The 57,671-nt window shown below is 60.0% G+C and carries 49 protein-coding genes (2 of these 49 cut by a window edge); 18 read left to right on the forward strand and 31 right to left on the reverse strand.

What is annotated here, in order from left to right; all coding sequences use genetic code 11:
* Nucleotides 1-525, reverse strand: partial view of a cytochrome d ubiquinol oxidase subunit II gene (cydB, locus tag ACMGGK_RS17510; RefSeq protein WP_016928727.1) — the 5' end (the start) only. Its footprint begins 615 nt before the window's first position; only the first 525 of its 1,140 coding nucleotides appear in the window; the start codon lies at nucleotides 523-525; its stop codon lies beyond the left edge, outside the window.
* Between the two features lie 14 nt (nucleotides 526-539).
* Entirely contained in the window at nucleotides 540-2,108 is a 1,569-nt protein-coding gene (gene cydA / locus ACMGGK_RS17515; protein ID WP_049300326.1) for a cytochrome ubiquinol oxidase subunit I, read from the reverse strand.
* A 682-nt stretch (nucleotides 2,109-2,790) separates the two neighbouring features.
* Here cydA and ACMGGK_RS17520 point away from each other — a divergent pair.
* Nucleotides 2,791-4,689: a bifunctional metallophosphatase/5'-nucleotidase gene (locus ACMGGK_RS17520; RefSeq protein WP_239044303.1), complete on the forward strand. Its 1,899-nt coding sequence runs from the start codon at nucleotides 2,791-2,793 to the stop codon at nucleotides 4,687-4,689.
* Nucleotides 4,690-4,761: 72 nt separating this feature from the next.
* Here ACMGGK_RS17520 and sucD read toward each other — a convergent pair whose 3' ends face one another.
* The 8 genes from sucD to sdhC all read right to left on the reverse strand — a co-directional run bounded on the left by sucD (nucleotide 4,762) and on the right by sdhC (nucleotide 14,518).
* Nucleotides 4,762-5,634, reverse strand: a complete 873-nt coding sequence (sucD, locus tag ACMGGK_RS17525; protein ID WP_004939878.1) for a succinate--CoA ligase subunit alpha — start codon at nucleotides 5,632-5,634, stop codon at nucleotides 4,762-4,764.
* Entirely contained in the window at nucleotides 5,634-6,800 is a 1,167-nt protein-coding gene (sucC, locus tag ACMGGK_RS17530; protein WP_015376978.1) for an ADP-forming succinate--CoA ligase subunit beta, read from the reverse strand. Before sucC ends, sucD begins: the two co-directional genes overlap by 1 nt.
* A gap of 122 nt (nucleotides 6,801-6,922) precedes the next feature.
* A complete protein-coding gene (odhB, locus tag ACMGGK_RS17535; protein ID WP_015376977.1) occupies nucleotides 6,923-8,140 on the reverse strand; it encodes a 2-oxoglutarate dehydrogenase complex dihydrolipoyllysine-residue succinyltransferase in 1,218 nt (405 codons plus the stop codon).
* 64 nt (nucleotides 8,141-8,204) lie between these two features.
* Nucleotides 8,205-11,012, reverse strand: coding sequence for a 2-oxoglutarate dehydrogenase E1 component (gene sucA / locus ACMGGK_RS17540; RefSeq protein ID WP_025301881.1), 2,808 nt, complete (start codon nucleotides 11,010-11,012; stop codon nucleotides 8,205-8,207).
* Nucleotides 11,013-11,287: 275 nt separating this feature from the next.
* Nucleotides 11,288-12,004, reverse strand: a complete 717-nt coding sequence (locus tag ACMGGK_RS17545; RefSeq protein ID WP_015376975.1) for a succinate dehydrogenase iron-sulfur subunit — start codon at nucleotides 12,002-12,004, stop codon at nucleotides 11,288-11,290.
* A 16-nt stretch (nucleotides 12,005-12,020) separates the two neighbouring features.
* Nucleotides 12,021-13,787 (reverse strand): succinate dehydrogenase flavoprotein subunit, encoded by a 1,767-nt coding sequence (sdhA, locus tag ACMGGK_RS17550; RefSeq protein ID WP_015376974.1) that lies wholly within the window; start codon nucleotides 13,785-13,787, stop codon nucleotides 12,021-12,023.
* Nucleotides 13,788-14,135, reverse strand: a complete 348-nt coding sequence (gene sdhD / locus ACMGGK_RS17555; protein WP_004939891.1) for a succinate dehydrogenase membrane anchor subunit — start codon at nucleotides 14,133-14,135, stop codon at nucleotides 13,788-13,790.
* The gene (sdhC, locus tag ACMGGK_RS17560; RefSeq protein ID WP_004939893.1) at nucleotides 14,129-14,518 is read right to left on the reverse strand and encodes a succinate dehydrogenase cytochrome b556 subunit; all 390 of its coding nucleotides are present in this window, start codon (nucleotides 14,516-14,518) and stop codon (nucleotides 14,129-14,131) included. The genes sdhD and sdhC overlap by 7 nt, the downstream gene beginning before the upstream one ends.
* Before the next feature lie 728 nt (nucleotides 14,519-15,246).
* Between sdhC and ACMGGK_RS17565 the strand changes: the two genes are divergently transcribed.
* Nucleotides 15,247-16,539 carry a citrate synthase gene (locus ACMGGK_RS17565; protein ID WP_016928730.1) on the forward strand — a complete coding sequence of 431 codons (1,293 nt, stop codon included), beginning with the start codon at nucleotides 15,247-15,249 and terminating at the stop codon, nucleotides 16,537-16,539.
* A gap of 58 nt (nucleotides 16,540-16,597) precedes the next feature.
* Here ACMGGK_RS17565 and nei read toward each other — a convergent pair whose 3' ends face one another.
* From nei to ACMGGK_RS17625, 12 genes are all read right to left on the reverse strand, one after another.
* The gene (gene nei / locus ACMGGK_RS17570; RefSeq protein WP_049300328.1) at nucleotides 16,598-17,389 is read right to left on the reverse strand and encodes an endonuclease VIII; all 792 of its coding nucleotides are present in this window, start codon (nucleotides 17,387-17,389) and stop codon (nucleotides 16,598-16,600) included.
* Between the two features lie 54 nt (nucleotides 17,390-17,443).
* Entirely contained in the window at nucleotides 17,444-18,088 is a 645-nt protein-coding gene (gene pcp, locus ACMGGK_RS17575; protein WP_016928732.1) for a pyroglutamyl-peptidase I, read from the reverse strand.
* An 8-nt stretch (nucleotides 18,089-18,096) separates the two neighbouring features.
* On the reverse strand, nucleotides 18,097-19,116 hold the full coding sequence (locus ACMGGK_RS17580) for a DUF979 domain-containing protein (RefSeq protein WP_016928733.1): 1,020 nt from the start codon (nucleotides 19,114-19,116) through the stop codon (nucleotides 18,097-18,099).
* Complete coding sequence (locus ACMGGK_RS17585; RefSeq protein WP_016928734.1) at nucleotides 19,113-19,844, reverse strand: DUF969 domain-containing protein; 732 nt, start codon at nucleotides 19,842-19,844, stop codon at nucleotides 19,113-19,115. The genes ACMGGK_RS17580 and ACMGGK_RS17585 overlap by 4 nt, the downstream gene beginning before the upstream one ends.
* A 54-nt stretch (nucleotides 19,845-19,898) precedes the next feature.
* Nucleotides 19,899-20,639 (reverse strand): 5-oxoprolinase subunit PxpA, encoded by a 741-nt coding sequence (gene pxpA / locus ACMGGK_RS17590; protein ID WP_016928735.1) that lies wholly within the window; start codon nucleotides 20,637-20,639, stop codon nucleotides 19,899-19,901.
* The gene (pxpC, locus tag ACMGGK_RS17595) at nucleotides 20,629-21,561 is read right to left on the reverse strand and encodes a 5-oxoprolinase subunit PxpC (protein ID WP_016928736.1); all 933 of its coding nucleotides are present in this window, start codon (nucleotides 21,559-21,561) and stop codon (nucleotides 20,629-20,631) included. The genes pxpA and pxpC overlap by 11 nt, the downstream gene beginning before the upstream one ends.
* On the reverse strand, nucleotides 21,555-22,211 hold the full coding sequence (gene pxpB / locus ACMGGK_RS17600; protein ID WP_016928737.1) for a 5-oxoprolinase subunit PxpB: 657 nt from the start codon (nucleotides 22,209-22,211) through the stop codon (nucleotides 21,555-21,557). The genes pxpC and pxpB overlap by 7 nt, the downstream gene beginning before the upstream one ends.
* 159 nt (nucleotides 22,212-22,370) lie before the next feature.
* Nucleotides 22,371-23,114 (reverse strand): type 2 GTP cyclohydrolase I, encoded by a 744-nt coding sequence (locus ACMGGK_RS17605; protein ID WP_016928738.1) that lies wholly within the window; start codon nucleotides 23,112-23,114, stop codon nucleotides 22,371-22,373.
* An 18-nt stretch (nucleotides 23,115-23,132) separates the two neighbouring features.
* The gene (locus ACMGGK_RS17610; protein WP_420277073.1) at nucleotides 23,133-24,113 is read right to left on the reverse strand and encodes an MBL fold metallo-hydrolase; all 981 of its coding nucleotides are present in this window, start codon (nucleotides 24,111-24,113) and stop codon (nucleotides 23,133-23,135) included.
* 22 nt (nucleotides 24,114-24,135) lie between these two features.
* Nucleotides 24,136-25,566 (reverse strand): deoxyribodipyrimidine photo-lyase, encoded by a 1,431-nt coding sequence (phrB, locus tag ACMGGK_RS17615; RefSeq protein WP_016928740.1) that lies wholly within the window; start codon nucleotides 25,564-25,566, stop codon nucleotides 24,136-24,138.
* Between the two features lie 15 nt (nucleotides 25,567-25,581).
* Nucleotides 25,582-26,538: a YbgA family protein gene (locus ACMGGK_RS17620; RefSeq protein WP_016928741.1), complete on the reverse strand. Its 957-nt coding sequence runs from the start codon at nucleotides 26,536-26,538 to the stop codon at nucleotides 25,582-25,584.
* Nucleotides 26,539-26,680: 142 nt separating this feature from the next.
* Nucleotides 26,681-26,890, reverse strand: coding sequence for a YbfA family protein (locus tag ACMGGK_RS17625; protein WP_004939916.1), 210 nt, complete (start codon nucleotides 26,888-26,890; stop codon nucleotides 26,681-26,683).
* 441 nt (nucleotides 26,891-27,331) lie between these two features.
* Between ACMGGK_RS17625 and ACMGGK_RS17630 the strand changes: the two genes are divergently transcribed.
* From ACMGGK_RS17630 to kdpE, 6 genes are all read left to right on the forward strand, one after another.
* Nucleotides 27,332-27,421: a K(+)-transporting ATPase subunit F gene (locus tag ACMGGK_RS17630; protein ID WP_016928742.1), complete on the forward strand. Its 90-nt coding sequence runs from the start codon at nucleotides 27,332-27,334 to the stop codon at nucleotides 27,419-27,421.
* A complete protein-coding gene (gene kdpA / locus ACMGGK_RS17635) occupies nucleotides 27,421-29,109 on the forward strand; it encodes a potassium-transporting ATPase subunit KdpA (protein WP_420277074.1) in 1,689 nt (562 codons plus the stop codon). The genes ACMGGK_RS17630 and kdpA overlap by 1 nt, the downstream gene beginning before the upstream one ends.
* Before the next feature lie 26 nt (nucleotides 29,110-29,135).
* On the forward strand, nucleotides 29,136-31,205 hold the full coding sequence (gene kdpB, locus ACMGGK_RS17640; RefSeq protein WP_016928744.1) for a potassium-transporting ATPase subunit KdpB: 2,070 nt from the start codon (nucleotides 29,136-29,138) through the stop codon (nucleotides 31,203-31,205).
* A gap of 18 nt (nucleotides 31,206-31,223) precedes the next feature.
* Nucleotides 31,224-31,793, forward strand: coding sequence for a potassium-transporting ATPase subunit KdpC (kdpC, locus tag ACMGGK_RS17645; RefSeq protein ID WP_420277075.1), 570 nt, complete (start codon nucleotides 31,224-31,226; stop codon nucleotides 31,791-31,793).
* A 73-nt stretch (nucleotides 31,794-31,866) separates the two neighbouring features.
* The gene (gene kdpD / locus ACMGGK_RS17650) at nucleotides 31,867-34,563 is read left to right on the forward strand and encodes a two-component system sensor histidine kinase KdpD (protein ID WP_420277076.1); all 2,697 of its coding nucleotides are present in this window, start codon (nucleotides 31,867-31,869) and stop codon (nucleotides 34,561-34,563) included.
* Nucleotides 34,564-34,579: 16 nt separating this feature from the next.
* Nucleotides 34,580-35,269, forward strand: a complete 690-nt coding sequence (gene kdpE, locus ACMGGK_RS17655; RefSeq protein WP_016928747.1) for a two-component system response regulator KdpE — start codon at nucleotides 34,580-34,582, stop codon at nucleotides 35,267-35,269.
* Between the two features lie 27 nt (nucleotides 35,270-35,296).
* Here kdpE and ACMGGK_RS17660 read toward each other — a convergent pair whose 3' ends face one another.
* The 4 genes from ACMGGK_RS17660 to seqA form a co-directional block, all read right to left on the reverse strand.
* Complete coding sequence (locus ACMGGK_RS17660) at nucleotides 35,297-35,596, reverse strand: DUF3861 domain-containing protein (RefSeq protein ID WP_004939927.1); 300 nt, start codon at nucleotides 35,594-35,596, stop codon at nucleotides 35,297-35,299.
* On the reverse strand, nucleotides 35,596-36,237 hold the full coding sequence (locus tag ACMGGK_RS17665) for a PadR family transcriptional regulator (protein ID WP_049300334.1): 642 nt from the start codon (nucleotides 36,235-36,237) through the stop codon (nucleotides 35,596-35,598). Before ACMGGK_RS17665 ends, ACMGGK_RS17660 begins: the two co-directional genes overlap by 1 nt.
* A gap of 191 nt (nucleotides 36,238-36,428) precedes the next feature.
* Nucleotides 36,429-38,072 carry a phosphoglucomutase (alpha-D-glucose-1,6-bisphosphate-dependent) gene (pgm, locus tag ACMGGK_RS17670; RefSeq protein ID WP_016928750.1) on the reverse strand — a complete coding sequence of 548 codons (1,644 nt, stop codon included), beginning with the start codon at nucleotides 38,070-38,072 and terminating at the stop codon, nucleotides 36,429-36,431.
* A gap of 77 nt (nucleotides 38,073-38,149) precedes the next feature.
* On the reverse strand, nucleotides 38,150-38,692 hold the full coding sequence (seqA, locus tag ACMGGK_RS17675) for a replication initiation negative regulator SeqA (RefSeq protein WP_420277077.1): 543 nt from the start codon (nucleotides 38,690-38,692) through the stop codon (nucleotides 38,150-38,152).
* Nucleotides 38,693-38,916: 224 nt separating this feature from the next.
* Here seqA and ybfF point away from each other — a divergent pair, with 224 nt between their 5' ends.
* The 4 genes from ybfF (at nucleotide 38,917) to fur (ending at nucleotide 41,805) form a co-directional block, all read left to right on the forward strand.
* The gene (gene ybfF / locus ACMGGK_RS17680) at nucleotides 38,917-39,690 is read left to right on the forward strand and encodes an esterase (RefSeq protein ID WP_420277078.1); all 774 of its coding nucleotides are present in this window, start codon (nucleotides 38,917-38,919) and stop codon (nucleotides 39,688-39,690) included.
* A gap of 256 nt (nucleotides 39,691-39,946) precedes the next feature.
* A complete protein-coding gene (gene ybfE / locus ACMGGK_RS17685; protein WP_004939936.1) occupies nucleotides 39,947-40,234 on the forward strand; it encodes a LexA regulated protein in 288 nt (95 codons plus the stop codon).
* A 255-nt stretch (nucleotides 40,235-40,489) separates the two neighbouring features.
* Complete coding sequence (fldA, locus tag ACMGGK_RS17690; protein ID WP_004939938.1) at nucleotides 40,490-41,029, forward strand: flavodoxin FldA; 540 nt, start codon at nucleotides 40,490-40,492, stop codon at nucleotides 41,027-41,029.
* 329 nt (nucleotides 41,030-41,358) lie between these two features.
* Complete coding sequence (gene fur, locus ACMGGK_RS17695) at nucleotides 41,359-41,805, forward strand: ferric iron uptake transcriptional regulator (protein WP_004939939.1); 447 nt, start codon at nucleotides 41,359-41,361, stop codon at nucleotides 41,803-41,805.
* A gap of 248 nt (nucleotides 41,806-42,053) precedes the next feature.
* On the opposite strand, the gene ACMGGK_RS17700 is transcribed toward fur, so the two are convergent.
* The 5 genes from ACMGGK_RS17700 to nagE all read right to left on the reverse strand — a co-directional run bounded on the left by ACMGGK_RS17700 (nucleotide 42,054) and on the right by nagE (nucleotide 51,021).
* Nucleotides 42,054-44,711, reverse strand: a complete 2,658-nt coding sequence (locus tag ACMGGK_RS17700) for a beta-N-acetylhexosaminidase (protein WP_420277079.1) — start codon at nucleotides 44,709-44,711, stop codon at nucleotides 42,054-42,056.
* A gap of 13 nt (nucleotides 44,712-44,724) precedes the next feature.
* A complete protein-coding gene (gene chiQ / locus ACMGGK_RS17705) occupies nucleotides 44,725-45,051 on the reverse strand; it encodes a ChiQ/YbfN family lipoprotein (RefSeq protein WP_004939944.1) in 327 nt (108 codons plus the stop codon).
* A 46-nt stretch (nucleotides 45,052-45,097) separates the two neighbouring features.
* Complete coding sequence (gene chiP / locus ACMGGK_RS17710) at nucleotides 45,098-46,501, reverse strand: chitoporin ChiP (protein WP_033641082.1); 1,404 nt, start codon at nucleotides 46,499-46,501, stop codon at nucleotides 45,098-45,100.
* Nucleotides 46,502-47,079: 578 nt separating this feature from the next.
* On the reverse strand, nucleotides 47,080-48,744 hold the full coding sequence (glnS, locus tag ACMGGK_RS17715) for a glutamine--tRNA ligase (RefSeq protein ID WP_206195234.1): 1,665 nt from the start codon (nucleotides 48,742-48,744) through the stop codon (nucleotides 47,080-47,082).
* A gap of 240 nt (nucleotides 48,745-48,984) precedes the next feature.
* Nucleotides 48,985-51,021: an N-acetylglucosamine-specific PTS transporter subunit IIBC gene (gene nagE / locus ACMGGK_RS17720; RefSeq protein ID WP_028127712.1), complete on the reverse strand. Its 2,037-nt coding sequence runs from the start codon at nucleotides 51,019-51,021 to the stop codon at nucleotides 48,985-48,987.
* A gap of 334 nt (nucleotides 51,022-51,355) precedes the next feature.
* Between nagE and nagB the strand changes: the two genes are divergently transcribed.
* The 6 genes from nagB to asnB form a co-directional block, all read left to right on the forward strand.
* Nucleotides 51,356-52,156, forward strand: coding sequence for a glucosamine-6-phosphate deaminase (gene nagB, locus ACMGGK_RS17725; RefSeq protein ID WP_016928758.1), 801 nt, complete (start codon nucleotides 51,356-51,358; stop codon nucleotides 52,154-52,156).
* 18 nt (nucleotides 52,157-52,174) lie between these two features.
* Nucleotides 52,175-53,314 carry an N-acetylglucosamine-6-phosphate deacetylase gene (gene nagA, locus ACMGGK_RS17730; RefSeq protein WP_016928759.1) on the forward strand — a complete coding sequence of 380 codons (1,140 nt, stop codon included), beginning with the start codon at nucleotides 52,175-52,177 and terminating at the stop codon, nucleotides 53,312-53,314.
* A gap of 27 nt (nucleotides 53,315-53,341) precedes the next feature.
* Nucleotides 53,342-54,562, forward strand: a complete 1,221-nt coding sequence (gene nagC / locus ACMGGK_RS17735) for a DNA-binding transcriptional regulator NagC (RefSeq protein ID WP_016928760.1) — start codon at nucleotides 53,342-53,344, stop codon at nucleotides 54,560-54,562.
* Nucleotides 54,563-54,629: 67 nt separating this feature from the next.
* Nucleotides 54,630-55,382 carry an HAD-IIA family hydrolase gene (locus ACMGGK_RS17740; RefSeq protein WP_004939957.1) on the forward strand — a complete coding sequence of 251 codons (753 nt, stop codon included), beginning with the start codon at nucleotides 54,630-54,632 and terminating at the stop codon, nucleotides 55,380-55,382.
* Nucleotides 55,383-55,571: 189 nt separating this feature from the next.
* Nucleotides 55,572-57,014 (forward strand): carbohydrate-binding protein, encoded by a 1,443-nt coding sequence (locus ACMGGK_RS17745; protein WP_420277080.1) that lies wholly within the window; start codon nucleotides 55,572-55,574, stop codon nucleotides 57,012-57,014.
* Between the two features lie 284 nt (nucleotides 57,015-57,298).
* Nucleotides 57,299-57,671, forward strand: partial view of an asparagine synthase B gene (gene asnB / locus ACMGGK_RS17750; protein ID WP_079449578.1) — the start only. Its footprint extends 1,292 nt past the window's final position; 373 of the gene's 1,665 nt are visible here — the first part of the coding sequence; the start codon lies at nucleotides 57,299-57,301; the stop codon falls past the right edge of the window.

The raw sequence follows: 57,671 nt of genomic DNA on the forward strand, positions 1-57,671 counted from the left end.
GACCACGCCTGCCAACAGACCGAACGGATTCAGCAGTTGGAAGAAGTTGCCGGTGTAGAACAGACGCAGGTACTCGTCCACATGGAACGGCACGCCCTGCAGCAGGTTGCCGAACGCCACGCCGAACACCAATGCAGGCACGAAGGAACCGATGAAGATGCCCCAGTCCCACATGTTGCGCCAGCGGGTGCTCTCCAGCTTGGAACGGTAGTCAAAACCGACCGGGCGGAAGAACAAGGCCGCCAGCACCAGGATCATGGCGACGTAGAAGCCCGAGAAGGCCGCTGCGTAGACCATCGGCCAGGCGGCGAACAGCGCGCCGCCGGCGGTGATCAGCCACACCTGGTTACCGTCCCAGTGCGGGGCGATGGAGTTGATCATCACCCGGCGCTCGGTATCGGTTTTACCGATGATGCGCACCAGGATGCCGACGCCCATGTCGAAACCGTCGGTGACGGCGAAGCCGATCAGCAGTACGCCAACCAGCACCCACCAGATAAATCGCAGTACTTCATAGTCAAACATACGTGGACTCCTGTTTAGCGCGCTTCCTGCACGGCGGCAGTCGGTTGTTCAAAGTGGTAGCGGCCGGTTTTCAGGCTGCTTGGACCCAGACGCGCAAACTTGAACATCAGGTACATTTCAGCCACCAGGAACAGGGTGTACAAGCCGCAAATCAGCCCCATCGAGAACAGAATGTCGCCCGCGGTCAGCGAAGAGTTGGCGACTGCGGTCGGCAGCACCTCACCAATCGCCCACGGTTGACGGCCGTATTCCGCCACGAACCAGCCAGCTTCCACCGCGATCCACGGCAGCGGCAGGCCATACAGCGCCGCACGCAACAGCCATTTTTTCTGGCCGATGCGGCCGCGCACCACGCTCAGGAAGGACAGGCCGATAATCAGCAGCATCAGCACGCCACAGGCCACCATGATGCGGAAGGCGAAGTACAGCGGCGCCACGCGTGGAATGGAGTCCTTGGTCGCCTGCTGGATCTGCGCTTCCGTCGCGTCGCTGACGTTCGGGGTATAACGCTTCAGCAGCATGCCGTAGCCCAGGTCTTGCTTGGTTTTGTTGAATTCCGCACGCACCGCAGGATCGGTATTGCCGCCGCGCAGCTCTTCCAGCAGCTGGTAGGCTTTCATGCCGTTGCGGATGCGCACTTCATGTTGCGCCAGCAGATCTTTCAGGCCGGTGACCTGCGTGTCGGTGGAACGCGTGGCGATCAGGCCAAGCGCATACGGGATCTGAATAGAGAAGGAGTTTTCCATCTTGTCCTGATCGGGAATGCCGAACAGGGTGAAGGACGCCGGCGCCGGCTGGGTATCCCACTCCGCTTCAATGGCGGCCAGTTTGGTTTTCTGTACGTCGCCCATTTCGTAACCGGATTCGTCACCCAGCACGATCACCGACAGCACCGCAGCCATGCCGAAGCTGGCGGCGATGGCGAAGGAGCGCTTGGCGAAAGCGATGTCGCGGCCCTTCAGCAGATAGTAGGAGCTGATGCCCAGCACGAACATGGCGCCGGTGGTGTAACCTGCAGCCACGGTGTGAACGAATTTCACCTGTGCAACCGGGTTAAGCACCAGCTCGGAGAAGCTGACCATCTCCATGCGCATGGTTTCGAAGTTGAAATCCGACGCGATCGGGTTCTGCATCCAGCCGTTGGCGACCAGGATCCACAGCGCGGACAGGTTGGAGCCGAGGGCCACGAACCAGGTTACCGCCATGTGCTGCACCTTGCTCAGACGATCCCAGCCGAAGAAGAACAGGCCGACCAGCGTCGATTCAAGGAAGAACGCCATCAGACCTTCGATAGCCAGTGGGGCCCCGAAGATATCGCCGACGTAATGAGAGAAATACGACCAGTTGGTCCCGAACTGGAACTCCATGGTCAAACCGGTGGCCACACCCAGAGCAAAGTTAATCGCAAATAACTTTCCCCAGAATTTGGTCATGTCTTTATAGATTTGTTTGCCAGACAGGACATATACCGTTTCCATAATTGCCAGCAAGAACGCCATACCGAGCGTTAATGGGACAAATAAGAAATGGTACATCGCCGTTAAAGCAAACTGTAAGCGCGACAGTTCGACAATATCAAACATCTTGACTCCTTGCTCCTCGCAGGAAGACTCCGACACGCGGTTATCGGCATGCTTCTTTCAAAGCCGCCAGTAACGCCCCGCAGTGAATGCCCTTAAACACAACAAATTTGATCCAGCTTCTCCGCTTTCAACCGCACACTCGCCAATAGCCTCTCGGGCCGTCGACAAGCACGCCACTGAAAACCGACAACGGGTAACAAATGCAACAAGATCAACCATCCATAATCACAACATGGATGATACTCGCCCAATCCCACACAATAAATAGGTTTTTACGTGACGTGGGTTGGACTTTTGGTTACAGGTCAAATCTTAGCCGAAAGAGGTACTTCGGGCTAATTTGATCTGAGACAATTTAAGCCTATCCGCATATTATTTCCATATTCATCAGCACATTTCGCCTATTTTTCTTGAGGGCATGTTGCGCAATGGTTTAATTGTTTTTTAATGATATTTTTGTGTTAAATAAATGTAATTCAAAAGGGCCGCCATTGTATTATTACGCGCTTATTCTGCGACATAATTAACCTTTTATTTCCATTAAGCCGTGACAGTGATTGCAGTCACAAAACAACAAATCTCTCTCCAATATTAGTCTATTTCTCGCGATGGGATCGTAAAGGTTGCGATTTTGTAGCAAAATGACCGCTTATGTTAAAATTGCATTGAGTGACAATAAGTTATGAAAAAAATCATCTTTGCCTCTGTCTTGGGACTCTCGGGAAACGCCATGGCCGCCGAAACGGTAAACATCACCCTGCTGGGCACCTCCGATCTGCACGGCACCTTCGTGCCTTGGGACTACGCCAGCGACACGGAAAACCTGGCGGGCAGCCTGAGCCAGATAGCCACTCAGGTCAAAAAGGTACGCGCCGAGCAGCCTAACCTGATCCTGGTGGACGCCGGCGACACTATTCAGGGCAACTTCGTTGAAACCTTCAAGCATGAGGCCGTCAGCCCGATGATGTTGGGCCTCAACGCGCTCAACTACGACGTCTGGGTGATGGGCAATCACGAGTTCGACTTCGGCCTGCCGGTGCTGGGCACCCCGCTCAAGCAGTTCAAGGGCGCGGCGCTGGCGGGCAACATCGTCTGGGATAACGGCAAGCCTTATCTGCCGGCCTACACCATCCTCGAACGCCAGGGCGTGAAGATCGGCATTATCGGCATGGACACGCCGATGACCGCTGAATTCGCCAAGGGCACCGATCGTATCAAAGGACTGAACTTCACCGATCCGGTGCAGGCGGTGAAACAGGTCATCAAACAAATCGACGGCCAGGTCGATGCCATCGTGCTGGTGGCGCATATGGGCATCGACAACGAGAACCAGCGCCCCGGCACCGGCGTGGCCGACATCGCCAACGCCAACCCGGAGCTGGCGGCGATCGTCGCCGGCCACATGCATGTGAAGATCGACAAGGCGGTGGTCAACGGCGTCATCATCACCGAACCGGACAAATACGGCCGCGCGCTGTCACGCATCGATCTGCAATTTGAACGCCGCGATGGCAAATTCACGCTGATCGACAAAAACAGCTACACCTACCCGATCAAAGGGCTGACGCCGGACAGCGCCATGCAGGCTCTCTACCGGCCGTATCATGACATTTTGCGCGCCAACGCCAACCGGGTGGTGGCGAAGCTGAGCGGCAGCGATCTGGTGCCTGCCGACGAGTTCCGCGGCATTCCTCAGGTGCACGTGCAGGATACCGGCATCAGCGCGCTGTTCCAGCAGGCCGCCCGTCACTACGCACCGCTGGCGCAGGTGATCGCTCTGCAGATCGACAACGATCGCGCCAAACTGGACGTCGGCGACATCAAGGCCAAGGATATCGCCTTTAACTACCAATACGCCGGCGGCGAGATCACCGTTTATCAACTTAACGGTAAAGCGCTTAAACGCTATATGGAGTGGTCCGCCGGCTACTTCAATCAGCTGCAGCCGGGCGACGTCACCTACAGCTTTAACCCGGCGCGGCGTTCGTCCAAATATTCCACCAACGATTTCTTCGATGGCGTCACCTATACCATTGATCTGCGCCAACCCGCCGGTTCGCGCATCGTCGATCTGCGCCTGGCAGACGGCACGCCGGTCACCGACGACATGCCGATCCGTCTGGGCATGAACAGTTACCGCATGGGCCACCTGACGCAAAAGGGCGGCGCGCTGGAAGGGCAATCCTTCCCGGTGCTGTTCGACAGCAAAGCGCAATACGGTGAAGAAGAAGGCACCATTCGCCACCTGGCCCTGCGCTACCTGACGGAAGTGAAACACGGCCAATACCAGGGCGTGCCGCCGCAGCGCTGGAAACTGGTTGGCATGGAAGGATACGAACCGCAGCGGGCGATCGTCAAACGGCTGCTTAATGAAGGCGTTATCCAGGTACCGACCACCGACGACGGGCGCTACACCAACGTCGCCTCGATCAACGTCAAAGACGCTCTGTTCAGCAACGCCGACGATTACCGCGCCGCCCTCACCTCGCTGGAGCAGCAGCGGCAAGCCGCCGCGGATCCGGTGCAGCAGCGCCGCCTGCAGGATCGGATCGCGCTGATCAAGGCGCTCAACGACTTCTGATCTTTACCCATAAAAAAGGCCACCCAATGGGTGGCCAAACATGTCGAGATATTATTATTTCGTACTAAGATCTTAGCGCTTCAGCACCGCTTTTACCGCGTCGCCGATGTCCGCCAGGCTGCGAACGGTTTTCACGCCCGCCGCTTCCAGCGCAGCAAACTTCTCGTCCGCCGTGCCCTTGCCGCCTGCGATGATGGCGCCCGCGTGGCCCATACGCTTGCCTTTCGGCGCGGTCACGCCGGCGATGTAACCGACAACCGGTTTGGTGACGTGTTCTTTGATGTAAGCTGCCGCTTCTTCTTCAGCGCTGCCGCCGATCTCACCGATCATCACGATCGCTTCGGTCTGCGGATCCTGCTGGAACATCTTCAGGATATCGATGAAGTTGGAGCCCGGGATCGGGTCGCCGCCGATGCCCACACAGGTGGACTGGCCCAGACCGGCATCGGTGGTTTGTTTCACCGCTTCATAGGTCAGGGTACCGGAGCGGGAAACGATGCCCACTTTGCCCGGCAGGTGGATGTGGCCAGGCATGATGCCGATTTTGCACTCGCCCGGGGTGATCACGCCAGGGCAGTTCGGCCCAATCATGCGCACGCCGGCTTCGTCCAGCTTCACTTTCACGGTCAGCATGTCCAGGGTCGGGATGCCTTCGGTGATGGTGATGATCAATTTGATGCCGGCATCGATCGCTTCCAGAATGGAGTCTTTGCAGAACGGCGCTGGAACGTAAATGACGGAGGCCGTCGCGCCGGTCGCTTCAACCGCTTCGCGCACGGTGTTGAACACCGGCAGACCCAGGTGCTGAGTGCCGCCTTTGCCTGGGGTGACGCCGCCAACCATTTTGGTGCCGTAAGCGATAGCTTGTTCGGAGTGGAAAGTCCCCTGGCTACCGGTGAAGCCCTGGCAAATTACTTTGGTGTTTTTATCGATTAAGATGGACATTATTTACCCTCCACTGCTGCAACAACTTGCTGAGCCGCATCAGTCAGGCTGGTCGCAGCAATGATATTCAGGCCGCTGTCCGCCAGTTTCTTGGCGCCCAGTTCGGCGTTGTTCCCTTCCAGGCGCACCACGACCGGGACGTTAACGCCCACTTCAGCCACTGCGCCGATGATGCCGTCGGCGATCAGATCGCAACGAACGATACCACCGAAGATGTTAACCAGAACCGCTTTCACCTTGTCGTCGGACAGGATGATTTTGAACGCTTCGGTCACGCGCTCTTTGGTCGCGCCGCCGCCTACGTCCAGGAAGTTGGCCGGCTCGCCGCCGTGCAGTTTAACGATGTCCATGGTGCCCATCGCCAGACCTGCGCCGTTCACCATGCAGCCGATGTTGCCGTCGAGGGCAACGTAGTTCAGCTCCCACTGGGCCGCACGGGATTCACGCTCATCTTCCTGAGAAGGGTCACGCATTTCACGCAGTTCAGGCTGACGGAACAGGGCGTTGCCGTCGGCGCCCAGTTTGCCGTCCAGGCACACCAGATCGCCCTGCTTGGTGATCACCAGCGGGTTGATCTCAACCATCGCCAGGTCGCGCTCCAGGAACAGCGTCGCCAGGCCCATGAAGATCTTGGCGAACTGGCTGACTTGCTTGCCGGTCAGGCCCAGTTTGAAGGCCAGCTCACGGCCCTGATAAGGCTGTGGACCCGCCAGCGGATCGATGGTCATTTTGTGGATCAGTTCAGGGGTTTCTTCCGCCACTTTCTCGATTTCCACGCCGCCTTCGGTAGACGCCATGAATACGATGCGACGGGTCGCGCGGTCTACGACGGCGCCCAGGTACAGTTCTTTATCGATGTCGGTCGCCGCTTCAACCAGGATCTGGTTAACCGGCTGGCCCAGCGCGTCAGTCTGGTAAGTCACCAGACGCTTGCCCAACCAGGCTTCCGCGAAAGCACGGATATCTTCTTTGCTGTTGACGACTTTAACGCCGCCCGCTTTACCGCGGCCGCCAGCATGAACCTGACATTTCACCACCCACGGGCCGGAGCCGATTTTGGATGCGGCTTCTTCTGCTTCACGCGGAGTGGTACAGGCGTAACCGGTCGGTGCCGGCATGCCATACCGAGCAAACAGCTGTTTTGCCTGATATTCGTGTAAATTCATGATGTTCTATCCATTCAGTTCTGAAGGTTTTTAGCCGGACCATTATTACGCGGTAAACCGCATGGTTTTCCGGCCACATAGCACAGAGTGCGGGCGCGGCACGCCGCGCCCGGCAAGGGTTACTAGACGTCCAGCAGCAGACGAGCCGGATCTTCCAGCATCTCTTTGACCGTCACCAGATAACCGACGGATTCTTTACCGTCGATCAGGCGGTGGTCATAAGACAGCGCCAGATACATCATCGGCTGGATCACCACCTGACCATTGACCGCCATTGGGCGATCTTTGATGGCGTGCATGCCCAGGATGGCGCTCTGCGGCGGGTTGATGATCGGAGTGGACATCAGGGAGCCGAATACGCCGCCGTTGGTAATGGTGAAGTTACCGCCGGTCAGCTCTTCCACGGTCAGTTTGCCGTCGCGGCCCTTAACGGCCAGCTCTTTGATTTTCTTCTCGATGTCAGCCATGCTCATGGCGTCCACATCGCGCAGTACCGGCGTCACCAGGCCGCGCGGGGTAGAAACCGCGATGCTGATGTCGAAGTAGTTGTGGTAAACCACGTCGGAACCGTCGATCGACGCGTTCACTTCCGGGAAGCGCTTCAGCGCTTCAACCACCGCCTTGATGTAGAAGGACATGAAGCCCAGACGCACGCCGTGACGCTTCTCGAAGGCTTCGCCGTACTGCTTGCGCAGATCCATGATCGGCTGCATGTTGATTTCGTTGAAGGTGGTCAGCATCGCGGTGCTGTTCTTCGCTTCCAGCAGACGCTCAGCGACGCGTTTGCGCAGGCGAGTCATCGGCACGCGTTTTTCGCTACGGCCGGCCAGAGCAGGCTGCGGTGCGGCTTCAGCGGCGGCGGCCGGTTTGGCGGCGGCGCCGCCTTTGGCCAGGTGCGCTTCCACGTCTTCACGCGTGATGCGGCCACCCACGCCGGTGCCTTTGATGGCGCCTGCATCGAGGTCGTGTTCGGCGATCAGGCGGCGAATCGCCGGGCTGAGCGCGTCATTGCTTTCTTCTTCCAGGCTCGCGGTCGCGCGCTGTGCAGGCGTGGACTCTTTCTCCTGGCTCTTCTCGGCGGTCGGTTTGCCGGAGCTGTCGCCTGGGCGGATGCGGCCGAGCAGCTGGCGAGACAGTACGGTCGCGCCCTCTTCTTCCACGATAGCATCGAGAATGCCCGCTTCACTGGCCGGCACTTCCAACACCACTTTGTCGGTTTCGATTTCAACCAGGACTTCATCACGCTGCACGCTGTCGCCCGGCTTTTTGTGCCAGGTGGCTACGGTCGCATCGGCAACCGATTCAGGAAGGTCAGGAACCAGAATATCTACGCTACTCATTTAGCTTTCCCTTAAGTTTTTTATCATCTGCTTGCCGGCCCCACGGCCGGCAAGCGAGCGAACATTAGTCAATATTCAGCGCGTCGTTCACCAGAGCCTGCTGCTGCTTCTGGTGTACGGACATATAGCCCACCGCCGGAGAGGCGGAGGCCGGACGTCCTGCGTAACGTAAAGAAGCCCCGAACGGCACCACTTCACGGAAGTTGTGCTGGCTGCAGTACCAGGCGCCCTGGTTCAGCGGCTCTTCCTGACACCAGACGAAATCATGCACGTGCGAGTATTGCTCCAGCACGGCCTGCACGGCCTGATGCGGGAACGGATACAGCTGCTCGATGCGCACGATGGCCACGTCTTTCTGCTCGTTCTTGCGACGCTGTTCCAGCAGGTCGTAGTAGACCTTGCCGGAGCACAGCACGACGCGCTTGACCGCTTTCGGATCCAAGTCGTCGATCTCGCCGATCGCCGGCAGGAAGGTGCCGTTGGCCAGCTCGTCCAGCGAAGAAATCGCCAGCGGATGGCGCAGCAGCGACTTCGGCGACATCACCACCAACGGACGGCGCATACCGCGCAGCGCCTGACGACGCAGCATATGGTAAACCTGCGCCGGCGTAGACGGGACGCACACCTGCATGTTCTGCTCTGCGCACAGCTGCAGATAGCGTTCCAGACGCGCGGAAGAGTGCTCAGGGCCCTGGCCTTCATAGCCGTGCGGCAGCAGCATCACCAGGCCGCACATACGGCCCCATTTTTGCTCGCCGGAGCTGATGAACTGGTCGATAACGACCTGCGCGCCGTTGGCGAAGTCGCCGAACTGCGCTTCCCAGATGGTCAGCGTACGCGGTTCCGCCGTGGCGTAGCCGTATTCGAACGCCAGCACCGCTTCTTCAGACAGTACGGAGTCCCAAACCTTGAATTCGCCCTGGCCGCTGTGGATATTCGCCAGCGGAACGTAGACCGAACCGTTTTTCTGGTTGTGCACCACCGCGTGACGGTGGAAGAAGGTGCCGCGGCCGGCGTCTTCGCCGGAGATGCGGATTGGAATGCCTTCATCCGCCATGGTGGCGTAGGCCAGCGTTTCGGCGGCGCCCCAGTCGAACGGCTTGTTGCCTGCGGCCATCTCGGCGCGGTCAGCGTAGATTTTCGCCACGCGCGACTGCATTTCGATCGCTTCCGGCACGGTGCTGATGCGGCGTGCCAGCTCCTGCAGGCGCTTCATCTCAACCTTGCTCGGGTACTCTTCGTCCCACTCGTGGTTCAGGTACGGTGACCAGGTGAAGGAGTGCAGGTTCATCGGACGCCACTCTTCAACCACGCAATCGCCGCGGTCGAGCGCGTCGCGGTACAGGTTGACCATTTCCGTGGCATCTTCCAGGCTGGCCACTTTCTGCTCGGTCAGCACGTCAGCATAGATTTTGCGCGGCGTAGGGTGTTTCTTGATCTTCTGATACATCACCGGCTGGGTGGCGCTCGGCTCGTCGGCCTCGTTGTGCCCATGGCGACGGTAGCAGACCAGATCGATCATCACGTCACGCTTAAAGGTGTTACGGAAATCCAACGCCAGGCGGGTGACGAAGGCCACGGCCTCCGGATCGTCCGCATTAACGTGGAAGATCGGCGACTGAACCATTTTGGCGATGTCGGTGCAGTATTCGGTAGAGCGCGCATCCAGCGGGTTGGAGGTGGTGAAGCCAACCTGGTTGTTGATGACGATACGCACGGTGCCGCCCACTTCGTAGCCGCGGGCCTGAGACATGTTCAGGGTTTCCTGAACCACGCCCTGGCCGGTGATGGCGGCGTCGCCGTGGATGGTGATCGGCAGCACCATGTTGCTGCGCGCTTCGTCCAGACGATCGCGACGGGCGCGAACCGACCCCATGACCACCGGGCTGACGATCTCCAGGTGCGACGGGTTGAACGCCAGCGCCAGGTGAACCATGCCGCCTTCGGTTTCTACGTCGGAAGAGAAGCCCTGGTGATATTTCACGTCACCGGTGCCGAGGTGTTCTTTATGCTTGCCGGCGAATTCGTCGAACAGATCGGCCGGCTTTTTGCCCAGCACGTTGATCAGCACGTTCAGACGGCCGCGGTGGGCCATGCCCAACACCACTTCGCGCGTGCCGTTCTTGCCGGCGTGGCGCACCATCTCTTTCAGCATCGGCACCAGCGCGTCGCCGCCTTCCAGCGAGAAGCGTTTGGCACCCGGGAATTTGGCGCCCAGGTAACGTTCCAGGCCTTCCGCCGCGGTCAGCTCGTTCAGGAAACGGCGTTTTTCGTCGGCGGTAAAGCTGGCGCGCCCCACCACCGACTCGATACGCTGCTGGATCCAGCGTTTCTCTTCGGTGTTGGTGATGTGCATGTACTCAGCACCGATCGACCCGCAATAGGTCTGCTTCAGCGCGGCGTACAGATCGCCCAGCTTCATGGTTTCTTTGCCGATGGCGAAAGAGCCCACGTTGAAGGTTTCCTGGAAATCGGCTTCGGTCAGGTTGTGGTAAGCGGGATCAAGGTCAGGAACTTGCTCGCGCTGCCACAGGCCAAGCGGATCGAGGTTGGCATGCTGATGCCCGCGGAAGCGGAAGGCGTTGATCAGCTGCAGTACCTTGACCTGTTTGGCGTCGGTTTCCGGATCGGTGATGGTGGTGTTGTAGCGCGCGGAGTCTTTCGCCAGGCGGCGGAAGTAATCGCGCGTTTGAGAGTGAAGCTGATCGGGTTTGACACCCGCGGTTGGTAGCTGTTGAAAAATGGAACGCCAGCTATCTTCAACGGAACCCGGATCGGTTAAGAAGTCTTCATAGAGCTGCTCTATGTAAGACTGGTTCGCGCCCGCCAGATAGGAGGAATCCAGCCAGGCCTTCATTGCGCCGTTCTGCATCATGATCCCTTAAGCTTTGAAGCTTTAGTTTTCGCCGTGGTTAACATAATTACCGTGATGAATACGGTTTGCCGTAAAACGGTTCACTCGACGTACTTGCGGCCATGACGGCCCGATACGTTCTGTTATGGACCTTGCGGTCCCTTACAAGGAACCTCTAAAAACCGGCGGAAGAACCAGGCTGCATAGCGCCGCAGCCGCGGGTCAGTTTTTAGAGGTTCCCTCCCCTATGGGATGTGCGCCGGAAAAGAGCCCGGCGCAGCATCTCATTCCGTTTATGCGCCGCGTTGCAGCAGCATGGACTTGATATGCCCGATCGCACGCGTCGGGTTCAAGCCTTTAGGGCATACACTGACACAATTCATAATGCTATGGCAGCGGAAAACACTAAAAGCGTCGTCCAGATCATCTAAACGTTCTTGCGTTTCCGTGTCACGGCTGTCGATCAGGAAGCGATACGCCGCCAACAGACCGGCTGGGCCGATGAACTTGTCCGGGTTCCACCAGAACGATGGGCAAGAGGTTGAACAGCAGGCGCACAGGATGCACTCGTACAGACCGTCCAACTTGGCGCGCTGCTCCGGCGATTGCAGGTGCTCGCGCGCCGGCGGGTTCTTACCGTCGTTCAGCAGGTATGGCTTGATCTTTTCATATTGGGTATAGAACTGGCCCATATCCACCACCAGATCGCGCACTACCGGCAGGCCCGGCAGCGGACGGATCACGATCTTGCCGTTGCCTTTGCGCAGCGACGAAACCGGAGTGATGCACGCGAGGCCGTTTTTACCGTTCATGTTCAGGCCGTCGGAACCGCACACGCCTTCGCGGCATGAGCGACGGAACGACAGGGTCGGGTCTTTTTCTTTCAGCTGGATCAACGCATCCAGCAGCATCATGTCGCGACCTTCTTCCGCTTCCAGGGTGTAATCCTGCATGTGCGGCGCGTCGTCGACATCCGGATTGTAGCGATAAATGGAAAATTCGAGTTTCATCTGTCGATCTCCGCAATTAGTAAGAACGCACTTTCGGCGGGAATGCCGGGCGCAGCTTCGGTTGCATGTTCACTTCACGACGCGTCATGCTTTCCGATTGCGGCAGATACAGCGAATGGCACAGCCAGTTGGCGTCATCGCGTTCCGGATAGTCGAAGCGGCTGTGCGCGCCACGGCTCTCGGTACGGAAGTTGGCCGACACGGCGGTGGAATACGCGGTCTCCATCAGGTTATCCAACTCCAGACATTCGATGCGCTGGGTGTTGAACTCGCTGGAGGTATCGTCCAGGCGTGCGTTCTTCAGACGTTCACGGATCACTTTCAGTTCTTCCAGGCCCTTGGCCATCGCATCGCCTTCGCGGAATACCGAGAAGTTGTGCTGCATGCAAGACTGCAGCGCTTTGCGAATTTCGACCGGGTCTTCGCCGGAACGGGTGTTGTTCCAACGATTCAGACGGTCCAGCGAGGCTTCCACGTCGGAGTCGCTGGCGTCACGGCTCACGCCCTGCTCTTCCAGCGATTCCTGCAGGTGCATGCCGGCGGAACGGCCGAACACCACCAGGTCGAGCAGCGAGTTGCCGCCCAGGCGGTTGGCGCCGTGCACCGATACGCAGGCGATTTCGCCCACGGCGAACAGCCCCGGGATCACCACGTCTTCGCCCTTCTCGTTCACGGTCAGCGCCTGGCCGGTCACCTTGGTCGGAATGCCGCCCATCATATAGTGACAGGTTGGGATAACCGGGATCGGCTCTTTCACCGGATCGACGTGCGCGAAGGTGCGGGACAGTTCCAGAATGCCCGGCAGACGGGATTCCAGCACCTCTTTGCCCAGGTGATCCAGCTTCAGCTTGGCGTGCGGGCCCCAAGGACCGTCGCAGCCGCGGCCTTCGCGGATTTCGATCATGATCGAACGGGCAACCACGTCGCGGCCCGCCAGATCTTTGGCGTTCGGCGCATAACGCTCCATGAAGCGCTCGCCGTGCTTGTTCAGCAGGTAACCGCCTTCGCCGCGGCAGCCTTCGGTCACCAGCACGCCCGCGCCGGCGATGCCGGTCGGGTGGAACTGCCACATTTCCATGTCCTGCACCGGCACGCCGGCGCGCAGCGCCATGCCGACACCGTCGCCGGTGTTAATGTGGGCGTTGGTGGTGGACTGGTAAATGCGGCCTGCGCCGCCGGTCGCCAGCACGGTGGCCTTGGCTTTGAAGTAAACCACTTCACCGGTTTCGATGCAGATAGCCGTGGTGCCGACCACCGCGCCGTCCTGGTTTTTCACCAGATCAAGCGCATACCACTCGGAGAAGATGGTGGTGTGGTTTTTCAGGTTCTGTTGGTACAGGGTGTGCAGCAGCGCATGGCCGGTACGGTCGGCTGCGGCTGCGGTACGCGCCGCCTGCTCGCCGCCGAAGTTCAGCGACTGGCCGCCGAACGGGCGCTGATAAATGCGGCCGTCGTCCAGACGAGAGAACGGCAGGCCCATGTGTTCCAGTTCCAGAATCGCTTCCGGGCCGGTTTTACACATATATTCGATGGCGTCCTGGTCACCGATATAGTCGGAACCTTTCACCGTGTCGTACATATGCCATTCCCAGTTGTCCTCGTGGCTGTTGCCAAGCGCGACGGTAATGCCGCCCTGTGCGGACACGGTATGGGAACGGGTCGGGAAAACTTTGGACAGCAGGGCACAGGTCGAGCCCGCTTGGGAAATTTGCAGCGCGGCACGCATGCCCGCACCGCCGGCGCCGATTACGACGGCATCAAACTCTCTGACTGGCAGTTTCATTTAAGCACCCCACACTACGATTGTTCCGTACAGTAAATAGACCAGCAACGCGACCACGACAGCCAGCTGCAACACCAGGCGAACCGCCAGCGGCTTGACGTAGTCCGTCAGCACCTGCCACAGCCCGATCCAGGCGTGCACCAGAATCGACAGCAAGGTCAGCAGAGTGAACACTTTCGTAATGGAAGTGGCGAAGAAACCGCGCCAGATGTCATAAGTGAGTTCCGGAGCCGTGACGAAAAAGCCCAGGATATACAGGACGTACAGGGTGATGATGATCGCGGAAGCACGCAGCAGCAGCCAATCGTGCACGCCGTTGCGCCCTAATGCAGAAACGTTGTTTACCATACGAGGACTCCAGCCAGAACTGACAGCACGACGGTCAGACCGATCGCCACCTGGGCGGAACGGGTGCCGGCGGCCAAACTCTCTTCGATGTAGCCAAAATCCATTAACAAGTGACGGATGCCACCGCAAATGTGATAGGCCAGCGCCGTGAGGATGCCCCAGAATATGAATTTGACGATGAAGCTATTCATGATGGCGGCCGCCTGCAGGAACCCCTCTTGGGAAGAGAGTGACAGGCCCAGCAGCCAGAGGAGGATACCCACGGCAACGAAGGTAATTACGCCAGAGACTCGGTGTAAGATAGACGCTATCGCAGTTACGGGGAACCGGATCGTTTGCAGATCCAAGTTGACAGGTCGTTGTTTTTTCACGTATTTGCCCACACAGCTCTTATTATTTTCCTTCCTCCGGGCCTGGGCGGGGATCAGACAGCGTTAAGAGCCTAAAACCCTTACACGTCACGCGCTCAAACATCAACATCCTCTGTGCTCAAACGGCGCGCATTTATAACGCTGGGTGCTCCTACTTCAGGGTAATCCGGAGACCTGGCGGCAGTATAGGAGGATCACATTCTGATTACAATTCTCATACAACCGCTTTGATAACATTTCCCCCGAACAGTGATTCAGATCACGGATTTCACAATTAGTGCAAAATTAATTATCTGATTTGACAAGAGATCAACATTTCCATTACATATAGGGGCACAAACGGTCCTATGATGCGCTATGGGTCAGCAGATACACTTCCTCCCGGGTTCGAGTTATGCAACAGTGTATTTGGCGAACCTATCCCAATAGCCGTTGTTTCCCGCTCGAGTTTGCCGGCGTCAAAAGCAAATAAAGCACATAAAAACAGATTATTGGGATAGGTTCACATCTCTTCGAACAGCTCATAGGTAAGATTAACAGACTATAACGAATTACTCTGAATCGTTAACAACTGGTCACCCGTCTCGTTCGCCTGGTCAGCACTCTGTACCCTACCCGCGCACAGTTGCGCAGTCGCTCACAGAGTTAGCGTCCGCACCATTTTTTGCGGGCAACCTGCAGAGATTTAAGGTATTTCAGTTGTTAGTGGTTTTTAAAATAAGGCGCTAAGGAGACAGTAAATGACTGATAAGAAAGCGACGCTAACCATTAACGACAGCGAAGCTCCGATCGAACTGGGCGTATTGACACCGACACTGGGCCCTGATGTCCTCGATGTCCGCGCCCTGGGTTCCAAAGGTTATTTCACATTTGATCCCGGCTTTACCTCCACCGCTTCTTGCGAATCCAAGATTACCTTCATCGACGGCGACAAAGGCGTGCTGCTGCACCGCGGCTTCCCTATCGAGCAGCTGGCGAAAGAATCTTCCTACCTGGAAGTGTGCTACATCCTGCTGTACGGCGAGACCCCAACGCCGGAAGAATTCGAAACCTTCAAGACCACCGTAACCCGCCATACCATGATCCACGACCAGATCACCCATCTGTTCCGTGGCTTCCGCCGCGACTCGCACCCGATGGCAGTGCTGTGCGGCGTGACCGGCGCGCTGGCGGCGTTCTACCACGATGCGCTGGACGTCAACAACGAGCGTCACCGTGAAATCACCGCGTTCCGCCTGCTGTCCAAAATGCCGACCGTGGCCGCGATGTGCTACAAATACTCCCTGGGCCAGCCGTTCGTTTATCCGCGCAACGATCTGTCCTACGCCGGCAACTTCCTGCACATGATGTTCGCCACTCCGTGCGAAGAATACGTGGTGAACCCGGTGCTGGAACGCGCCATGGACCGCATCCTGATCCTGCACGCCGACCATGAGCAGAACGCCTCTACCTCAACCGTGCGCACCGCCGGCTCTTCCGGCGCCAACCCGTTCGCCTGCATCGCGGCCGGCATCGCCTCCCTGTGGGGGCCGGCGCACGGCGGCGCCAACGAAGCGGCGCTGAAAATGCTGGAAGAGATCAAGACCGTCGAGCACATTCCGGAATTCATCAAGCGCGCCAAGGACAAGAACGACTCCTTCCGCCTGATGGGCTTCGGCCACCGCGTGTACAAGAACTACGATCCGCGCGCCACCGTGATGCGCGAAACCTGTCACGAAGTGCTGAAAGAGCTGAACAAGAAGGACGACAACCTGCTGCAGGTGGCGATGGAGCTGGAACACATCGCGCTGAACGACCCGTACTTCATCGAGAAGAAACTGTACCCGAACGTCGACTTCTACTCCGGCATCATCCTGAAGGCGATGGGCATTCCTTCTTCCATGTTCACCGTGATCTTCGCCATCGCGCGCACCATCGGCTGGATCGCCCACTGGAACGAAATGCACGACGAAGGCATCAAAATTGCTCGTCCGCGTCAGCTGTACACCGGCTATGCCGAGCGTGATTTCAAATCCCAGCTGAAAAACAAGTAAGCCACTTTCCTGGCTGAAACCGTACAGCGCCGCCCCTTCGGGCGGCGTTTTTTTTTGGTTATTTCTGGCAGCCCGGGCACCAATAAAACGGCCGCGACGACAGGTCGGTACGCACGATCATCCCACCGCAGCGTTCGCACGGCTCACCGCTGCGATGAAACACCTTGAAGCGAAACAGCGCGCCGTGATGCCGGTTGTCATCCGCCTGCCCGCGCGTCTGGTAGGAAAGGCGCGGCACCGCCAGCGACGCCTCCGCCAGGCGCCGCAGCGCCTCTGGCGCCAGATCCTGCGGTTTGTGCTGCGGCGCCAACTCGGCCTGCCACAGGATTTCGGCGCGCAGATAGTTGCCCAATCCGGCAAGAAACGCCTGGTCGAGCAGCATGCCACCCAGCTGCCGGCGGCGAAAACGCGGCGTCAGCAAACGCTCCTGCACCTCATCCACCGTCAGCGACATGTCCAACACGTCGGGGCCGATGCGTTGCAAAAACGGGTGTTGTTCTATTTCCTCGCGCGGCCCGAGGGTAATGTCGGAAGCGCTGTAGAGCAATATCGCGCTGCGGGCGGTTTCCAGCCGCACCCGCAGTTCGCGTTTGGTCTCCGGCGTCTCCCCCGCCGCCGCCACTTTCCACACGCCATACAGCTGGTTATGGCTGTACATCGTCAGCCCGTTGGAGAAATGGGTCAGCAGCGCCTTGCCGCGCGGCTCGATGGCGACGATGCGCTCGCCGAGCAAACGCTGGCGGTAGTGCTTCAACTGGGGAAAAGCGAAATCGACGGCGGTCAGCGGCTGATCGATCACCGCCGCCGCCAGTTTGTCCGCCGCCCGGCGGATCTCCGGTCCTTCCGGCATAGGCCACTCCTTGCGTAGACCCGGCGCAACCCGGTGCGCCGGGAGTGTTCTTGATTAATGCGTCGCGCCGCCCACCACTTTCAGATCGTGTTCCACCTGCAAAGCGATGGAAACGGCCAGCTCCAGCGCAAACAGCACCGTCGAAGCCGCCATGCTCGGCGCGCCGGGGTGCGCCGCCGCCTGCTCAGGCAAATACGGGATATGGATAAAACCGCCCTTCACCTCGCGTTGGCCGCTCAAACGGTGCAGCAGCCCATACATCACATGGTTGCACACGTAGGTGCCGGCAGTCTGCGAAACGGCGGCCGGAATACCGGCCTCGCGCATCGAACTCACCATCGCTTTGATCGGCAAAGTGCTGAAATAGGCCGCCGGACCGCCGGCGACGATCGGTTCGTCCACCGGCTGCTGCCCCTGATTGTCGGGGATACGCGCGTCGTCGACGTTGATCGCCACCCGTTCAATCGTGATGTCGGTGCGGCCGCCGGCCTGGCCGATAGCCAGTACCATCACCGGCTGCACCTCGTCGATCGCCGCGTTGAGCGCCTCCAGCGCCGCGCCGAACACGCACGGCAGCTGGCGCGCCACAATGCGCGTGCCGACCAGTTCCATATCGTTGAGCTGCTTCACCACTTCCCAGGAGGGATTGAGGCGCTCACCACCAAACGGCTCGAAGCCGGTGATCAATACTTTTTGCATCCTTACTCCTACAGGAACATCAGGAAATACAGCAGGAACACGTTAACCAACAGCAGCAGCACGCCGGTCGGCACCTGCGCCTTGATCACCGCATTCTTGTCCGGCAACTCCAGCAGCGCCGCCGGCACAATGTTGAAGTTCGCCGCCATCGGCGTCATCAGGGTGCCGCAATAGCCGGAGAACATGCCGATCGCCGCCATCACCGCCGGGTTGCCGCCGTGTTGCAGCACCAGGATCGGAATGCCGATGCCTGCGGTGACGATCGGGAACGCGGCGAAGGCGTTGCCCATCACCATGGTCAGCACCGCCATACCGATAGCGTAGACCGCCACGGCGATAAAGCGGTTATCCACCGCCAGATACTCCTGGGTCAAATGCGAGATTGCGGTGCCGACGCCGGCGACGGTAAACAGCAACCCCAGCGTGGCGAGGATCTGCGGCAGAATGAACGCCCAGCCGATCGAATCCAGCAGGCGCCGCGCTTCCTGTATCGGCTGCAGGGCCTTCTCATGGGTCATTTTCACCGCGATCGCCAGACCGATCAGGCAGCCGACGGTCATCGAGAACAGGGTGATCAGCGTCGCGTGGTTACCGCTGCCGAACACCGCGCTTTGCAACGCCGGCACGTTGTTGAACAGCAGCACGCCGATCACCGTCACGACCGGGATCGCCAACGCGGGGATAAACAGCTTGTTGCCCAAACGCTTGGCGCTGGCCTCGCGCTCCTGCGGCGTTCGCTGATGATAGCTGCCGAGGCGCACGCCGCCGAAGCCGGCGATCAGGGCCATCACCACCACCACCCCGCCAACGATGATATGCAGCATGCGTTTCTCGTTGCTGCCTTCGCCGAGCACGTCGCCCAGCAGGCGGTAAGTCCAGTCGCCGACCAGGAATACCAGGCCGTACAGCCCCCAAAACAGCCCGGTGGTGATGCGGCGCGGGTTGGCGCGATCGCGGAAAGACATCACCGCCACAATCAGCAGCACCGCGCCGGCCAGCCAGTAGAGATATTGTTGCTGGAAGTTCATCGCGCCTCCCCCTTCGCCTGCAGCGCCGCCTGATTCAGCTGCGCCAGCTCGGCGCTCAGCTGTTTATCCATCCGATACAGCCGGAACGCGTGGATCAGGAAGGCGAAAATGGCGGTCGGAATGCCCCACAGCGCGATATGCAGCGGCTCGGTCTGAATGCCGCCGGACTCCAGCATAAAGTTATGCATGAAGATGATCGCGCCGAAGGCCACGAAAATATCCTCGCCGAAGAACAGCCCGACGTTGTCGGTCGCGGCCGACATGGCGCGCAGGCGGTGGCGGGTGCGCTCCGGCAGCTCGCCGTAGCGGTTTTCCGTCGCCCCTTCCGCCATCGGCGCCAGCAGCGGCCGCACCATCTGCGGGTGCCCACCCAGGCTGGTCAGCCCCATCGCTGCGGTGATCTCGCGCACGAACAGGTACACGATCAGCAAACGGCCGGCGGTGGCGCTTTTGATCTTGGCGATCCACGCCTGCGCCCGCTCTTTCAGCCCGTGTCGTTCCAGCAGGCCGATCACCGCCAGCGGCAACAGCAGGATCAGCGGCAGGTTGCGGGTATTGAGAAAGCCCTCGCCGAGCTTTTCCAGAATGACGTCCAGCGGCATTAGCGCCGCCAGACCGGTGATGATGCCGGCGGCGATCACCACCAGCACCGGATTGAAACGCAATACAAATCCGACCACGATGGCGGCGATGCCGATCAGTGGCCAGAGATTCACGGCCTGTTCCATAGTCTTCCCTCAATATTTTCTAATAGTTTTTTGCTTGTGATGTTGTGTCTTGCTTTATTGCTCCGCGCTGACGCGGATGCCCTGCTGAACAAAACTGTCCCGCAGCTTGCGCGCATACGCCAGCGCATGCTCGCCGTCCCCGTGCAGGCAGACGGTTTCCGCCTGTACGGCGGCCCAGACGCCATCCACGCTGCGAACCCGGTGATGGCGCACCATCTCCAGCGTTTGCGCCAGCGCCTGTTCGTCGTCCTCGATCAGCGCCCCCGGCAAACCGCGCGGCACCAGCGTGCCGTCGGCCTGATAGCCGCGATCGGCGAATACCTCTTGCCGGGTGGTCAGGCCAAGTTGTTCCCCGGCGCGGATCAGCGCGCTGCCGGCCAGCCCCACCAGCCGCAGCGCCGGATCGACCGCCTGCACCGCCCGAGCGATCGCTTCCGCCAGCGCCGGCTCAACCGCCGCCTGGTTGTACAGCATGCCGTGCGGCTTAACGTGCACCATCACTCCGCCCTCGGCGCGGGCGATGGCCGCCAGCGCCCCGAGCTGATACACCACCTGCGCGTAGACCGTTTCCGGCGGCAGCTGCATGCGGGTCCGGCCGAAGTTCTCCCGATCGGGAAAACTCGGGTGGGCGCCAATCGCCACGCCGTACTGCAATGCCCAGCGCACCGACTGACGCATGGTCTGCGCATCGCCGGCGTGGAAGCCGCAGGCGATGTTGGCCGAACTCACCAATTGCAGCAGCGCCTGGTCGTTGGCGCAGCCTTCGCCGAGATCGGCGTTCAAATCAACGATCATGTAACCCCCAGGCAATCTGTCGAAGGAAGAGATCCTGCTCGGCCTTGGCGCGCTGCGCCTCGGCCAATGAGCAGAGAACGAAGTGGATCGGTTCGCCGAGACGGACCTGCGCCAGATGGTAGAGATCGGCTTCGATCACGCAGGCGATGCGCGGGTAACCGCCGGTGGTTTGCGCATCAGCCATCAGCACGATCGGCTGGCCGTTGTGCGGCACCTGCACCACGCCGGGCATCAGGCCGTGCGACAGCATCTCTCTCTCAGTGGTGCGCGCCAGCGGCGTGCCGCCATGCAGGCGGTAGCCCATGCGGTTGCTCTGCGGGCTGAGCTGCCAGGCGGTGCGCCAGAACGTGTCCTGCGCCTCTTCGCTGAACTCGGCGTACTCCGGCCCCGGCAAAGCACGGATGCGGTTGGTGAACAGCAGCTGTTTCACGCCGCAGGAATGTTGCGGTTGAGCGGCAGAGTTGCCCAGCGGCAGCCGATCGCCGTCCTTCAGGTTACGGCCTTCGTGGCCGCCAAAGGCGGCTTTCATGTCGGTGCTGCACGATCCCAGCATTTCCGGCACGGCGATACCGCCCGAGATCGCCAGGTAGCTGCGCATGCCGCGTTTCGGCGTGCCCAGCGCCAGCCGCTGCCCCTTTTTCACCGGATAGCGCCAGCCGGTCCACAGCGGCTTGCCGTCCAGCTGCGCGTCGCAGCCGGCGCCGGTCAGGGCGATCCAGCCTGCGCGGGTAAACTCGGCGCTGAACTGGCCGAGGGTGATCTCCAGCCCAGCGGCCTCCGGCGCATTGCCCACCAGCAGGTTGGCGATCTTCAGCGCCGGTTGATCCAGCGCTCCGCCGGTGCTGATGCCCAGACGGCGGAATCCCTCGCGGCCCAAATCCTGCACCGTGGTATAGATGCCGGCGCGCAGAATAATCAGCATACGCCCTCCTTCTGCGGCACAAAGCGTACGTTATCGCCCGGACGCAGCAGCGTCGGCGGCATTTCATGCGGATTGAACAACGCCAACGGCGTGCGGCCGATCAGCTGCCAGCCGCCGGGCGTCACCAGCGGATAGATGCCGGTCTGGCCGCCGCCGATGCCGACGGAGCCGGCCGCCACCGCCAGACGCGGTTCAGCGCGGCGCGGCGTCGCCAGTTGTTCCGGCATGCCGCCCAAATAGGAGAAGCCCGGCTGAAAGCCGAGAAAATAGACCACATAAGCTGCCGCCGCGTGGCATTCCACCACCTGTTGCGGCGTCATGCCGGTATGGCGCGCCACCTCATCCAGGTCGGGGCCCTGTTCCCCGCCGTAGACAACCGGAATATCCACCTGGCGCGACTCCGGCGTCAGGCGCTCTTTGCTTTCCCAGCCCTGCTGCAGCAACGCCAGCATCGCTTCGGCGTCGGCCTGCGGCGTATGCAGCAACAGCGTCAGGTTGTTCATCCCCGGCACCACTTCCCGCACGTCGGGATGGTGATTCAGCTTTTCCGCCAGCGCCCAGATGCGCTGCTGGCTCGGCAACGTCACCGGCGGCGACAGTTCAAGCACTACCGCTCTTTCACCCAACAGGTAATAACGCGCTTGTTGCACCCTTATTCTCCTTATTATTATCGCGCTGAAAAACACACCAGTTATGCGTGACGCGGCCCCGGCTGTCAATAGAGCGCAACCATAAGGAAAATAAGGAAATAGCGCGGTAAAAGGATTCAGCCGGCGCACAGGCCGGGCTGGATCCGGGGAAGAAAAAAATCAGGCGGGATTCGGGATATCGATAAAGGTCACATCAAAGCCGTGGTGCTGGGCCAGCCACTCACCCAACGCTTTCACGCCGCCGCGCTCGGTGGCGTGGTGACCGGCGGCGAAGAAATGTACGCCCATTTCACGCGCGCTGTGAATGGTCTGCTCAGACACTTCACCGCTGATGAACGCATCGACGCCGAAACGCGCCGCGCTGTCGATAAAGCCCTGGCCGCCGCCGGTGCACCAGGCCACCCGGCGAATATGTTCAGGCGCGTTATCGCCGCAGTGCAGCACCGCGCGCCCCAGTCGGCTTTCGATACGCTGCTGCAGCGCTTCACCGGTCAGCGGCTGTTCAAATTCGCCGTGCGGCACCAGCGGCTCGACGTCGCCAATCACCCGGATGCCCAGCGCCTGCGCCAGCTGCGCGTTGTTGCCCAGCACCGGATGCGCGTCCAGCGGCAGGTGGTAGCCGTACAGATTGATATCGTGGGTCAGCAGCGTTTTCAGGCGATTGCGTTTCATGCCGCGCACCGCCGGCGCCTCGTTTTTCCAGAAATAGCCGTGGTGTACGATAATCGCGTCGGCCTGATGCGCCACCGCGGCGTCCAGCAGCGCCTGACAGGCGGTGACGCCGGTCACGATGCGCTGCACGTGCGGGCGGCCTTCTACCTGCAAACCGTTGGGGGCGTAGTCCTGAAACGCCGCGGCGTTCAGTTCCGTGTTGATCAGTTGTTCCAGATCGAGGTTACGCATTCTCTTCTCTCTTCATAGTCAAAATGTCTGCCGGTCGCCCTGCGCCATCAGGATGAATTTCACCCCCAGATCGTTGCCCTGCGTCAGCTGCTGCGCAATGGCGACGCGCGCGTCTTCGCCCTGCTTCAGGCTGGGCTTGATGTGGCTGATGACCACCGGCAGACCCTTCAGCGAGCCTTCGCCGCCGCTGTACTGTGTCAGGTTCTTCAGCTCCTTCAGCAGCCAGGCCGGCGTCAAATGACCGTACAGATGTTTGTCCTCCATCCCGTTGGGGTAAGAGGTTTCGATAATCATGCCTTTGAGCTTTTTCTGCTCGACAAGCGGCCCCAGCGCGCGCCAGACGGTATCGAGATCGCGCGACTGCTCCACCTTATCCGGCCCGGTATCGCCGAAGTAGGCGAAGAACTCGTTACCGTTGGAAATCAGCAGCATCGACGACGGGTAGCGATCGTGGCTGAGCGGGTACATCACGCCGGTCAACCCGGTCAGCCCGAGGGTAAACCGCTGCTGCGGCCGCACCGTTTCCAGCCGGTAGGTGCCCAGCCGCGCACCGTTGCCGGCGTCGGTAAAGTTCGGCCAGGCCTTCCAGTTAAAGTAGTGATTACGCAGGGTCAGCACGGTGTCAGCCTGGGCGTAAACGGTTTTTTTATTGTCCTCGGGCGAGCCGACGATCAGCCCCGCCACGTGGTCCAGATGGCCGTGGCTGATGAAATAGCCGCCGATCAACTGCCGGAACACATGGCCCTGCGGCGTGTAAGGCGCGGCCAACTCGGCGGTCACCTGCGGGAAGCTGCCCTTCTCCAGCCCTTTGGCGATGCCCGGCAGCAGCGAACCGGCGTCCAGCGCCACATACTGCGGCTGATTGTCGCTGCGGATCAGGTAGGAAGTCAGGTTGCCGTCGCTGACGCCGCCGTCGACGCCCAGCGCCACCACGTCAAAGCCGGCGATCGCCAGCGCGGAATAGCCGCTCAGGCACAGGGCCAACACCTTTTTCATCATTGCGTCGCTCCTTGCAGTTGCCTCAAGACTCTCCCCGTTTCGCCGCCTCGAACGCCGCCAGCGTCTCCAGGCGGGCTTGCTTATGATCGACGATCGGCAGCGGGTAATTCAGCACGCATGGCTGCTTTTCCGCCCAACGGTGAGGATGATGGATGTCATTGTCGGGCACATCCGCCAGTTCCGGCAACCATTTACGGATAAAAGTGCCTTGTGGATCAAAACGTTCACCCTGCGTCGTCGGGTTGAAGATGCGGAAATACGGCGCGGCGTCGGTGCCGGTGGACGCCGCCCACTGCCAGCCGCCGTTGTTGGCCGCCAGATCGCCGTCCAGCAGTTGCGACATGAAGTAGCGCTCCCCGGCGCGCCAGTCGATCAGCAGATCCTTCACCAGGAAACTGGCGCTGATCATGCGCAGCCGGTTATGCATCCAGCCGGTGGCGTTCAGTTGGCGCATGGCGGCATCGACGATCGGGTAGCCGGTCTCGCCCCGCTGCCAGGCCTGCAGCTTCGCCGCGTCATCGCGCCAGCGCACTTTGTCCGTCCAGGCGATAAACGGCCGATGGCGGCACAGCTCGGGATAGGCCACCAGCAGATGGCGGTAGAACTCGCGCCAAATCAGCTCGTTCAGCCAGGCGAAAGCGCCGCTCTCGCGATCTTCCAGCAACCGTGGGCATTCGGCGCGCAGGCGATTGAAGCACTGGCGCGGCGACAGCGCGCCAATCGCCAGATAGGGCGACAGGCTGCTGGTGCCGGCGATGGCGGGCAGATCGCGCTGGCGAAGGTAATCCTGCACTTGCTCACGGCAAAAGGCGCGCAGACGTTGCAGTGCGGCCTCCTCGCCGGCGGGATAGCCATCCCCAACCTCCGCCGCGGGGTAATCGAACGCCGCCGGCGCCTCAGGCGCAGGCAACGCGCCACCGGCACGGGTTTTAGGCGCCGGCAGGCAGCTGAGATCGGACTCGGTCAGGCGCTGAATGAAAGCGTTGCGAAACGGCGTATAGACCTTGTACATCTCGCCGCCGCCGGTTTGCACGCTGCCCGGCGGCAACAGCAGGCTGTCATCGAAACCGCGGCACGCCACCCGGTCGCTCAATCGCTGTTCCAACCGCGCATCGCGGCGCCGTTCATTCAGTTCGTACTGGCGATTGTAAAACAGCGCATCTACCTGCTCTCGCTCGCAATAGTCCGCCAGCCAGTCGATCGACGAGGCAAAGTCCGTGCCAGCATGGCAATGCAGCGCAATGCCTTTTTGCGCCAACGCCTGCTGCACCGCCCGCAGGCTGGCGTGGATCAGCGCCGCCTGCCGCGGCGCCATCTCATGTTGCCGCCACTGCTGCGGGGTGGCGATAAACACCGCCAGCACCCGGGCTTCGGGATCGCTGCAGGCGGCGTGCAGCGCTTTGTTGTCGGTGATACGCAGATCGTTACGCAACCAGACCAGATGCGTGGTCATAAAACTCCTTGTCAATCAATGGCCGTAACGCAAACGCAGCGCCTCCGGGTAAGGTTCGAAATAACGTTGTTCCGCCAGATAGCGGTCGGGGTATTCCGCCATGTAATGCTTAAGCAGCGCGATCGGCGCCAGCAGCGGCTGCATGCCCTGCCGATAACGGTCGATCAGGTGCGCCAGTTCCTGACGCTGCGCCGCGCTGAGCTGACGGCGGAAGTAGCCCTGCACGTGCATCAGCACGTTGGTGTGGTTGCGCCGCGTTGCTTTGTGCGCCAACAGCGCCATCAGGCGGCTGCGGTATTCCACGGCGAAGGCCTCCAGCGAGTCCCAGCGGTGAATATCGGCGACGAAGCGCCCCAGCTCGCGATAAGCCGGCTGCGAATGCGCCAACAGTGAAAGCTTGTAGCGGCTGTGAAACGCGATCAACCCGCCGCGGGTCAGCCCCTGGCGCCACAGCATATTCAGCTCATACAGCGCGTACACCCGTTCAATGAAGTTTTCCCGCAATGCCGCATCCTGCAATCGTCCGTCTTCTTCCACCGGCAGCCACGGCATCTGACGCAGCAGTTCAGCGGTAAACAGCCCGACGCCGTTTTTACGCGAGTCTTTGCCGTTCTCGCTGTAGACCCGCACCCGCTCCAGTCCGCAGCTCGGCGACTTGGCGCAGACGATATAACCGCACAGGTGCTGCAACGCGGCCACGCGCTGCGAGGAGAAACTGCGCATCTCCTCAGTCAGATCCACGCCGGCGTCGTTGCTGTAACGCATCGCCGGCCACGGCTGCGCCTGTTTCACCAGGCGCAGCGCCGGGCGCGGCGTAGGCAGACCAATCGCCATTTCCGGGCAAACGGGCTCAAAGCGCACATAGGGCGCCAACTGTTCCACCGCAAAGGCCAGCCGCTTATGGCCACCGTCGAAACGCACCGCATCGCCCAGTAAACAGGCGCTGATGCCGATAGGGATCTTGTCACTCATACCGCTCTCCCGCGTTGTTAGCCGATTGAGGAAAGTGTAGAAGAATGGCTTGCCGAATACGACCTTGCGCTTGATAGGGGCGGCTATAGGCATAAAAAAACCCCCGCCGCAGGGCGAGGTTTTTTCGTGAATCAGTAGTGGCTCAGTAGAAATCGCAGGACGCCAGTTCCGCCTGCTGCAGCCAGACCGGCTTATCGCTGGTTTTTGACCAGACGCGGTGCAGGTAGCTGTAAAAACGCCCGCGATCGCTGCGGAACAGCATCACCGGCAGGGCCAAAATGCCCGCGATCACCACTGCGCTGCGGCGCAGGAGAATCCGATGCAATGAATAAGCGTGATAGGTCGTAGACATGCGAACCTCCTTAAAAACGCCTGCCGTTGATTTGTCAGGGAAAACGGCGTGGGCGTATCAAATGAACAATCGGTAATTTGGTAACTGGACAAAATTTTAGCGCACTTGATGAAAGTTTACTACTCATCCGACCACTAAATCGCACAAAAAATCGCTAATCACCATGCTGATTCGTAATTTTGTTACAATCAAGTTAATTTTTAACTAAACATGGGTTACATTGTGGTTATTATTCGGTTCTTCATCCCACGCCTCAGCCCCTGCTTATTCACACATCAGGCGCAATCTCGCCGCAAGCAGGCTGCCTGAAATGGCCAATTTCCGCTGAAATTTCAGTCATTTTTATACTTTTTTTACACCCGCCCGCGCGATTTTTTCATCTTCTTTCTACCCCGCTCCCTACACTGCCTCTATCAAAAACAACACCTCTGGAGGTGTCCCGTGAGTTTCAGCGTTATTGGTGGTGCGCTGTTGGTTCTGCTGCTGTTGGCCTATCTGGTCTACGCCCTGTTTAACGCGGAGGATTTCTGATGGCGGCTTCAGCCTTTTTACTGATCGCCAGTTTCCTGCTGGTGCTTCTGCTGCTGGCACGGCCGCTGGGCGGTTTTATGGCGCGCCTGATCGAGGGTGAGCCGCTGCCTGCGCTGCGCGGGGTGGAAGCCGGGGTCTGGCGCGCCTGCGGCATCCGCGCCACCGAAATGAACTGGTGGCAGTACGCGCTAGCGATCCTGGCGTTTAACCTGCTCGGCCTGGCGCTGCTGTTCGCCCTGCTGATGACGCAGGGCTCGCTGCCGCTCAACCCGCAAGGCTTCCCGGGCCTCTCCTGGGATCTGGCGCTCAACACCGCCGTCAGCTTCGTCACCAACACAAACTGGCAGGCCTACAGCGGCGAAAGCGCCCTCAGCTATTTCAGCCAGATGGCCGGACTGGCGGTGCAGAACTTCGTCTCCGCCTCCACCGGCATCGCCGTGGCCTTTGCGCTGATCCGCGCCTTCACCCGCCGCGCCGGCAAGACCGTCGGCAACGCCTGGGCCGATCTGTTCCGCATCACGCTGTATGTGCTGCTGCCGATCGCGCTGGCGATCGCCCTGTTCTTCGTCAGCCAGGGCACGCTGCAAAACTTCCTGCCTTACCTGCACGTCACCACGCTCGAAGGCGCGCAGCAGACGCTGCCGATGGGGCCGGTGGCCTCGCAGGAAGCGATCAAAATGCTCGGCACCAACGGCGGCGGCTTCTTCGGCGCCAACTCGGCGCACCCGTTCGAGAACCCAACCGTGCTGACCAACTTCGTACAAATGCTGGCCATCTTCCTGATCCCCTGCGCGCTGTGCTTCTCCTTCGGCCAGTTGGCCGGTGAAAACCGCCAGGGCCATGCGCTGATCTGGGCGATGGCGCTGATCTTCGTGGTGGCGGTGGTGGTGGTGATGGTCGCCGAGCTGGCGGGCAACCCGCACCTGAGCGCGCTGGGCGCCGACAGCAACATCAATATGGAAGGCAAAGAGTCGCGCTTCGGCATTCTCGCCACCAGCCTGTTCTCGGTGGTGACCACCGCCGCGTCCTGCGGGGCGGTCAACGCCATGCACGACTCTTTCACCGCGCTGGGCGGCATGGTGCCGATGTGGCTGATGCAGATCGGTGAAGTGGTGTTCGGCGGCGTCGGCTCCGGCCTGTACGGCATGCTGCTGTTCGTACTGCTGACGGTGTTTATCGCCGGCCTGATGATCGGCCGCACCCCGGAATACCTGGGCAAGAAGATCGACGTTTACGACATGAAGATGACCGCGCTGGCGATCCTGGTCACGCCGACGCTGGTGTTGCTGGGCAGCGCGCTGGCCATCGGCACCGACGCGGGCCGCGCCGGCATCCTCAACCCGGGCACCCACGGCTTCAGCGAAGTGCTGTACGCCCTGTCTTCCGCCGCCAACAACAACGGCAGCGCCTTCGCCGGGTTGAGCGTCAATACGCCGTTCTACAACCTGCTGCTGGCCTTCGCCATGTTCGTCGGCCGCTTCGGGGTGATCCTGCCGGTGCTGGCGATCGCCGGTTCGCTGAGCGCCAAGCAGCGTCAGCCGGCGGGCAACGGCACCCTGCCGACCTATGGGCCGCTGTTTATCGGCCTGCTGATCGGCACCGTGCTGCTGGTTGGTGCGCTGACCTTCGTGCCGGCGCTGGCGCTGGGCCCAGTGGCCGAGCATTTGCAGCTTTGGTTGGCAAACTAACCGACGTCACAGAGAGAGAATAAGAGATGACTCGCAAACAACGCGCGCTGTTTGAACCGGCCCTGGTGCGCACCGCGCTGATCGATGCGGTGAAAAAACTGGACCCTCGCGTTCAATGGCGCAACCCGGTGATGTTCGTGGTGTATATCGGCAGCCTGCTGACCACCGCCATCTGGCTGGCTATCCTCGCCGGCCAAACCGACGGCGCCGCCGCCTTTACCGGCAGCGTCGCCCTGTGGCTGTGGTTCACCGTGCTGTTCGCCAACTTCGCGGAAGCGCTGGCCGAAGGGCGCAGCAAGGCCCAGGCGGAAAGCCTGAAAGGCACCAAGAAAACCAGCTGGGCGAAAAAGCTGGCCGGCCCGCGCCGCGACGGCGCCACGGAGAAAGTGGCCGCCGAAAGCCTGCGCAAAGGCGATATCGTGCTGGTGGAAGCCGGCGACACCATCCCGTGCGACGGCGAGGTGCTGGAAGGCGGCGCTTCGGTGGATGAAAGCGCCATCACCGGCGAATCCGCCCCGGTGATCCGCGAATCCGGCGGCGACTTCTCCTCGGTCACCGGCGGCACCCGCGTGCTGTCTGACTGGCTGGTGGTGCAGTGCAGCGTCAACCCGGGGGAAACCTTCCTCGATCGCATGATCGCCATGGTGGAAGGCGCCAAGCGCCGCAAAACGCCGAACGAGATCGCGCTGACCATCCTGCTGGTGGCGCTGACCATCGTGTTCGTGTTGGCCACCGCCACCCTGTTCCCGTTCTCGCAATACAGCGTCGAGGCGGCCGGCAGCGGCAGCGTGGTCACCATCACCGTGCTGGTCGCATTGCTGGTTTGCCTGATCCCCACCACCATCGGCGGCCTGCTGTCCGCCATCGGCGTGGCCGGGATGAGCCGCATGCTCGGCGCCAACGTGATCGCCACCAGCGGCCGCGCGGTGGAAGCCGCCGGCGACGTGGACGTGCTGCTGCTGGATAAAACCGGCACCATCACGCTGGGCAACCGCCAGGCTTCGGAGTTCCTGCCGGCGCCGGGCGTGAAAGAGCAAGAGCTGGCGGATGCCGCGCAGCTGGCCTCGCTGGCGGACGAAACGCCCGAAGGCCGCAGCATCGTGGTGTTGGCCAAACAGCGATTCAACCTGCGCGAACGCGATCTGCAGGCGCTGAACGCCACCTTCGTGCCCTTCTCCGCCCAGACCCGCATGAGCGGCGTCAACGTGCAGGAGCGCATGATCCGCAAAGGCGCGGTAGACGCCATTCGCCGCCACGTCGAATCCAATCAGGGGCACTTCCCGCGGGCGGTGGACGACCTGGTGGAAAGCGTGGCGCGCACCGGCGGTACACCGCTGGTGGTGGCGGAAGGCGCCCGGGTGCTGGGCGTGGTGGCGCTGAAGGATATCGTCAAAGGCGGCATCAAAGAGCGCTTCAATGAGCTGCGCAAGATGGGCATCAAAACGGTGATGATCACCGGCGATAACCCACTGACCGCGGCGGCGATCGCCGCCGAAGCCGGAGTGGACGACTTCCTGTCGGAAGCCACGCCGGAAGCCAAGCTGGCGCTGATCCGCCAGTATCAGGCGGAAGGCCGTCTGGTGGCGATGACCGGCGACGGCACCAACGACGCCCCGGCGCTGGCGCAGGCCGATGTGGCGGTGGCGATGAACTCCGGCACCCAGGCCGCCAAAGAGGCGGGCAACATGGTCGATCTGGATTCCAACCCGACCAAGCTGATCGAAGTGGTGCACATCGGCAAACAGATGCTGATGACGCGCGGCTCGCTGACCACCTTCAGCATCGCCAACGACGTGGCCAAATACTTCGCCATCATTCCGGCGGCGTTCGCGGCCACCTATCCGCAGCTGAACGCGCTGAACGTGATGCATCTGCATTCCCCGGCCTCCGCCATCATGTCGGCGGTGATCTTCAACGCCCTGGTGATCGTGTTCCTGATCCCGCTGGCGCTGAAAGGGGTGAGCTACAAACCGATGAGCGCCGCGGCCCTGCTGCGCCGCAACCTGTGGCTGTACGGAGTCGGCGGCCTGCTGGTGCCGTTCGTCGGCATCAAACTGATCGACCTGATCCTGGTCGCGCTGCACGTCGCCGGTTAACCATTGAGGGAAATGAACATGACGTATTTACGACCTGCGCTGGTGATGGTGATCCTGCTGACGCTGATCACCGGCATCGCCTATCCGCTGCTGACCACCGGGCTGGCGCAGCTGCTGTTTTCGGGCTCGGCTAACGGTTCGCTGCTGTACCAGGGCGACAAGGCGGTCGGCTCCGCGCTGATCGGCCAAAACTTCACGCGCGCCGACTATTTCTGGGGCCGCCCGTCGGCCACCGGCGATTCGGCCTATAATCCACTGGCCTCCGCCGGCAGCAACCTGGCGGCCACCAACCCGGCGCTGGGTAAGGCTATCGCCGAGCGCGCAGCGCAGCTGCGCCAGGCCAATCCTGCGATGCGCGGCCCGATCCCGGTGGATCTGCTGACCGCCTCCGGCAGCGGGCTGGATCCACAGATCTCGATCGCCGCGGCGCGCTATCAGCTGGCGCGGGTCGCGGCGGCGCGTCATCTGCCGCCGGAACAGATCGCCAAACTGATCGAAGACAACACCGATCGGGCCACGCCCAACTTCATGGGCGAATCGGTGGTGAACGTGTTGAAGCTGAACCTGGCGCTGGATGCGTTGAAGTAACGCGCCGTATTCAGCATAGTGATAGGGTTCGGCGTGCCGAACCCCTTTTTGCTTGGTAACACAAGGAATTGCCATGGTCGAAGAAGAACAGCAGCGTCCCGATCCCGATAGCCTGCTGGCGCTGGCCAATGAAAAACCGCGCGGCCGGTTGAAGGTATTCTTCGGCGCCTGCGCCGGCGTGGGCAAAACCTACGCCATGCTGCAGGAAGCCCAGCGCTTGCGCGCTCAGGGGCTGGATGTGCTGGTCGGCGTGGTGGAAACCCACGGCCGCAACGAGACCGCCGCCCTGCTCGACGGCCTGGCGCTGCTGCCGCAAAAACGCATCCAGCACCGCGGGCGACTGGTGCATGAATTCGATCTCGACGCCGCGCTGGCGCGCCACCCGGCGCTGATCCTGATGGACGAACTGGCGCACAGCAACGCCCACGGTTCGCGCCACCCCAAACGCTGGCAGGATGTGGAAGAGCTGCTGGACGCCGGTATCGACGTGCTGACGACCGTCAACGTGCAACATCTGGAAAGTCTGAACGACGTGGTGGGCGGCGTGACCGGCGTGCGGGTGCGCGAAACGGTGCCCGACCACGTGTTTGACGAGGCCAGCGAAGTGGTGCTGGTCGATCTGCCGCCGGACGATCTGCGCCGACGGCTGCACGAAGGCAAAGTGTATATTCCCGGCCAGGCCGAGCGCGCCATCGAGCATTTTTTCCGTAAAGGCAACCTGATCGCTCTGCGCGAGTTGGCGCTGCGCCGCACCGCCGATCGGGTCGATGATCAGATGCGCGAGTTTCGCGACACCCAGGGGCGCGAGAAAGTGTGGCACACCCGCGACAGCATTCTGCTGTGCGTCGGCCACAGCAGCGGCAACGAAAAGCTGGTGCGCATCGCCGCCCGGCTGGCGGCGCGGCTTGGCTGCCATTGGCATGCAGTCTACGTGGAAACCCCCAAGCTGCACCGGCTGCCGGAAAACCAGCGCCGCGCCATTCTGCGCGCGCTGCGGCTGGCGCAGGAGCTGGGCGCCGAAACCGCCACCCTGGCCGATCCGTCCGAAGAGCGCGCGGTGCTGCGCTACGCCCGCGAGCATAACCTCGGCAAAATCATCATCGGCCGCCGCAGCGAGCAGCGCTGGAAACTGCGCGGCAGCTTCGCCGATCGCCTCGGCCGGCTGGGCCCGGATCTCGATCTGGTGATCGTGGCGCTGGACAGCGACGCCGCGCAGCCCCCGCCGGGCAAGGAGCACGACGGCCGCAGCTTCAATGAGAAATGGCGCATGCAGCTGCGCGGCTGCGCGGTGGCGATAGCGCTGTGTGCGCTGATTACCCTGCTCTCGCAGTGGCTGCTGCCGGGCTTCGATCAGGCCAACCTGGTGATGGTCTACCTGCTCGGCGTGGCGATCGTCGCGCTGTTCTTCGGCCGCTGGCCGTCGGTGCTGGCGGCGGTGATCAACGTCGCCAGCTTCGATCTGTTCTTCGTCCAGCCCGAATGGTCGTTCGCCGTCAGCGATATGCAGTATCTGCTGACCTTCGGCGTGATGCTCGCCGTCGGCATCATCATCGGCAACCTGACCGCCGGGGTGCGTTATCAGGCCCGGGTGGCGCGCTATCGCGAGCAGCGGGCGCGTCATCTGTACGAAATGTCGCGCGGGCTGAGCCGCGCGCTGACCGTGGCCGACATCGCCAACACCAGCCGTCATTTCCTCTCCAGCAGCTTCCAGGCGAAAACCGTGCTGCTGCTGCCACAGGAAGACGGCCGGCTGCAGCAAATGATCGGCGAGGAAGGCGGACTGCTGTCGGTAGACGAAGCCATCGCGCGCTGGAGTTTCGACAAAGGCTTGCCGGCCGGCGCGGGTACCGACACCCTGCCCGGCGTGCCTTACCAACTGCTGCCGCTCAATACCCCCAAACAGACCTTCGGCCTGTTGGCGATCGAACCCAACAACCTGCGCCAGCTGATGGTGCCGGAACAACAGCGGCTGCTGCAAACCTTCGCAGTGCTGATCGCCAGCGCGCTGGAACGGCTGCAACTGGCGCGCAGCGCCGAAGAAGCCAAGCTGGACGCCGAACGCGAACAGCTGCGCAACTCGCTGCTGGCGGCGCTGTCGCACGATCTGCGCACCCCGCTGACCGTGTTGTTCGGCCAGGCGGAAATTCTCACGCTGGACCTGGCGGCCGAAGGCTCCAATCACGCCACCCAGGCCAGCCAGATCCGCCAGCAGGTGCTGAGCACCACCCGGCTGGTGAACAACCTGCTGGATATGGCGCGCATCCAGTCCGGCGGTTTCAGCCTGCGTAAAGAGTGGCAGTCGCTGGAAGAGATCGTCGGCGCCTCGCTGCACATGCTGGAGCCGCTGCTCAGCCAGCATCCGATCGAGGTCGAGCTGCCGCCGGAACAGATCCTGGTCAACTGCGACGGCAGTCTGCTGGAACGGGTGTTCACCAACCTGTTGGAAAACGCCAATAAATACGCCGGCGCCGAGGCCGCCATCGGCATTCGCGCCCGCACGCTGCCCGAGTGGCTGGAAGTCGAGGTCTGGGATAACGGCCCCGGCATCCCCGCCGATCAGCTGCAGCTGATTTTCGACAAGTTTTCACGCGGCAATAAAGAGTCGGCGATCCCCGGCGTAGGCTTGGGGTTAGCGATTTGTCGTGCCATTATTGAAGTGCATGATGGCCGCATCTGGGCGGAAAACGGCGCCAACGGCGGCGCCAGCTTCCGCTTCGTGCTGCCGCTGGAAAAACCGCCCGAGATCGACGGCGACGCCTTCGATCTGTAATCAACGCAGGGGAAACGTGAGCATAACGCCAACCAACATTCTGATTGTTGAAGATGAAAAAGAGATCCGCCGCTTCGTGCGCACCGCGCTGGAGAGCGAAGGCCTGCGGGTGTTTGAAAGTGAAACGCTGCAGCGCGGGCTGATTGAGGCCGGCACGCGCAAACCGGATCTGATCATCCTGGATTTGGGGTTGCCGGATGGCGACGGGCTGAGCTACATCCGCGATCTGCGGCAGTGGAGCGCCATTCCGGTGATCGTACTGTCGGCGCGCAACGCCGAAGAGGATAAAATCGCCGCGCTGGACGCCGGCGCCGACGACTATCTCAGCAAACCGTTCGGCATCGGTGAGCTGTTGGCGCGGGTGCGGGTCGCGCTGCGCCGCCACTCCGCCAACCAACAGGAAAGCCCGCTGGTGAGCTTTTCGGCGATCACCGTCGATCTGGTGAATCGCCGGGTGCTGCGCAACGACGAAGATCTGCACCTGACGCCGATAGAATTTCGCCTGTTGGCGGAGCTGCTGGCCAACGCCGGCAAGGTGATTACCCAACGCCAGCTGTTGAGCCACGTCTGGGGGCCGAACTACGTGGAACACAGCCACTACCTGCGCATCTACATGGGCCATTTGCGGCAGAAGCTCGAAGCCGATCCGGCCCGGCCCAAACACCTGCTGACCGAAACCGGCGTCGGCTACCGTTTCATGCCTTAACCCCGGCGAGCGCGGTGTGCCGCGCCTTTACGCCGCCGGGCCTTTCTTCAATCCGACCATAAATTCCTTAAACGCCTCGCGCAGCGGAGCGAACACCGGGTGTTTGCGGTTTTCGATCATCACTTCGGAGAACAGTTTCAACCCCACGGCGAAGGCCGCGCTCTGCTCGGGGCCGAAGTTCAGATCGTCACGCGCCCGAATGCGCTCGACGATCTCGAGAATATCGTCATGATTGGTCACCTCAAAACTCAGCGGTGCCTTCTCGACGGGGTTGCCCTGGCGGTCGCTCAGGGCTTCAACGGTAATGTTAAAACGGTGGCCGGGCATCAGTTCTCCTCCTGCTGCGTGGGTTGAATGTGCATTTCGCTTTCGATCGCCGCCACGGCGGCCAGCAACGCGGCGTTGATGCGCTCCACCTGCTGCGGCGTGAGATCGGCGCGCATCACGTTGCCGCGCAGCAGGCTGCGCAGACGGTTCATGGCGTCGTAAATGCCTTCCGCCAGGTTGCCGTGCCGATGATGCTCGCGGCCGGCGCCCGCCAGACGCGCCAGAATGATGTCAACCACCTGTTGATGCTTTTGCAGCTCGCCCTCACCCGCCGTGGTGATGCGGTAGCTTTTTCGGCCGTTGCCGGTGGTGAGCGGTTCGAGAAAATCCTGTTCTTCCAGCAGCGTCAGCGTGGGGTAAATCACCCCCGGGCTCGGCACATACAGGCCGGAAGAGGCTTCCTCGATCGCCTTGATCAATTCGTATCCGTGGCTGGGCTTGCGCGCCACCAGTGCCAGCAACACCAGGCGCAGATCGCCGTGTTCGAACAGACGATGACGCCCGCCCCGGCCGCCGCGCCCACCTCGGCCGTGCTCTTCGCCTTCGCCGCCGAAGTGATGACGCCCGCCGCGATGACGGCGCCCCTCTTCGCACGCATGAGGGTGGTGGTGATGCCGGTGTAAACCTAATCGATGAAACATAGGGTGATACCTCGCTTTAACAGTGAACATCAATACGAGGTTGTTTAGATATATCTAAACAGCGTCGATAACGCTAATCTAGATCGATATATCTAAATGCGCAAGCGCGTGCCGTGAAAAAGATATATCTAAATTGCAGGCATAAAAAAAGCGCTGTAAAAACAGCGCTTTTTATCCATCAAGAAAAGCGATTACTTGGCGGAAGCCAGCACTTCGCTGACGATCTCGACCGCTTCGTGCTCAATCTTCTCGCGGTGTTCCGCCCCGAGGAAGCTCTCGCAGTAGATCTTGTAAGCCTCTTCGGTGCCGGAAGGACGGGCCGCGAACCAGCCGTTGTCGGTCATGACTTTCAGGCCGCCGATCGACGCGCCGTTGCCCGGCGCCGCAGTCAGACGTGCGGTGATCGGATCCCCGCCCAGCGTACTGGCCTTGACCATCTCCGGCGACAGCTTGGACAGCGCCGCTTTCTGCGCATGGGTTGCCGGCGCCTGGATACGGTTGTAGCTCGGCGCGCCGAAGCGCTTGGCCAGATCGTCATAATGATGCTGCGGGTTCTCACCGGTTACCGCGGTGATTTCAGCCGCCAGCAGGCACATGATGATGCCGTCTTTGTCGGTCGACCACGGCTGGCCGTTGAAACGCAGGAACGAGGCCCCGGCGCTCTCTTCACCGCCGAAGCCCAGGCTGCCGTCGAACAGGCCGTCCACGAACCATTTGAAACCGACCGGCACTTCCACCAGCTTGCGGCCCAGGTCAGCCACCACGCGGTCGATCATCGCGCTGGACACCAGCGTTTTACCTACCGCCACATCGGCGCCCCACTGCGGGCGATGTTGGAACAGGTAGTTGATGGCTACCGCCAGATAGTGGTTCGGGTTCATCAGGCCTTTCGGCGTGACGATGCCGTGGCGGTCGTAATCCGGATCGTTGGCGAACGCCAGATCGAATTTGTCGCGCAGCGCCAGCAGGCCGGCCATCGCCGACTCGGACGAGCAATCCATGCGGATGATGCCGTCGTGGTCCAGGTGCATGAAGCGGAAGGTCTGATCGATGGAGTCGTTCACCAGCGTCAGATCCAGCTTGTAGTGTTCCGCTACCCGCTGCCAATAGGCGATGCCGGAGCCGCCGAGCGGATCCACGCCCAGCTTCAGGCCGGCGCGTTGAATGGCCGGCATGTCGACCACGTCAACCAGCCCTTCGACATAAGGCTGCACCAAATCTTTGGCGTGCAGGTGGCCGCTGTTCCAGGCCTTGTCCAGCGACTGGCGCTGAACGCCTTTCAGCTGCTGCGCCAGCAGTTCGTTGGCGCGCTTTTCGATCACCGACGTCAGGTTGGTGTCAGCCGGGCCGCCGTTCGGCGGGTTATACTTGATGCCGCCGTCTTCCGGCGGGTTGTGGGACGGCGTAATGACGATGCCGTCAGCCTGCGCGCCGCCGCGGCGGTTGTGGCACAGAATGGCGTGCGATACCGCCGGCGTTGGCGTGAAGCCGTTGTTTTCCTGCACGATCACATCGACGCCGTTGGCGGTCAGCACTTCCAGCACGGAAATAAAGGCCGGCTCGGACAGCGCATGGGTGTCTTTGCCCACGTAGCACGGGCCGGTGGTGCCCTGCTGATGACGAACTTCGGCGATCGCCTGAGCGATGGCGAGGATGTGCGCCTCATTGAAGCTGTGGCGCTGCGCGCTGCCGCGGTGGCCGGAAGTGCCAAACTTCACCGCATGTGCGGCATTGCCGGCTTCCGGTTGCAGCACATAGTACTGCGACGTCAGCTGGGCTACGTTGATCAGATCGCTTTGACGGGCGGGCTGCCCGGCACGTGGATTATTCGCCATCGACATATCTCCCTCATCCCTGTCGGTGACCGGGCAAATACGTCGCGCACGGCCATCATGACGGGCTGTTCGCTAAATTAGACGGTACCGCAAACTTTCTCGATCAGTTCCGCCGGGAACTGCATCGCCTGCATGATGTGTTCGATCATGCTGCGCTTGCGGCCGGTATTGGTATTGGTGATCACCCAGTAAGGGGTGCCCGGCACATGCTTCGGCTTGGTGTGCGTGCCGTTGGCCAGCAGGGTCTGCTGATCGCCGGCGAAATAGGTGCGGGTGCGGCCGGTCAACGCCTCGGTGGCGGCGGCGAAACCGGCGGCATCGAGGGTGTACAGCGTGGACAGCACCAGCATGAAACGGTTGACCGCTTTGTTCTGCTCGGCGTATTCATCCGACAGCAGCAGTTCACGCACGGCGCGTACGCGATCGCGCGGGCGCTGAACCGGCACCGCTTTTTCCAGTTCGACGGACGACGACGCACTGGTGGCAGGCAACGCGCGCACCGGCTGACCGGCGGTGAATTTCAACATGCGGCGTAAAATATCGGACGCGCTTTCACCGATGTGTTGCGTGTGGCTGGCAATATAACGGTAAAGCTCTTCGTCGACTTCAATAGTTTTCATCTTTATCCAATACTGTTTTTTCTACTTAGAACCTGAAGCCAGATCCTGCATTCAAGCCATGGGATTATAAGGTTAAAAGCGCTGGGGCGAACACAACAATGTGCCTCCGGACGGCAAATGCAGACTAATACCTATAGCCGGCACTGCCAAGCCCGCGCCGCGAAAATTCCGCATGATTCATCGTGCGATTCAATCATGATACCCTAATCTGAATCTCTCTCAGTATGAACTTCGCCATGAAATTACATTATCAACTGCTGGCCGCCGAGTCAGACGCGCTGCCGGTGCTGCTGATCCACGGCCTGTTCGGCAATCTCGACAACCTGGGCGTGCTGGCGCGCGATCTCCATAAACAGCACAGTGTGATCAAGGTCGATCTGCGCAACCATGGCCTCTCCCCGCGCGCCGACGACATGAACTACCCCGCCATGGCGCAGGATCTGCTGGCGCTGCTCGACGAGCTGCAGCTGGAGAAAGCGATCGTCATCGGCCACTCGATGGGCGGCAAAGCGGCGATGGCGCTGACCGCCATCGCGCCCGAGCGCATCGCCAGGCTGATCGTCATCGACGTCGCGCCGGTGGATTACCAGACCCGACGTCATGACGAGATCTTCGCCGCGCTGAAGGCCGTCAGCGCCGCCGGCATCACCCAGCGCCAGGCGGCCGCCCAGTTGATGCGCGACTACCTGCAGGAAGAAGGCGTGATCCAGTTCCTGCTGAAGTCCTTCCATAACGGTGAATGGCGCTTCAACCTGCCGGTGCTGATCGAACGCTACGAAGACATCACCGGCTGGCAGGAAGTCCCGGCCTGGCCACACCCGACCCTGTTCATTCGCGGCGGCCTGTCGCCGTACGTGCAGGACAGCTACCGTGCAGACATCGCCCGCCAGTTCCCGCAGGCCCGCGCGCACGTCGTCGCCGACACCGGCCATTGGGTGCACGCCGAAAAACCGGAAGCGGTGCTGCGCGCCATCCACCGTTTCCTCGGCGAAGCCTGAAAAATACGTTAATCTGGCGAAAAAACGCGCTAAAGATAACGGCTTAGCGCGTTTAGCCCGCAGTTAGGCATTGTCGCCGCTCCATCTGCTGGGGTAATATGGCGCGCTATAATTTTGCCGCCGCGCCAGCGCGTTCGCGAACGCCGGTTCGGGGGTAAATTTGGGTTAGGGTTTATTGGCCCGAAGTGTGTTAATCGATGCCTCCGGAAGCGTGCGAGCGCTTTTTGATGCAAACTCCCTTGCAGTACCGCTACCTATGGCAAAAGAACAAACGGATCGCACGACGCTGGATCTGTTCGCAGATGAACGCCGTCCGGGGCGCCCGAAAACCAACCCGCTTTCCCGCGATGAACAGCTTAGAATCAATAAGCGCAATCAGTTACGGCGCGATAAAGTGCGCGGATTGCGGCGCGTAGAGCTGAAAATCAACGCGGATGCGGTGGACGCCCTGAACAAACTGGCGGAACAGCGCAACATCAGCCGCAGCGAACTCATCGAGCAGATGCTGTTGGCGCAACTGGCGGAAGAACAGCCGGAACATTGATCTCTTCGGCCGCACGCGCGGCGCGGCGTTAAGGACAACGCCGGATCGACCACGCTTTTCTTCATCCTTCGGCATCGCATAAATGCGATAAAACCCCGGCGCCACTTTCTGGCATGATACGCATTTACCGGTAAGAGACTGCGCCTGTCGGCGCCCGCCACCATGGCGAAAGGCTCTTGTCATGGCATCATTTTAATCGGCGGCAGTGCCGGCGCCGAGTAATGCAATTAATTGAATTTAAAGGTTATACGCGATATGGCTACTGTAGGCATTTTCTTTGGCAGCGACACTGGCAATACCGAAAACATTGCCAAAATGATCCAGAAAATTCTTCAGAAACAGTTTGGCGACGATGTCTCAGAAGTGCATGACATCGCCAAAAGCAGCAAAGAAGACCTGGAAGGGTTCGATATCCTGCTGCTGGGTATCCCGACCTGGTACTACGGTGAAGCGCAGTGTGACTGGGATGATTTCTTCCCGACGCTGGAAGAAGTCGATTTCAACGGCAAACTGGTGGCGCTGTTCGGCTGCGGCGACCAGGAAGACTACGCGGAATATTTCTGTGACGCGATGGGCACCATCCGCGACATCATCGAACCGCGCGGCGCGGCCATCGTGGGCCACTGGCCGACCAAAGGCTACCACTTCGAAGCATCCAAAGGCCTGGCGGACGACAACCACTTCATCGGTCTGGCGATCGACGAAGACCGTCAGCCGGAGCTGACCAATGAGCGCGTGGACGCCTGGGTCAAACAGATCGTCGAAGAGCTGAGCCTGGCCGATATCGTCGGCTAAACGCCGGTACTGGCGAAAGGTTGAACAAAGGCCCTGTAAAGTGCATAGTGTGCCGACAGGGCCGTCATCGGCAACAGGGATTGCTGCGATAGAAGCTACAGATTTGTAACTTCCCACCCCGTCACGGTAGACTGAGATATCGGTTTATCCCATCCATCAAGGCGTTGCATGCAAAACATGCAATAGTGCAATTATATCTTTGTTAACAACCGGCGGTTTCCATTTAGTACAACCGGTTCTATAATGAGACGCATTAACTCTTTGTGCCGACCGATGCCACAGGCGAGTACGCCTCAACTTGATTAGCATAGTAACAGGACTGAATTCGCATGACCGACAACAACATCGCATTGAAGAAGGCCGGCTTAAAAGTCACGCTTCCGCGACTCAAAATCCTGGAAGTACTGCAAAATCCGGAATGCCATCACGTCAGTGCGGAAGATTTGTACAAAAAACTGATTGATATGGGCGAAGAGATCGGCCTGGCGACGGTTTATCGCGTACTGAACCAGTTTGACGATGCGGGCATTGTGACACGTCACAATTTCGAAGGCGGCAAGTCCGTGTTCGAGCTGACCCAACAACATCACCACGATCACCTGATTTGCCTGGACTGCGGCAAAGTGATCGAATTCAGTGATGAATCCATCGAAGTGCGCCAGCGTGATATCGCCAAGCAGCACGGCATCAAGCTCACCAACCACAGTCTGTACCTGTACGGCCACTGCGAAACCGGTGACTGCCGCGAAGACGAATCGCTGCACGACAAGAAATAAGCCTGACCGGCTATGAAAAACCGCCTCACATTGGGGCGGTTTTTTTATGCCCGCCGTACAACGGGCAAAAAAATCCCCGGACAAGCCGGGGGAAGATCATGTCATGAAATACTACAATTGCAGCGGCACTGCGACTCCACGTACTGCTCTCACTTCAACATCCGCCCCACGCCGGCACGCGCGGGGGCGAACGCATTCCCCCTTCGTTAAGCGGCCCGCCGCCATGACGACAGGCCGATGAGCCGGGCTTAGACCTTCTCGGCGCGGCTGTAACGTTTACCGTCCGGACTGACCGAACGCACCTGCACCTCACCCGATACCGCCGGCTTGGCCTTGGCGTCATAACGCTGCCACTGCTTGCCGCCGTCGGTGGAGTACTCGATGCCCAATCCCGGCAGCGCGATATTCGCCTCCAGCTTGCCGCCCGCCACGCGGGCGCCCGGCACCGGCAGACGGTAGGCGACGCCGCCTTTGTCCAGCTTGGCCAGTTCTCGTTGGCCCAGGATATTGGCGAAGCGCAGCCAGTCTTTCTCCAGCGCCTTGGTGTCGACAAAGTGGGTTTCCCCGCCTTTGTATTCGCGGCCGGCGCGATAGTCCTGCTCCCAACCGGCGCGGTGCCAGGCGCGTTCCGCCACCGACAGCGCGCGCGGGAAGATCATGTATTCCATCTGCGGATCGGTGCGCTGGGTTTCGCTCCACAGCTGAGCGGACAGACCGTAGGCGCCCGGCCACGGCTTGTCGCTTTTGGCGTTGAAGTGGTTGCCGTCGCGGTCGACCGAGGTTTCCGCGTTCTGCGGCATGTTGTCCGGCGCGAAGCTGAACACCTTGCGCTCGTCGCTGAAGCGGGTGCCCCAGTAGTAACCGCGCTCGTCCGGATTCACCTCGTAAGGGAAGTCCATGTAGACGTAGTCCGGGTTGGAGACCACCACTTCATACCCTTTATTGGCCCAGTCGTTAACGCTGTCGAAACCGCCCCAATACAGGGTGTCCCAGAAGTTGACGCCCACGCGCGAGGTGGCGAACGCCTTCGAACTTTCGGCGTCTTTCAGGCCGTCTTGCCAGGCCTGCATTCTGTCGATGCCGTGCGCCTTCACCAGCTTGCTGACCTCCTGGCCGAAGTAGCTAGGCAGGTGCTCCATGTCGGCTACTTTGCCCTCTTTGATCATCGTCTGGCACACCTGCGACTTGGCCCACGGCTTGTCTTCATTACTCTGGTCAATGATGCCTTTACCCGGTTCCGGTTTCGCCTTGTCGGTATAGCCGGCGCCCAGGCGGATGTTTTTCGCCTCATCGCCGCCAAAGTGCCAGGTCTTGATCGGCTGCCCGGCTTCTTTATGCATCTGGGCAATCTCGCCGATCACCTTGTCGACAAAGCTCTGGGAGGAATCCAGGCACGGGTTCAGGTAGCTCTGGCGGTTAAAGAACTGCACGGAGGTGGTGTTGGAGGTATCGGTCGGATCCACCAGACGGAATTCGTTGGCCTCCTGCTCTTTGCCGGCGGCATGCAGCTTTTTATAGCGCGCTTCCATCGAAACCACCGCGGCGCGGGCGTGCGCCGGCATGTCGATCTCCGGGATCACCTCAATCTGGCGCGCCTGGGCGTATTTGATGATGTCGATATAGTCCTGACGGCTGAAGAAGCCGCCGTAGACGTCCGGCCCCTGGCCGTACTGCGGCAGCAGGCAGGTGGTTTCGCTCAGATCGTGGCAGCGCTGGCCGCCGACTTCCGTCAACTCAGGCAAGCCGGGGATCTCGATGCGCCAGCCTTCGTCATCGCTCAGGTGGAAGTGGAATTTATTGAGCTTGTAAGCCGCCATCTGATCCAGCAGACGCAGCACCGCGTCCTTCTTATGGAAGTTGCGCGCCACGTCGAGGAAAATGCCGCGATACGGGAAGCGCGGCGCATCGCTGGCGTCCAGCGTGGCGATCTTGCCGCTGCCGTCGCTCGGCACTAACGACAGGATCGACTGCAGCCCGTAGAACACCCCGGCCTGATCGAAGCCGATCACTCGCGCCTCTTTCTTGCCGATTTTCAGCTCATAGGCGCCCGATACCGCCATCGCGCCTTTAAACTTGCCCGGCTGGATATCGGTCTTGATCGGGTAACCGTTGGTCTGAACCGGCACGCCCAGCAGCGCGAAACGCTGGTTGACGACGTCCGCCGCCGGCTTGACCAGCGTGCTCAGATCCAGCGCCACCCCTTTGCGCAGGTCGGCGTCCTGTGCGTGGACCTTCACCTGCATCGGCGTCGGCACGATCTGGCCGCGCAGCGCGCCGGCGGGCAGCGTCTGCAGATCGGCATTGCTGACAAAGCGCGAAGCCGGCGTCATCAGAATGTTTTTGTCGTCCTTGGTGCGCTTCCACTGGTCGCCGGTGAACGGCGCCACAAACTGATCCAGGTTTTCGGTGTCGGTATTCGCCAGCATTTTCGGCTTGGCGTCGCCGGAGGTGGCATACCAACGCGGCAGGAAGTCGTTTCTGAACAGCTGCCAGTATTCGGCGACCACCGGGATTTCCACCGCCTTACCGGCCGGGAAACCGCTGAATTTGGCGGTCGGCTCCAGCTTGTACAGATCGCCGGTCAGATGCGCGATCTTGAACTGGTCGTTGTCCACCCGCAAGGTCTGCCGCGGGCTGTGGAAATAGATGACCCAGTCTTTGCCGTCGATCGCCTGGCCGTCGTTGCTGAGGGTGAACAACACCCGGTTGCAAGAGGCCCAGTCAGCGCCCAGCGCCGCGCAATCCACACCGTTTTCGCCGGCGCGGTTATCCAGCATTTTCACGTTCAGCTTCAGCTGGCTCAGTTGATCCACCAGCTGTTGATCGGCCATGGCGCTCCCCATACCGCCCAGGAATCCCATCGTTGCCGTCAAGGCGGCAAGCGCGCTCAGTTTGAATGCGTTCATCTTCTCATCCTTCTTAATTATTGTTATCGCGAATTTCTTGCCACAGCTTGCCGCACTTGGCGTCATAAGCCTGACCGTTACCGCTGTGAACCGCCATAATGCAGTTCTGATAATCCATCACCCGCACCGTTTCCTGCGCGGCGAACTGCTGGTGCTGTTTCTCTTGTTTCAGCACGTTCAACACCGCCTTGCAGGGCTGCAGACGCTCCGGCGAACCTTCGGCGGTGTTGATGCAGGCGCTGTAAGCCTGCTTCAATTTGGCGTCTTCCGGCGGTGCGGCGGGTTGCGCACAGGCGCTCAAGGCCGCGGCGGCCGCCAACATCAGCATGATTTTTTTCATCGTTGAATTCCCTTAACTGCCCCCGGCGGCGAGGCCGGGGAACGCATCAGAAGATGGTGAATGGCGCGATGACCATGAACTTGACGTCTTTCTCGTCCTGGAAGATGTTGCCGTAACCGCCGCCCCAGCTCGGGATGTTGGTGTGGTTGTCATACTGGGTGTAGTGCAGCTTGATCAGGGTGCCCTTGGCGCGCCCTTCCTGGATGGTGTACATCGCGTCCAGGCTCCAGGCGCTCTCTTTCAGGCGCTGGCTCTGATCGTAGATTGGGTTGGTGCTCGGCTTGGCGTCCCAGGCGTAAACGTAGGAGCCGCCGACCGCCATGCCCGGCAGGTTCCAGTTGCTGAGGTCGTACATCACGCCGGCGTACACCGCTTTCTCGCCGTTGGCGTTAAAGTCGGAGCGGTTGTCCCACCACACGTCCAGACGGCCGTTGGATGAGGCGTAGGTCGGGGTCATACGCTGCAGGAAGAAGCCCTGGTTGCCTTCCGCCTTGACCATGGTGCCTTCCAGACGCCAGTTGAACTGGCCGGTGGTGTAACCGAAGGTCAGCGCCTGCAGCCAGGCCAGGCCGTCGTAGATGCTGTTCGGATCGTTCTTGTCGCTGATGCGGTCTTCCGCGCCGTAGAACTGGTAACTGGTGGTCAGCGGGTTGCCCAGCAGATCGAATTTGTAAGACGCCTTGGTGAAGTACTGATTCACGTAGCCCTGGGCTTGGCCGAAAGCGGCTTCCAGCACCAGATCGTTTTTGAAATCGTACTTGGCGCCCAGCGAGTGCAGATAGGAGACGCGGGTTTTCTTATCATTCTGGCGGAAGTCGTCCACCTCGATATGCCACGGCGCCTTGTATTTGTCGGCCCACATGTAGGAGAAGCTCAACGCGCCGGCATCGCCGTAGTCGAACTTGGCGCCGGCCTCGGCGCCTTGATAGGTGCCCGGCATAAAGCTCCAGTGCGGCGCCAGCAGGGTTTGGCCGCTCGGCTGAATGTAGCCGGCGCGCGCCCAGACCGGGCCGTATTTGAATTTGGCGGCGGCTTTGTACAGGCTGATACCGCCTTTGTCACCGGAGTAGTCTTCGTCGTAGGTACGGTTCTTCGAGGAGAACGCTATTTCGTTCGGGTGACCGCTGGCGCTGGATTCAGCCAGTTCGATGGCGGTAAAGGCGCCGACATCCAAGCCGAACATGTCCCAGGCATAACCCGACGCGAAATCCAGGCTCAGGTTGGCGGTAGAGTGCGACAGGTTGGTGGTGTATTGGTTGTAATCCTTGCTGTCCGGATTGAGATCTTTACGGTCACGCTCACGTTGCCAGTAATAGATGCCGCCGGTCAGCGTGGAATCATCGATAAACCCTGCGGCTTTCGCCTCAGGCGCCATGGCAAACCCTGTTCCCAACAGCGCGCCCGCGACTGCGAGCGCCAGCGTTTTACGCTGAGCACCGTGCGTACCCATAGTGAAATTCCTCTTTGACTTAACTTAAAAGTTGCAGCCGCCTGTGTTCACCACTGCCCTGCACGACTGCCAATAAAAAACCCGAACGGGTAAAAAAAATTGCCGACGAGATGTTATTCCCACAGCACTAATTGCTACAGACAGACTATTTTTCGCGACGCGAATTATCAAATGAAAAATGCGGGAGATTTGTCAAAATATGACAAGGAGCACATATCAGTGAGATTTTGTTACGCCGGTGTTCATGGAAGGTGTCGAATAAAAAATTCAATTAAATCAGAATAAATTGAGATACAAGGTCAACCAGAGACGATTAATGGTTTCAGCCTGACCAAATCCGTCATTCAGACAATAAAAATTGAGAGCGCTCTCCAAATGAAATTAATTCGCATCACGAATATATAAGTAAAAATTAAGACTATTAAGCCCAATATCAGAAAACTTATTGATTAACGCACCGCGGTTAATTAAGCACAGCCCGGAATAACACTGCAGGAATAGATGATTTGCTCGATGGCAGACATAAAAAAAGCGCGGCCTAAGCCGCGCTGATTCATTAATTTCCAAGGCGAATAAGATTAGCCTTCGATTTTCGCCCAGGTATCACGCAGACCAACGGTGCGGTTAAACACCAGATGCTCGGCCGACGAGTAACGATTGTCGGCACAGAAGTAGCCTTCACGCTCGAACTGGTAGGCCTTCTCCGGCTGGGCGGCCGCCAGACTCGGCTCGACGAAACCGTGCTTGATGACCAGCGATTCCGGGTTGATGGTGGAGAGGAAATCCTCCGCCGCGCCCGGGTTAGGCACGCTGAACAGGCGATCGTATAGGCGAATTTCCGCCGGCAGCGCGTGCGCCGCGGACACCCAGTGGATCACGCCCTTCACCTTGCGGCCGTCGGCAGGATCTTTGCTCAGCGTTTCCGCATCGTAGCTGCAGAAGATGGTGGTGATCTCGCCCGCTTCGTCCTTCTCGACGCGCTCGGCCTTGATCACGTACGCATTGCGCAGACGCACTTCCTTACCCAGCACCAGACGCTTGTACTGCTTGTTGGCTTCTTCGCGGAAGTCGGCGCGATCGATATAGATCTCACGGCTGAACGGCACATCGCGGCTGCCCATTTCCGGCTTGTTCGGGTGGTTAGGCATGGTGACCATTTCCACCGCGTCGCCCATGTTCTCGATGACGATTTTCACCGGATCCAGCACCGCCATGGCGCGCGGGGCGTTCTCGTTCAGATCGTCGCGAATGCAGGATTCCAACGCCACCATCTCGACGTTGTTGTCTTGCTTGGTCACGCCGATGCGCAGGCAGAACTCGCGAATCGAGGCGGCGGTATAACCGCGGCGGCGCAGACCGGAGACGGTCGGCATGCGCGGGTCATCCCAACCTTCGACGATCTTCTCGGCCACCAGTTGGTGCAGCTTGCGCTTCGACATGATGGCGTATTCGAGGTTCAGACGCGAAAACTCGTACTGCCGCGGGTGGCAAGGAATGGTGATGTTATCCAGCACCCAGTCATACAGACGGCGGTTATCCTGGAACTCCAGGGTGCACAGCGAATGGGTGATCCCTTCCAGCGCATCGGAAATGCAGTGGGTGAAATCATACATCGGGTAGATGCACCATTTGTTGCCGGTCTGGTGGTGTTCGGCAAACTTGATGCGGTACAGCACCGGATCGCGCATCACGATAAACGGCGAAGCCATATCGATCTTGGCGCGCAGGCAGGCGGCGCCTTCGGCGAACTCGCCGTTGCGCATCTTCTCGAACAGCGCCAGGTTCTCTTCCACGCTGCGGTCGCGGTACGGGCTGTCTTTGCCCGGCGCGGTCAGGGTGCCGCGATATTCACGGATCTGCTCCGGCGACAGCTCATCGACGTAGGCCAGCCCCTTGGTAATCAGCTCAACCGCATACTGGTGCAGCTGATCGAAATAGTCTGAGGAGTAATGAACGTTGCCGCTCCACTCAAAGCCCAGCCACTCCACGTCGTGCTTGATTGACTCCACGAACTCGATGTCTTCTTTCACCGGGTTGGTGTCATCGAAACGCAGGTTGCACTGGCCCTGATAGTCCTTGGCGATGCCGAAGTTCAGGCAGATGGACTTGGCGTGGCCGATATGCAGATAACCGTTAGGCTCCGGCGGGAAACGGGTATGTACCGACGTGTGTTTCCCCGACGCCAGATCTTCATCGACGATCTGACGGATAAAATTGGTTGGGCGGGCTTCAGCCTCACTCATTTCACTGTTCCTCAATGCAAAGCGCTACACATAACCGCCTATGATCCAACAAGCCACGTCTGGAAACAACCGTTTGTTTCACGAAAAATGCGGCATATTGCACCATCGGCGCGCAGCGCACCGCCGTGGAGCGAAATGGGATAAAAAAAGCGGGAAGAGATCGCTCTCTTCCCGCCAAGTCGGGGCAAACTCCGCCATGATGCGTGACCGGCCCCGGGTACTACTCAGGTAAAAACAGCCTTATTTCTGGATCTCGTACAGCTTGGTCTGACCGGCGACCACAGAGCCGCTGGCCAGCGCCGCCAGGCCGGCATAGTCGTCAGAGTTGCTGACTACCACCGGGCTTATCATCGAACGCGCATTGGCGTTCAGGTAATCCAGATCCAGTTCCAGAATCGGTTGACCGGCTTTCACTTCCGCGCCCTCTTCCACCAGGCGTTTGAAGCCCTGGCCTTCCAGCGCGACGGTGTCGATCCCCATGTGCACCACAATCTCAGCGCCCTTGTCGGTTTCCAGGCAGAAGGCGTGGTTGGTATTGAAGATTTTCACCACGGTGCCGTCAGCCGGCGACACGACGATGTTGTCGGTCGGGCGAATCGCCAGGCCGTCGCCTACCGCCTTGCTGGCGAAGGCTTCGTCCGGCACCTGATCGAGCGCCACCACTTCACCGGTTACCGGCGCCACCAGCGTTTCAAACGCGGCTTTCGGTGCGTTCGGCACCGCCTGCGGTTTGGCTTCCGCAGCAGGAGCCGCCGCCGGAGCCGCCGCAGCCGCCACCGGGCCGGCCGCAATTACGTTGCGCATTGCGCTGGCAATCAGCTCGGCACGGGTGCCGACGATCACTTGCACGCTTTGCTTGTTCAGACGGATAACGCCCGACGCGCCGAGGCGCTTCGCCAATGCGTCGTTCACCAGCGCAGAGTCCTTCACGTTCAAACGCAGTCGGGTGATGCAGGCGTCGATGCCGGTCAGGTTGTCGGAGCCGCCGATCGCGCCGACGTAGCGACGGGCCAGCGTGGTGGTTTCATTCTCGTCTTTACCGGCGCTGCTGTTGACGTTGACGTCATAACCGTCGGTTTCGTCACCGGCAACCGCCAGCTCGCGGCCCGGGGTCATCAAGTTGAACTTGTTGATGGTGAAGCGGAACACCACATAGTAGATAACGAAGAACACCAGGCCCTGCGGGATCAGCATATACCAGTGGGTCGCCAGCGGGTTACGCACCCACAGCATCATATCCACCAGGCCGGCGCTGAAACCGAAGCCTGAAATCCAATGCATGTTAGCGGCGATGAACACCGAGATACCGGTCAGTACGGCGTGGATCACGTACAGCACCGGCGCCACGAACATGAAGGAGAACTCCAGCGGTTCGGTGATGCCGGTAAAGAAGGCAGCGAATGCCCCTGCCATCATGATCCCCAGAACCTTCGCCTTATTCTCAGGACGCGCGCAGTGATAGATGGCCAGCGCCGCGCCCGGCAGACCGAACATCATGATCGGGAAGAAGCCCGCCTGATAACGGCCGGTGATGCCAACAACCGCTTTGCCCGCATCAATCGACTGCTGGCCGCCGAGGAAGTTAGGGATATCGTTGATGCCGGCCACGTCGAACCAGAACACCGAGTTCAGCGCGTGGTGCAAGCCGACCGGGATCAGCAGGCGGTTGAAGAAGGCATAGATGCCCGCGCCGACGGAGCCCAATTTTTGGATGTGTTCGCCGAAGCTCACCAGAGCGCCGAACACGACAGGCCAGACGAACATCAGGATGTAAGCGACCAGGATCATCAGGAAGGAAATGAGGATCGGCACCAAACGGCGGCCGCTGAAGAACGACAGCGCCTTAGGCAGCTCAACGCCGCTGAAGCGGTTGTACACTTCGGCGGAGATGATACCCACCAGAATACCAACGAACTGGTTCTCAATCTTGCCGAACGCGGCAGGCACCTGATCGAGCGGGATCTTCTGAATCATCGACACGGCGGCCGGTGAACAGAGGGTAGTCAGCACCAGGAAACCGACGAAGCCGGTCAGTGCGGCAGAGCCGTCCTTGTCTTTGGACATTCCGTAGGCGACACCAACGGCGAACAACACCGCCATATGATCGATAATCGCAGAGCCAGACTTAATCAATAAGGCAGCGAAAGCGTTGTCGCCGCCCCAACCAACAGGGTCAATCCAGTACCCGACGCCCATCAAGATGGCGGCGGCGGGCAGCGTGGCGACCGGCACCATCAGCGCCCGTCCCACCTTTTGCAAATAACTAAGAATGTTCACCTTTTCCCCCTATGTTGTCCGCGGACGGACCCTATTAGTAGTTTATTTGAAGCTCTCACTACCTTTTTAGAAACAATGCTTGGCACGTATCACTCATGCCGAGTGTAAAAAATTTATTTTGTATCGCAAATTAAAACCTCCCTTTTTGTGATAAATATCACCAAAAAGTAGTCTTCACCTCCCAGATTGCTGGCCATCACACAAAACTTATTTTATCATTCAAAAAATCAACCGAACGGACGATTCACGCGAGAATCATAAAGCTGGGTTACGCTTAGGACTCCCGCAGGCCCGTACAGTATAGCTTTAGTTTACTTATCCCAAGAGGTGTTAGATGAGACTTATCCCACTGAAAGATACCGCACAAGTCGGCAAATGGGCCGCGCGTCATATCGTTCAACGCATCAACGCATTCAAGCCAACCGCAGAGCGCCCGTTTGTACTCGGCCTGCCTACCGGCGGCACGCCGCTGGAAGCCTACAAACATCTGATTGCGATGCACAAAGCAGGTGAAGTAAGCTTTAAGCATGTTGTGACTTTCAACATGGACGAGTACGTTGGCCTGCCGCAGGAACACCCGGAAAGCTACCACACCTTCATGTACCGCAACTTCTTTGACCACATTGATATTCCTCGTGAAAATATCAATCTGCTGAACGGCAACGCCGCGGATGTCGACGCCGAGTGCCGCCAGTACGAAGAGAAGATCAAGTCTTACGGCAAAATTAACCTGTTCATGGGCGGCGTGGGTATCGACGGCCATATCGCGTTCAACGAGCCGGCTTCGTCCCTGGCTTCGCGCACCCGCATCAAAACGCTGACCGAAGACACCCGCATCGCCAACTCGCGCTTCTTCGGCGGCGACGTCAGCCTGGTGCCGAAATATGCGCTGACCGTCGGCGTGGGTACGCTGCTGGACGCGGAAGAGGTGATGATCCTGGTGACCGGCCACGCCAAGGCGCAGGCGCTGGAAGCCGCTGTGGAAGGCAACATCAACCACATGTGGACCATCAGCTGCCTGCAGCTGCACGCCAAAGCGGTGGTGGTGTGCGACGAACCGGCCACCATGGAACTGAAAGTCAAAACCGTCAAATATTTCCGCGAGTTAGAAGCGGAAAGCGTGAAAAGTCTTTAATCTTTGCAGGGGGCTACGATGTTCGCTTTAACCCACGGCCGAATCTATACCGGCCACGACGTACTTGATGACCATGCAGTCATTATCGCTGATGGGCTGATTGAGAAAGTCTGCCCGGTGGCTGAATTGCCCGCCGGCATCGAAACGCGCGACCTGGGTGGCGCCATCCTGGCCCCCGGGCTTATCGACGTGCAGCTGAACGGCTGCGGCGGCGTCCAGTTCAACGATTCGCTGGAAGCCATCTCGGAAGAAACGCTGGAGATCATGCAGCGCGCCAACGAGAAATCCGGCTGCACCAGCTATCTGCCGACGCTGATCACCAGCAGCGACGAATTCATGAAGCACAGCGTCGACGTGATGCGCGCTTATCTGAAAAAGCACCAAAACCAGGCGTTGGGCCTGCACCTGGAAGGGCCGTACCTCAGCCCGGTGAAAAAAGGCACCCACAACCCGGCGTTCATTCGCAAGCCGTCCCAAGACATGATCGATTACCTGTGCGCCAACGCCGACGTGATCACCAAGGTGACGCTGGCGCCGGAAATGGTTGAGCCGCACTTTATCAAGCAGCTGACCGAGGCCGGCATCGTGGTCTCCGCCGGCCACTCGAACGCCACCTACGATCAGGCGCGCACCGGCTTCGCCGCCGGCATCAGCTTCGCCACCCACCTGTACAACGCCATGCCGTATATCACCGGCCGCGAACCGGGGCTGATGGGGGCTATCTTCGATACGCCGGAGGTCTATACCGGCATCATCGCCGACGGCCATCACGTAGCCTGGGCGAGTATCCGTAACGCCAAACGCCTGAAAGGTGATAAATTGGTCTTGGTCACCGACGCGACCGCACCGGCGGGTGCAGATATTGACCAATTTATTTTCGCCGGTAAAACAATATACTATCGGGATGGGCTGTGCGTGGATGAGAACGGCACCCTGAGCGGTTCCGCGCTGACCATGATCGAAGCGGTGCAAAACAGCGTCGAGCATATCGGCATCGCGCTGGACGAAGCGCTGCGCATGGCGACGCTGTACCCGGCGCGCGCGATCGGCGTCGATCACCGCCTGGGCACCCTCGAAGCCGGCAAGGTGGCTAACCTGACCGCCTTCACCCGTGATTTCAAGATCACCAAAACGCTCGTTAACGGTAACGAGGTTTAATTCAATGAACAGCGAGTAACATTATTGATGAGCACTGGCGGACAAGCACAAATAGGGAACGTTGACTTAGTCAAACAACTTAACGGCGCGGCAGTTTATCGCCTGATCGACCAACAGGGCCCGATCTCGCGCATTCAAATCGCCGAACTCAGCCAGCTCGCCCCCGCCAGCGTCACTAAGATTACTCGCCAGCTGCTGGAGCGCGGGTTGATCAAAGAAGTCGATCAGCAAGCCTCCACCGGCGGCCGCCGCGCGATCTCCATCGTGTCGGAAACCCGTCATTTCCATACCGTCGCGGTGCGCCTCGGCCGCCACGACGCCACCATCACGCTGTATGACATGAGCGGTAAATCGCTCAGTGAAGAACACTATCCGCTGCCGGAACGCACCCAGGAAACGCTGGAGAATGCGCTGTTCGCCGCCATCACTCAATTCATCGAAGCGAACCAGCGCCGCCTGCGCGAGCTGATCGCCATCGCGGTGATCCTGCCCGGCCTGGTGGATCCGGCGCTGGGCGTGGTGCGCTATATGCCGCACATCAGCGTCAGCAACTGGGCGCTGGTAGACAACCTGCAGCAGCGCTTTAACGTCACCAGCTTCGTCGGCCACGATATCCGCAGCCTGGCGCTGGCGGAGCACTACTTCGGCGCCACCCGCGACTGTGAAGACTCGATTCTGGTGCGCCTGCACCGCGGCACCGGCGCCGGCATCATCGTCAACGGGCAGATTTTTCTCGGCAACAACGGCAACGTCGGCGAGATTGGCCATATCCAGATCGATCCGCTCGGCGAACGCTGCCACTGCGGCAACTTCGGCTGCCTGGAAACGGTGGCCGCCAACGCGGCGATCGAACAGCGCGTGCGCCAGCTGCTGAGCCAGGGCTACCCGAGCAAACTGACGCTGGAAGACTGCGGCATCAACGCCATCTGCAAGGCCGCCAACCGCGGCGATCTGCTGGCCAGCGAAGTGATCGAACACGTCGGCCGCTATCTGGGCAAGGCGGTGGCCATCGCCATCAACCTGTTCAATCCGCAGAAGGTGGTGATCGCCGGTGAGATCACCGAAGCGGACAAGGTGCTGCTGCCGGCGATCCAAAGCTGCATCAATACCCAGGTGCTGAAGGACTTCCGCAAAAATCTGCCGGTGGTGACCTCCGAACTCAATCATCGCTCGGCGATCGGCGCTTTCGCCCTGGCCAAACGCGCGATGCTCAACGGCGTGCTCTTGCAGCGATTGCTGGAAAGCTGATCCGCCGCTTCTGGCAGGTGTGTTATCGTCACTTCTTGCCTGCCGTAATCATGAGAAACAGCGACAAATGAAAATCAAAAACGTTATATGCGATATCGACGGCGTGCTGCTGCATGACAATACGCCGGTGCCCGGCGCCGATCTGTTCCTGGCGCGCATCCAGGAACAAGGCATGCCGCTGGTGGTGCTGACCAACTACCCGTCACAGACCGCACAGGATCTGGCGAACCGCTTCGCCGCCGCCGGGCTGGAAGTGCCGGAGAGCGCGTTCTATACCTCGGCGATGGCCACCGCCGACTTCCTGCGCCGTCAGGAAGGCAAAAAAGCCTATGTGGTCGGCGAAGGCGCGCTGATCCATGAGCTGTACAAAGCCGGTTTCACCATCACCGACATCAACCCGGATTTTGTGATCGTCGGTGAAACTCGCTCTTACAACTGGGACATGATGCACAAAGCCGCCTACTTCGTCAGTAACGGCGCGCGCTTTATCGCGACCAATCCGGATAGCCACGGCCACGGCTTCTCGCCGGCCTGCGGCGCCCTGTGCGCGCCCATCGAGAAGATCACCGGCCGCAAGCCGTTTTATGTCGGCAAGCCCAGCCCGTGGATCATTCGCGCCGCACTGAACAAAATGCAGGCGCACTCGGAAGAGACGGTGATCGTCGGCGACAACCTGCGCACCGACATTCTGGCGGGCTTCCAGGCCGGCCTGGAAACCGTGCTGGTGCTGTCCGGCGTCTCCACGCTGAGCGACATCGAAACCATGCCGTTCCGCCCGAGCTACGTCTACCCTTCCGTCGCCGATATCACCATCTTCTGATCCATCGATGGCGGCTGCCCGGCCGCCATTATTTCCCTCTTCCTGACCGCAGTTTGAATTTAATTCGTTCATGGCCGCAAAAGGTTTCAGCCTGCCTGCGCTAAAAATCCTCATTATAAGTTTACGCCCCGCCAATAGCTGATATTGCCGGCGAGCGAAAAACTCTCCCCCCTAATGAATGAGGCCACCATGAGCACAAATAACATTATTAATGCCGTCGCCGCCGATGACGCGGCCATTATGCCATCTATCGCCAATAAAAAGATCCTGATGGGTTTCTGGCACAACTGGGCCGCCGGCGCCAGTGACGGTTATCAACAAGGCCAGTTCGCCAATATGAATCTGACCGACATTCCCGCCGAGTACAACGTAGTGGCCGTCGCCTTTATGAAAGGCCAGGGCATCCCGACCTTCAAACCTTACAACCTGTCCGACGCCGAGTTTCGCCGCCAGGTGGGCGTGCTGAACAGCCAGGGCCGCGCGGTGCTGATCTCCCTCGGCGGCGCAGACGCGCATATCGAGCTGAAGACCGGCGACGAAGACAAGCTGAAAGACGAGATTATTCGCCTGGTGGAAGTCTATGGCTTCGACGGCCTGGATATCGATCTGGAACAGGCGGCGATCGGCGCCGCCAATAATAAAACCGTCTTGCCTGCGGCATTGAAAAAAGTAAAAGACCATTACGCCGCGCAGGGGAAAAACTTTATTATCAGCATGGCGCCGGAATTCCCGTATTTGCGCACCAACGGCACCTATCTGGATTATATCAACACCCTTGAAGGCTATTACGACTTTATTGCGCCGCAATATTACAACCAGGGCGGCGACGGTATTTGGGTGGATGAACTCAACGCCTGGATCACGCAGAATAACGACGCCATGAAAGAGGACTTCCTCTACTATCTGACGGAAAGCCTGGTCACCGGCACCCGCGGCTATGCGAAAATCCCGGCGGCGAAATTCGTTATCGGCCTGCCGAGCAACAACGATGCCGCCGCCACCGGCTACGTGATCGACAAACAGGCGGTGTATAACGCCTTCGCGCGTCTTGACGCCAAAAACCTGTCGATCAAGGGCCTGATGACCTGGTCGATCAACTGGGACAACGGCAAGAGCAAAGCCGGCGTGGCCTACAACTGGGAATTCAAAACCCGCTATGCGCCGCTGATTCAGGGCGGCGTCACCCCGCCGCCGGGAAAGCCTAATGCGCCGACGGCGCTGACGGTCGCCGAGCTGGGCGCCACCTCGCTGAAACTGAGCTGGGCCGCCGCCACCGGCGCGTTACCGATCGCCAGCTACACCGTCTACCGCAACGGCAACCCGATCGGCCAGACCGCCGGCCTGTCGCTGACCGACAGCGGCCTGACCCCGGCCACCCAGTACAGCTACTTCGTTGCCGCAACCGACAGCCAGGGCAATACCTCGCTGCCGAGCAGCGCGCTGGCGGTCAAAACCGCCAACGACGGCACGCCGCCCGATCCGGGTGCGCCCGAGTGGCAGAACAACCGCAGCTACAAAGCCGGCGACGTGGTGAGCTATAAAGGCAAGAAATACACCTGTATCCAGGCGCACACTTCCAACGCCGGCTGGACGCCGGACGCCGCCTTCACCCTGTGGCAGCTCATCGCCTAATCGCTAATCGATTGCCGGTCAAACTGGCCGGCAATCTCGCCATCACGCTAAAAATTGCATAATCGATAATTTTTCACGCCGATAACTGAATATCCGTTAAAAACCGCACCTAAGCAAACAACTATTTCTCAACGCATGGCTAAAACGCTTGCATCTCCCGCAGCTTTTGGCGCATTTTCATAACCACAGCGCAGCAAAACCGGGTTATCGCTGATAAATCGGCAATGCTGCCCATAAGAGTAAAAAACAACATCACAGTCATAAAAGCCCGTTAGGAGAGTTGTATGTGTTCTATTTTCGGTGTGCTCGATCTGAAGTCCGATCCCGTTGAACTGCGTAAGAAAGCACTGGAGCTGTCACGTCTGATGCGCCACCGCGGCCCGGATTGGTCCGGCGTTTACGCCAGCGACAAAGCCATTCTGGCTCACGAACGCCTGTCGATCGTCGACGTCAACAACGGCGCTCAACCGCTGTACAACGCTGCGCACACCCACGTTCTGGCGGTCAACGGCGAAATTTACAACCATCAGACGCTGCGCCAACGGCTGAGCGACCGCTACGCGTTCCAGACCGGTTCCGACTGTGAAGTGATCCTGGCGCTGTACCAGGAGAAAGGCCCGGACTTCCTCGACGATCTGCAAGGCATGTTCGCCTTCG

The sequence above is a fragment of the Serratia sp. BNK-33-b genome, from assembly GCF_048684565.1.
Classification (GTDB): Bacteria; Pseudomonadota; Gammaproteobacteria; order Enterobacterales; family Enterobacteriaceae; genus Serratia; species Serratia marcescens.

Excerpts from the sequence above, each read along its gene's own strand:
- ACMGGK_RS17610 (WP_420277073.1), bottom strand. The coding sequence starts at position 24,113 with ATGATGAAAAAGGTGTTGGCCCTGTGCCTGAGCGGCTATTCCGCGCTG.
- ACMGGK_RS17625 (WP_004939916.1), bottom strand. The coding sequence starts at position 26,890 with ATGTCTACGACCTATCACGCTTATTCATTGCATCGGATTCTCCTGCGC.
- kdpA (WP_420277074.1), top strand. The coding sequence starts at position 27,421 with ATGGCGGCTTCAGCCTTTTTACTGATCGCCAGTTTCCTGCTGGTGCTT.
- nagB (WP_016928758.1), top strand. The coding sequence starts at position 51,356 with ATGAGACTTATCCCACTGAAAGATACCGCACAAGTCGGCAAATGGGCC.
- sdhD (WP_004939891.1), bottom strand. The coding sequence starts at position 14,135 with ATGGTAAACAACGTTTCTGCATTAGGGCGCAACGGCGTGCACGATTGG.
- ybfE (WP_004939936.1), top strand. The coding sequence starts at position 39,947 with ATGGCAAAAGAACAAACGGATCGCACGACGCTGGATCTGTTCGCAGAT.
- sucA (WP_025301881.1), bottom strand. The coding sequence starts at position 11,012 with ATGCAGAACGGCGCAATGAAGGCCTGGCTGGATTCCTCCTATCTGGCG.
- pxpC (WP_016928736.1), bottom strand. The coding sequence starts at position 21,561 with ATGCTGATTATTCTGCGCGCCGGCATCTATACCACGGTGCAGGATTTG.
- ACMGGK_RS17520 (WP_239044303.1), top strand. The coding sequence starts at position 2,791 with ATGAAAAAAATCATCTTTGCCTCTGTCTTGGGACTCTCGGGAAACGCC.
- pxpA (WP_016928735.1), bottom strand. The coding sequence starts at position 20,639 with ATGATCGTTGATTTGAACGCCGATCTCGGCGAAGGCTGCGCCAACGAC.
- chiQ (WP_004939944.1), bottom strand. The coding sequence starts at position 45,051 with ATGAAAAAAATCATGCTGATGTTGGCGGCCGCCGCGGCCTTGAGCGCC.
- ybfF (WP_420277078.1), top strand. The coding sequence starts at position 38,917 with ATGAACTTCGCCATGAAATTACATTATCAACTGCTGGCCGCCGAGTCA.
- pcp (WP_016928732.1), bottom strand. The coding sequence starts at position 18,088 with ATGCAAAAAGTATTGATCACCGGCTTCGAGCCGTTTGGTGGTGAGCGC.
- phrB (WP_016928740.1), bottom strand. The coding sequence starts at position 25,566 with ATGACCACGCATCTGGTCTGGTTGCGTAACGATCTGCGTATCACCGAC.
- sucC (WP_015376978.1), bottom strand. The coding sequence starts at position 6,800 with ATGAATTTACACGAATATCAGGCAAAACAGCTGTTTGCTCGGTATGGC.
- sucD (WP_004939878.1), bottom strand. The coding sequence starts at position 5,634 with ATGTCCATCTTAATCGATAAAAACACCAAAGTAATTTGCCAGGGCTTC.
- nagA (WP_016928759.1), top strand. The coding sequence starts at position 52,175 with ATGTTCGCTTTAACCCACGGCCGAATCTATACCGGCCACGACGTACTT.
- fldA (WP_004939938.1), top strand. The coding sequence starts at position 40,490 with ATGGCTACTGTAGGCATTTTCTTTGGCAGCGACACTGGCAATACCGAA.
- ACMGGK_RS17605 (WP_016928738.1), bottom strand. The coding sequence starts at position 23,114 with ATGCGTAACCTCGATCTGGAACAACTGATCAACACGGAACTGAACGCC.
- ACMGGK_RS17585 (WP_016928734.1), bottom strand. The coding sequence starts at position 19,844 with ATGGAACAGGCCGTGAATCTCTGGCCACTGATCGGCATCGCCGCCATC.
- ACMGGK_RS17660 (WP_004939927.1), bottom strand. The coding sequence starts at position 35,596 with ATGCCCGGCCACCGTTTTAACATTACCGTTGAAGCCCTGAGCGACCGC.
- ACMGGK_RS17700 (WP_420277079.1), bottom strand. The coding sequence starts at position 44,711 with ATGAACGCATTCAAACTGAGCGCGCTTGCCGCCTTGACGGCAACGATG.
- nei (WP_049300328.1), bottom strand. The coding sequence starts at position 17,389 with ATGCCGGAAGGACCGGAGATCCGCCGGGCGGCGGACAAACTGGCGGCG.
- odhB (WP_015376977.1), bottom strand. The coding sequence starts at position 8,140 with ATGAGTAGCGTAGATATTCTGGTTCCTGACCTTCCTGAATCGGTTGCC.
- ACMGGK_RS17665 (WP_049300334.1), bottom strand. The coding sequence starts at position 36,237 with ATGTTTCATCGATTAGGTTTACACCGGCATCACCACCACCCTCATGCG.
- seqA (WP_420277077.1), bottom strand. The coding sequence starts at position 38,692 with ATGAAAACTATTGAAGTCGACGAAGAGCTTTACCGTTATATTGCCAGC.
- ACMGGK_RS17620 (WP_016928741.1), bottom strand. The coding sequence starts at position 26,538 with ATGAGTGACAAGATCCCTATCGGCATCAGCGCCTGTTTACTGGGCGAT.
- kdpD (WP_420277076.1), top strand. The coding sequence starts at position 31,867 with ATGGTCGAAGAAGAACAGCAGCGTCCCGATCCCGATAGCCTGCTGGCG.
- kdpB (WP_016928744.1), top strand. The coding sequence starts at position 29,136 with ATGACTCGCAAACAACGCGCGCTGTTTGAACCGGCCCTGGTGCGCACC.
- glnS (WP_206195234.1), bottom strand. The coding sequence starts at position 48,744 with ATGAGTGAGGCTGAAGCCCGCCCAACCAATTTTATCCGTCAGATCGTC.
- ACMGGK_RS17565 (WP_016928730.1), top strand. The coding sequence starts at position 15,247 with ATGACTGATAAGAAAGCGACGCTAACCATTAACGACAGCGAAGCTCCG.
- cydA (WP_049300326.1), bottom strand. The coding sequence starts at position 2,108 with ATGTTTGATATTGTCGAACTGTCGCGCTTACAGTTTGCTTTAACGGCG.
- ACMGGK_RS17545 (WP_015376975.1), bottom strand. The coding sequence starts at position 12,004 with ATGAAACTCGAATTTTCCATTTATCGCTACAATCCGGATGTCGACGAC.
- ACMGGK_RS17745 (WP_420277080.1), top strand. The coding sequence starts at position 55,572 with ATGAGCACAAATAACATTATTAATGCCGTCGCCGCCGATGACGCGGCC.
- fur (WP_004939939.1), top strand. The coding sequence starts at position 41,359 with ATGACCGACAACAACATCGCATTGAAGAAGGCCGGCTTAAAAGTCACG.
- pgm (WP_016928750.1), bottom strand. The coding sequence starts at position 38,072 with ATGGCGAATAATCCACGTGCCGGGCAGCCCGCCCGTCAAAGCGATCTG.
- chiP (WP_033641082.1), bottom strand. The coding sequence starts at position 46,501 with ATGGGTACGCACGGTGCTCAGCGTAAAACGCTGGCGCTCGCAGTCGCG.
- ACMGGK_RS17580 (WP_016928733.1), bottom strand. The coding sequence starts at position 19,116 with ATGAACTTCCAGCAACAATATCTCTACTGGCTGGCCGGCGCGGTGCTG.
- kdpC (WP_420277075.1), top strand. The coding sequence starts at position 31,224 with ATGACGTATTTACGACCTGCGCTGGTGATGGTGATCCTGCTGACGCTG.
- ACMGGK_RS17740 (WP_004939957.1), top strand. The coding sequence starts at position 54,630 with ATGAAAATCAAAAACGTTATATGCGATATCGACGGCGTGCTGCTGCAT.
- nagC (WP_016928760.1), top strand. The coding sequence starts at position 53,342 with ATGAGCACTGGCGGACAAGCACAAATAGGGAACGTTGACTTAGTCAAA.
- sdhA (WP_015376974.1), bottom strand. The coding sequence starts at position 13,787 with ATGAAACTGCCAGTCAGAGAGTTTGATGCCGTCGTAATCGGCGCCGGC.